General features: G+C 60.4%; 59 protein-coding genes (2 of these 59 running past the window's edge). 26 read left to right on the top strand and 33 right to left on the bottom strand.

The features are described from left to right. The 4 genes from MUY21_RS06315 to mdh all read right to left on the bottom strand — a co-directional run. Positions 1-2,938, bottom strand: partial view of a 2-oxoglutarate dehydrogenase E1 component gene (locus MUY21_RS06315; RefSeq protein WP_248409486.1) — the 5' portion only. It extends 41 nt beyond the left edge of the window; only the first 2,938 of its 2,979 coding nucleotides appear in the window; the start codon lies at positions 2,936-2,938; its stop codon lies off the left edge, out of view. Between the two features lie 61 nt (positions 2,939-2,999). Beyond that, on the bottom strand, positions 3,000-3,884 hold the full coding sequence (gene sucD, locus MUY21_RS06310; protein WP_248409485.1) for a succinate--CoA ligase subunit alpha: 885 nt from the start codon (positions 3,882-3,884) through the stop codon (positions 3,000-3,002). A 4-nt stretch (positions 3,885-3,888) separates the two neighbouring features. Further along, complete coding sequence (gene sucC, locus MUY21_RS06305; RefSeq protein WP_248409484.1) at positions 3,889-5,082, bottom strand: ADP-forming succinate--CoA ligase subunit beta; 1,194 nt, start codon at positions 5,080-5,082, stop codon at positions 3,889-3,891. Positions 5,083-5,338: 256 nt separating this feature from the next. Continuing rightward, the gene (gene mdh / locus MUY21_RS06300; RefSeq protein WP_248409483.1) at positions 5,339-6,301 is read right to left on the bottom strand and encodes a malate dehydrogenase; all 963 of its coding nucleotides are present in this window, start codon (positions 6,299-6,301) and stop codon (positions 5,339-5,341) included. Between the two features lie 158 nt (positions 6,302-6,459). Here mdh and MUY21_RS06295 point away from each other — a divergent pair, with 158 nt between their 5' ends. From MUY21_RS06295 to MUY21_RS06245, 11 genes are all read left to right on the top strand, one after another. Then, complete coding sequence (locus MUY21_RS06295) at positions 6,460-7,218, top strand: sulfite exporter TauE/SafE family protein (RefSeq protein WP_248409482.1); 759 nt, start codon at positions 6,460-6,462, stop codon at positions 7,216-7,218. 111 nt (positions 7,219-7,329) lie between these two features. Further along, positions 7,330-8,178 (top strand): CoA ester lyase, encoded by an 849-nt coding sequence (locus MUY21_RS06290; RefSeq protein WP_248409481.1) that lies wholly within the window; start codon positions 7,330-7,332, stop codon positions 8,176-8,178. Positions 8,179-8,192: 14 nt separating this feature from the next. Next, positions 8,193-8,741, top strand: coding sequence for an NnrU family protein (locus tag MUY21_RS06285; RefSeq protein ID WP_248409480.1), 549 nt, complete (start codon positions 8,193-8,195; stop codon positions 8,739-8,741). A gap of 3 nt (positions 8,742-8,744) precedes the next feature. Beyond that, positions 8,745-8,948, top strand: a complete 204-nt coding sequence (locus tag MUY21_RS06280) for a DUF1737 domain-containing protein (protein ID WP_191286222.1) — start codon at positions 8,745-8,747, stop codon at positions 8,946-8,948. Continuing rightward, complete coding sequence (locus tag MUY21_RS06275) at positions 8,948-9,982, top strand: MaoC family dehydratase (RefSeq protein ID WP_248409479.1); 1,035 nt, start codon at positions 8,948-8,950, stop codon at positions 9,980-9,982. The genes MUY21_RS06280 and MUY21_RS06275 overlap by 1 nt, the downstream gene beginning before the upstream one ends. Before the next feature lie 250 nt (positions 9,983-10,232). After that, complete coding sequence (gene sdhC / locus MUY21_RS06270) at positions 10,233-10,616, top strand: succinate dehydrogenase, cytochrome b556 subunit (protein WP_191286220.1); 384 nt, start codon at positions 10,233-10,235, stop codon at positions 10,614-10,616. Between the two features lie 10 nt (positions 10,617-10,626). After that, entirely contained in the window at positions 10,627-10,998 is a 372-nt protein-coding gene (gene sdhD / locus MUY21_RS06265; RefSeq protein WP_191286219.1) for a succinate dehydrogenase, hydrophobic membrane anchor protein, read from the top strand. An 18-nt stretch (positions 10,999-11,016) separates the two neighbouring features. Then, positions 11,017-12,822 carry a succinate dehydrogenase flavoprotein subunit gene (gene sdhA, locus MUY21_RS06260; protein WP_248409478.1) on the top strand — a complete coding sequence of 602 codons (1,806 nt, stop codon included), beginning with the start codon at positions 11,017-11,019 and terminating at the stop codon, positions 12,820-12,822. Between the two features lie 12 nt (positions 12,823-12,834). Beyond that, the gene (locus MUY21_RS06255) at positions 12,835-13,614 is read left to right on the top strand and encodes a succinate dehydrogenase iron-sulfur subunit (RefSeq protein WP_191286217.1); all 780 of its coding nucleotides are present in this window, start codon (positions 12,835-12,837) and stop codon (positions 13,612-13,614) included. Beyond that, positions 13,614-14,327, top strand: a complete 714-nt coding sequence (locus MUY21_RS06250; protein WP_248409477.1) for a hypothetical protein — start codon at positions 13,614-13,616, stop codon at positions 14,325-14,327. The genes MUY21_RS06255 and MUY21_RS06250 overlap by 1 nt, the downstream gene beginning before the upstream one ends. Next, positions 14,324-14,758, top strand: a complete 435-nt coding sequence (locus MUY21_RS06245) for a hypothetical protein (RefSeq protein ID WP_248409476.1) — start codon at positions 14,324-14,326, stop codon at positions 14,756-14,758. The genes MUY21_RS06250 and MUY21_RS06245 overlap by 4 nt, the downstream gene beginning before the upstream one ends. Before the next feature lie 5 nt (positions 14,759-14,763). Here MUY21_RS06245 and MUY21_RS06240 read toward each other — a convergent pair whose 3' ends face one another. Next, positions 14,764-17,289 carry an FtsX-like permease family protein gene (locus tag MUY21_RS06240; protein WP_248409475.1) on the bottom strand — a complete coding sequence of 842 codons (2,526 nt, stop codon included), beginning with the start codon at positions 17,287-17,289 and terminating at the stop codon, positions 14,764-14,766. After that, positions 17,286-17,954, bottom strand: coding sequence for an ABC transporter ATP-binding protein (locus MUY21_RS06235; RefSeq protein WP_248409474.1), 669 nt, complete (start codon positions 17,952-17,954; stop codon positions 17,286-17,288). Before MUY21_RS06235 ends, MUY21_RS06240 begins: the two co-directional genes overlap by 4 nt. 24 nt (positions 17,955-17,978) lie before the next feature. On the opposite strand from MUY21_RS06235, the gene MUY21_RS06230 reads away from it, so the two are divergent. Both MUY21_RS06230 and MUY21_RS06225 read left to right on the top strand, forming a co-directional pair. Continuing rightward, a complete protein-coding gene (locus MUY21_RS06230; protein WP_248409473.1) occupies positions 17,979-18,635 on the top strand; it encodes an arylesterase in 657 nt (218 codons plus the stop codon). Positions 18,636-18,844: 209 nt separating this feature from the next. Then, a complete protein-coding gene (locus tag MUY21_RS06225) occupies positions 18,845-19,447 on the top strand; it encodes a response regulator transcription factor (protein ID WP_248409472.1) in 603 nt (200 codons plus the stop codon). Between the two features lie 6 nt (positions 19,448-19,453). On the opposite strand, the gene ccoS is transcribed toward MUY21_RS06225, so the two are convergent. From ccoS to ccoN, 8 genes are all read right to left on the bottom strand, one after another. After that, positions 19,454-19,615, bottom strand: coding sequence for a cbb3-type cytochrome oxidase assembly protein CcoS (ccoS, locus tag MUY21_RS06220; RefSeq protein ID WP_191286212.1), 162 nt, complete (start codon positions 19,613-19,615; stop codon positions 19,454-19,456). A 3-nt stretch (positions 19,616-19,618) separates the two neighbouring features. Further along, entirely contained in the window at positions 19,619-21,814 is a 2,196-nt protein-coding gene (locus MUY21_RS06215) for a heavy metal translocating P-type ATPase (protein ID WP_248409471.1), read from the bottom strand. A gap of 33 nt (positions 21,815-21,847) precedes the next feature. Beyond that, positions 21,848-22,333: a FixH family protein gene (locus tag MUY21_RS06210; protein ID WP_248409470.1), complete on the bottom strand. Its 486-nt coding sequence runs from the start codon at positions 22,331-22,333 to the stop codon at positions 21,848-21,850. 3 nt (positions 22,334-22,336) lie between these two features. Further along, a complete protein-coding gene (gene ccoG, locus MUY21_RS06205) occupies positions 22,337-23,749 on the bottom strand; it encodes a cytochrome c oxidase accessory protein CcoG (protein WP_248409469.1) in 1,413 nt (470 codons plus the stop codon). A gap of 376 nt (positions 23,750-24,125) precedes the next feature. After that, a complete protein-coding gene (ccoP, locus tag MUY21_RS06200) occupies positions 24,126-24,998 on the bottom strand; it encodes a cytochrome-c oxidase, cbb3-type subunit III (protein ID WP_248409468.1) in 873 nt (290 codons plus the stop codon). Next, a complete protein-coding gene (locus MUY21_RS06195; protein WP_191286207.1) occupies positions 24,995-25,207 on the bottom strand; it encodes a cbb3-type cytochrome c oxidase subunit 3 in 213 nt (70 codons plus the stop codon). Before MUY21_RS06195 ends, ccoP begins: the two co-directional genes overlap by 4 nt. A 12-nt stretch (positions 25,208-25,219) precedes the next feature. Then, positions 25,220-25,945 (bottom strand): cytochrome-c oxidase, cbb3-type subunit II, encoded by a 726-nt coding sequence (gene ccoO / locus MUY21_RS06190; RefSeq protein ID WP_248409467.1) that lies wholly within the window; start codon positions 25,943-25,945, stop codon positions 25,220-25,222. A 14-nt stretch (positions 25,946-25,959) separates the two neighbouring features. After that, positions 25,960-27,561 (bottom strand): cytochrome-c oxidase, cbb3-type subunit I, encoded by a 1,602-nt coding sequence (gene ccoN / locus MUY21_RS06185; protein ID WP_248409466.1) that lies wholly within the window; start codon positions 27,559-27,561, stop codon positions 25,960-25,962. Positions 27,562-27,777: 216 nt separating this feature from the next. On the opposite strand from ccoN, the gene MUY21_RS06180 reads away from it, so the two are divergent. Then, positions 27,778-28,617, top strand: a complete 840-nt coding sequence (locus MUY21_RS06180) for a universal stress protein (RefSeq protein WP_248409465.1) — start codon at positions 27,778-27,780, stop codon at positions 28,615-28,617. A gap of 106 nt (positions 28,618-28,723) precedes the next feature. On the opposite strand, the gene fnrL is transcribed toward MUY21_RS06180, so the two are convergent. Then, positions 28,724-29,464, bottom strand: coding sequence for a transcriptional regulator FnrL (fnrL, locus tag MUY21_RS06175; protein ID WP_248409464.1), 741 nt, complete (start codon positions 29,462-29,464; stop codon positions 28,724-28,726). 77 nt (positions 29,465-29,541) lie between these two features. Here fnrL and hemN point away from each other — a divergent pair, with 77 nt between their 5' ends. After that, on the top strand, positions 29,542-30,897 hold the full coding sequence (gene hemN / locus MUY21_RS06170; protein ID WP_248409463.1) for an oxygen-independent coproporphyrinogen III oxidase: 1,356 nt from the start codon (positions 29,542-29,544) through the stop codon (positions 30,895-30,897). A gap of 13 nt (positions 30,898-30,910) precedes the next feature. Here hemN and MUY21_RS06165 read toward each other — a convergent pair whose 3' ends face one another. After that, positions 30,911-31,681, bottom strand: a complete 771-nt coding sequence (locus MUY21_RS06165) for an alpha/beta fold hydrolase (RefSeq protein ID WP_248409462.1) — start codon at positions 31,679-31,681, stop codon at positions 30,911-30,913. 84 nt (positions 31,682-31,765) lie between these two features. On the opposite strand from MUY21_RS06165, the gene MUY21_RS06160 reads away from it, so the two are divergent. Next, a complete protein-coding gene (locus MUY21_RS06160; protein ID WP_248409461.1) occupies positions 31,766-32,221 on the top strand; it encodes an NUDIX hydrolase in 456 nt (151 codons plus the stop codon). 50 nt (positions 32,222-32,271) lie between these two features. On the opposite strand, the gene MUY21_RS06155 is transcribed toward MUY21_RS06160, so the two are convergent. The 5 genes from MUY21_RS06155 to MUY21_RS06135 all read right to left on the bottom strand — a co-directional run bounded on the left by MUY21_RS06155 (position 32,272) and on the right by MUY21_RS06135 (position 37,654). Further along, positions 32,272-33,408 (bottom strand): hypothetical protein, encoded by a 1,137-nt coding sequence (locus MUY21_RS06155; protein ID WP_248409460.1) that lies wholly within the window; start codon positions 33,406-33,408, stop codon positions 32,272-32,274. 245 nt (positions 33,409-33,653) lie between these two features. Next, on the bottom strand, positions 33,654-35,294 hold the full coding sequence (groL, locus tag MUY21_RS06150) for a chaperonin GroEL (protein WP_248409459.1): 1,641 nt from the start codon (positions 35,292-35,294) through the stop codon (positions 33,654-33,656). Between the two features lie 40 nt (positions 35,295-35,334). After that, the gene (locus tag MUY21_RS06145; RefSeq protein ID WP_191286195.1) at positions 35,335-35,622 is read right to left on the bottom strand and encodes a co-chaperone GroES; all 288 of its coding nucleotides are present in this window, start codon (positions 35,620-35,622) and stop codon (positions 35,335-35,337) included. A gap of 164 nt (positions 35,623-35,786) precedes the next feature. Further along, the gene (locus MUY21_RS06140; RefSeq protein WP_248409458.1) at positions 35,787-36,920 is read right to left on the bottom strand and encodes a cytochrome c peroxidase; all 1,134 of its coding nucleotides are present in this window, start codon (positions 36,918-36,920) and stop codon (positions 35,787-35,789) included. A gap of 80 nt (positions 36,921-37,000) precedes the next feature. Then, positions 37,001-37,654, bottom strand: a complete 654-nt coding sequence (locus MUY21_RS06135; RefSeq protein WP_248409457.1) for a DUF2161 family putative PD-(D/E)XK-type phosphodiesterase — start codon at positions 37,652-37,654, stop codon at positions 37,001-37,003. Positions 37,655-37,821: 167 nt separating this feature from the next. Between MUY21_RS06135 and MUY21_RS06130 the strand changes: the two genes are divergently transcribed. Next, positions 37,822-38,349 carry a dihydrofolate reductase family protein gene (locus tag MUY21_RS06130; protein WP_248409456.1) on the top strand — a complete coding sequence of 176 codons (528 nt, stop codon included), beginning with the start codon at positions 37,822-37,824 and terminating at the stop codon, positions 38,347-38,349. A gap of 107 nt (positions 38,350-38,456) precedes the next feature. After that, a complete protein-coding gene (locus MUY21_RS06125) occupies positions 38,457-39,377 on the top strand; it encodes a manganese-dependent inorganic pyrophosphatase (RefSeq protein WP_248409455.1) in 921 nt (306 codons plus the stop codon). Between the two features lie 93 nt (positions 39,378-39,470). Here the strand turns inward: MUY21_RS06125 and MUY21_RS06120 are convergent, their stop codons facing one another. Beyond that, entirely contained in the window at positions 39,471-39,854 is a 384-nt protein-coding gene (locus tag MUY21_RS06120) for an Ltp family lipoprotein (protein WP_248409454.1), read from the bottom strand. A gap of 203 nt (positions 39,855-40,057) precedes the next feature. On the opposite strand from MUY21_RS06120, the gene MUY21_RS06115 reads away from it, so the two are divergent. From MUY21_RS06115 to MUY21_RS06090, 6 genes are all read left to right on the top strand, one after another. Then, entirely contained in the window at positions 40,058-40,930 is an 873-nt protein-coding gene (locus MUY21_RS06115) for a TIGR01459 family HAD-type hydrolase (protein WP_248409453.1), read from the top strand. Between the two features lie 198 nt (positions 40,931-41,128). Then, positions 41,129-41,572, top strand: coding sequence for a MaoC family dehydratase (locus MUY21_RS06110; protein ID WP_191286184.1), 444 nt, complete (start codon positions 41,129-41,131; stop codon positions 41,570-41,572). Between the two features lie 77 nt (positions 41,573-41,649). Continuing rightward, a complete protein-coding gene (locus tag MUY21_RS06105) occupies positions 41,650-42,600 on the top strand; it encodes a bifunctional riboflavin kinase/FAD synthetase (RefSeq protein WP_248409452.1) in 951 nt (316 codons plus the stop codon). Beyond that, complete coding sequence (locus MUY21_RS06100; protein ID WP_248409451.1) at positions 42,597-42,890, top strand: Dabb family protein; 294 nt, start codon at positions 42,597-42,599, stop codon at positions 42,888-42,890. Before MUY21_RS06105 ends, MUY21_RS06100 begins: the two co-directional genes overlap by 4 nt. Continuing rightward, entirely contained in the window at positions 42,887-43,339 is a 453-nt protein-coding gene (locus MUY21_RS06095; RefSeq protein WP_248409450.1) for a YcgN family cysteine cluster protein, read from the top strand. The genes MUY21_RS06100 and MUY21_RS06095 overlap by 4 nt, the downstream gene beginning before the upstream one ends. Further along, complete coding sequence (locus MUY21_RS06090) at positions 43,339-44,388, top strand: beta-eliminating lyase-related protein (RefSeq protein WP_248409449.1); 1,050 nt, start codon at positions 43,339-43,341, stop codon at positions 44,386-44,388. The genes MUY21_RS06095 and MUY21_RS06090 overlap by 1 nt, the downstream gene beginning before the upstream one ends. Here the strand turns inward: MUY21_RS06090 and MUY21_RS06085 are convergent. Together MUY21_RS06085 and MUY21_RS06080 are read right to left on the bottom strand one after the other, a co-directional pair. Then, positions 44,385-45,215: an alpha/beta fold hydrolase gene (locus MUY21_RS06085; protein WP_248409448.1), complete on the bottom strand. Its 831-nt coding sequence runs from the start codon at positions 45,213-45,215 to the stop codon at positions 44,385-44,387. The genes MUY21_RS06090 and MUY21_RS06085 overlap by 4 nt on opposite strands. Continuing rightward, a complete protein-coding gene (locus tag MUY21_RS06080) occupies positions 45,212-45,814 on the bottom strand; it encodes a 2-hydroxychromene-2-carboxylate isomerase (RefSeq protein ID WP_248409447.1) in 603 nt (200 codons plus the stop codon). Before MUY21_RS06080 ends, MUY21_RS06085 begins: the two co-directional genes overlap by 4 nt. Positions 45,815-45,920: 106 nt before the next feature. On the opposite strand from MUY21_RS06080, the gene MUY21_RS06075 reads away from it, so the two are divergent. Continuing rightward, positions 45,921-46,934 (top strand): ribose-phosphate pyrophosphokinase, encoded by a 1,014-nt coding sequence (locus MUY21_RS06075; protein WP_248409446.1) that lies wholly within the window; start codon positions 45,921-45,923, stop codon positions 46,932-46,934. Positions 46,935-46,998: 64 nt separating this feature from the next. Here the strand turns inward: MUY21_RS06075 and MUY21_RS06070 are convergent, their stop codons facing one another. From MUY21_RS06070 to MUY21_RS06030, 9 genes are all read right to left on the bottom strand, one after another. Then, positions 46,999-47,346 (bottom strand): H-type lectin domain-containing protein, encoded by a 348-nt coding sequence (locus tag MUY21_RS06070; protein ID WP_248409445.1) that lies wholly within the window; start codon positions 47,344-47,346, stop codon positions 46,999-47,001. A gap of 69 nt (positions 47,347-47,415) precedes the next feature. Further along, entirely contained in the window at positions 47,416-48,630 is a 1,215-nt protein-coding gene (locus tag MUY21_RS06065; protein ID WP_248409444.1) for a TCR/Tet family MFS transporter, read from the bottom strand. Positions 48,631-48,723: 93 nt separating this feature from the next. Then, a complete protein-coding gene (locus MUY21_RS06060; protein ID WP_191286174.1) occupies positions 48,724-49,134 on the bottom strand; it encodes a F0F1 ATP synthase subunit epsilon in 411 nt (136 codons plus the stop codon). Between the two features lie 56 nt (positions 49,135-49,190). Then, the gene (atpD, locus tag MUY21_RS06055; protein WP_191286173.1) at positions 49,191-50,615 is read right to left on the bottom strand and encodes a F0F1 ATP synthase subunit beta; all 1,425 of its coding nucleotides are present in this window, start codon (positions 50,613-50,615) and stop codon (positions 49,191-49,193) included. A gap of 18 nt (positions 50,616-50,633) precedes the next feature. Beyond that, on the bottom strand, positions 50,634-51,512 hold the full coding sequence (locus MUY21_RS06050; protein ID WP_248409443.1) for a F0F1 ATP synthase subunit gamma: 879 nt from the start codon (positions 51,510-51,512) through the stop codon (positions 50,634-50,636). Between the two features lie 15 nt (positions 51,513-51,527). Beyond that, positions 51,528-53,066, bottom strand: a complete 1,539-nt coding sequence (gene atpA / locus MUY21_RS06045) for a F0F1 ATP synthase subunit alpha (RefSeq protein WP_248409442.1) — start codon at positions 53,064-53,066, stop codon at positions 51,528-51,530. After that, a complete protein-coding gene (locus MUY21_RS06040) occupies positions 53,066-53,632 on the bottom strand; it encodes a F0F1 ATP synthase subunit delta (protein WP_248409441.1) in 567 nt (188 codons plus the stop codon). Before MUY21_RS06040 ends, atpA begins: the two co-directional genes overlap by 1 nt. A 365-nt stretch (positions 53,633-53,997) precedes the next feature. Continuing rightward, complete coding sequence (locus MUY21_RS06035; protein WP_248409440.1) at positions 53,998-54,774, bottom strand: methyltransferase domain-containing protein; 777 nt, start codon at positions 54,772-54,774, stop codon at positions 53,998-54,000. A 97-nt stretch (positions 54,775-54,871) separates the two neighbouring features. After that, positions 54,872-55,516, bottom strand: a complete 645-nt coding sequence (locus MUY21_RS06030; protein ID WP_248409439.1) for a DUF938 domain-containing protein — start codon at positions 55,514-55,516, stop codon at positions 54,872-54,874. Positions 55,517-55,593: 77 nt separating this feature from the next. Between MUY21_RS06030 and gloB the strand changes: the two genes are divergently transcribed. After that, positions 55,594-56,001, top strand: partial view of a hydroxyacylglutathione hydrolase gene (gene gloB / locus MUY21_RS06025; protein WP_248409438.1) — the 5' portion only. It continues 357 nt past the right edge of the window; 408 of the gene's 765 nt are visible here — the first part of the coding sequence; the start codon lies at positions 55,594-55,596; its stop codon lies off the right edge, out of view.

The following is a 56,001-nucleotide window of genomic DNA, read 5'->3' as shown; positions in this document are numbered from 1 at the left end:
CTTGTTGTGCTTTGTGCTGTGATGCCAGACCGGTGGCGGGTGACGCCGATGCCGGACGCCCGGCATAGACGGGCCGCGTATGCTTGGCCCCGATCCGGGTCAGCACCCATTCGATATTCGGTTCGACGAAGAACCAGGCGCCCTGGTTCTTGGGTTCTTCCTGACACCAGACGATCTCGGCCTGTTTGAAGCGTTCCAGTTCCTTGACCACCGACATGGCGGGGAAGGGATAGAACTGCTCAAGCCTCAGCAGATAGATGTCGGTGATGCCGCGGCGGTCGCGTTCTTCCAAGAGGTCGTAGTAGACTTTGCCCGAACACATCACGACGCGCTTGATCTTCTTGTCCGTGACCAGTTTGGCCTCGGACCGGCCGGTGCCATTGTCACGATCACCGTCGTCCCACAATACGCGGTGGAAGCTGGAGCCTTCGGTGAAGTCCTTGGCATCCGACACCGCCAGCTTGTGACGCAGAAGCGATTTCGGCGTCATCAGGATCAACGGTTTGCGATAGCCGCGATGCAACTGGCGGCGCAGAATGTGGAAATAGTTGGCAGGCGTGGTGCAGTTGGCCACGATCCAGTTGTCACCGCCGCACATTTGCAGGAAGCGTTCCAGACGGGCCGAACTGTGTTCCGGCCCCTGCCCTTCATAGCCATGCGGCAAAAGGACGGTCAGGCCGGACATCCGAAGCCATTTTGACTCGCCGGACGAGATGAACTGGTCGAACATGATCTGCGCACCGTTGGCGAAATCGCCGAACTGCGCCTCCCACATCACCAACGCGTTGGGTTCGGCCAGCGAATAGCCGTATTCGAAGCCCAGCACCGCGTATTCCGACAACATCGAGTCGATCACCTCATACCGCGATTGACCCTCGCGGATGTGGTTCAGGGGATAATAGCGTTCTTCCGTGTCCTGGTTGATCAGACCGGAATGGCGCTGGCTGAACGTGCCGCGCGTGGCATCCTGCCCCGACAGCCGCACCGGGAACCCTTCGGTCAGAAGCGACCCGAACGCCAGCGCCTCGCCGGTGGCCCAGTCAAAGCCGGTGCCGGTTTCGAACATCTCTTTCTTGGCATCCAGCAGGCGGCCCACGGTCTTGTGCAGCGGGAAGCCCTCGGGAACCGTGGTCAGCGCCTTGCCGACCTCGGCCAGCGTGTCCGAAGAAATATCGGTCTTGCCGCGCTGATATTCATCGCTTTCGCGTTCCAGATGCGACCAGCGCCCATCCAGCCAGTCGGCCTTGTTGGGCTTGTATTCCTTCCCGGCCTCGAACTCTTCGTTCATCTTGGCCTGGAAGGCAGCTTTCATATCCTCGATCTCGCCCGCCGGGATCAAACCATCCTTGACCAACCGATCGGTATAGATCTGAAGCGTTGTCTGGTGCTTCTTGATCCGCTTGTACATCAGCGGGTTGGTGAACATCGGCTCGTCGCCTTCGTTGTGACCGAAACGGCGATAGCAGAAAATGTCCAGAACCACGTCCTTGTGGAACTTCTGGCGGAACTCGGTCGCGACGCGGGCGGCGTGAACCACGGCTTCGGGATCGTCACCATTCACGTGGAAAATCGGCGCTTCCACCATCAGCGCGATATCCGTTGGATAGGGCGACGAACGGCTGAAATGCGGCGCTGTGGTAAAGCCGATCTGGTTGTTCACAATGATATGCATTGTGCCCCCGGTCTTGTGACCGACCAGACCAGACAGGCCAAAGCCTTCGGCCACAACACCCTGACCGGCAAACGCCGCATCACCATGCAACAAGATCGGCAACACCTGATCGCGGTCTTTGTCGTTCATCTGTTCTTGCTTGGCGCGCACCTTACCCAACACGACTGGGTTCACGGCCTCAAGGTGGGAGGGGTTCGCGGTCAAGCTGAGGTGGACAATGTTGCCGTCAAATTCGCGGTCCGAGCTGGCACCAAGATGGTACTTCACATCGCCAGAGCCATCGACCTCTTCCGGCTTGAAGCTGCCGCCCTGAAACTCGTTGAAAATCGCGCGGTAGGGTTTTTGCAGCACATTGGCCAGAACCGACAGACGACCACGGTGCGGCATCCCAATCACGATGTCTTTCAGGCCCAGCGCACCGCCGCGCTTGATGATCTGCTCCATCGCGGGGATCAGGGCCTCGCCTCCGTCCAGACCGAACCGCTTGGTGCCCATATATTTCACATGCAGGAATTTCTCGAAGCCCTCGGCCTCGACCAGCTTGTTCAGGATGGCTTTACGGCCTTCGCGGGTGAACTTGATCTCGCGGTCAAAGCCCTCGATCCGCTCTTTCAGCCAAGCCGATTGGGCGGGATCGGAAATATGCATGTACTGCAGCGCAAATGTGCCGCAATAGGTGCTTTTCACAATCGCCAGGATCTGCCGCATCGAGGCGACTTCCAGCCCCAGCACGTTGTCGATGAAAATCGGGCGGTCCATATCCGCCTCGGTGAACCCATAGGACGCGGGATCAAGCTCGGGGTGTGGTGTCGTCTCGCGCATGCCCAGCGGGTCAAGATCCGCGACCAGATGGCCCCGAATCCGGTAGGCGCGGATGATCATCAGGGCCCGGATACTGTCCAGCACGGCGCGCCTGACCTGATCATCAGACAGTTGAACGCCCTTTTCAGCCGCCTTCGCTTCGATCTTCTTACCTGCCGATTTCGCTTCGGCCACCGGTTCTTCGGGCCATTGGCCGTCCAACCCGTGAACCCGGTCGCCCGTTGGCATTGGCGGCCAGTCGGTGCGCGCCCAGGACGGCCCGGCCGCTTCGGCGGTCACGTCGCCGCCATCATCCCCAAGCTCGGCAAAAAACGCCTGCCACGCGGCGTCCACCGCGTTCGGGTCCTTCGCATATTGGGCGTAGAGCTGTTCAAGATACTCAGCGTTGTGACCTTGCATGAAGCTTGACGCATGGAAAAGGTCGTTGGGGCTTTGATCCGTCATGGGTTCACCTGAAAAATGAGAGAACACGCGCCCCTGCGTCCAGGGGCGCGCGCCTTGATATTTACTTGCCGATCGCTTCCAGCACGGCCTCGCCCAGCGTGGCGGGGCTGTCGGCAACGACGATGCCAGCCGAACGCATGGCTTCGATCTTGTCCTCGGCTCCACCCTTGCCACCGGCAACGATGGCACCCGCGTGGCCCATGCGACGACCCGGAGGCGCCGTGCGGCCCGCGATGAAGCCTGCGACCGGCTTCCAGCGGCCTTTTTTCTTCTGGTCCGCCAGGAATTCGGCGGCTTCTTCTTCGGCCGAACCACCGATTTCACCGATCATGATGATGCTTTCGGTCTCGTCGTCGTCCAGGAACATATCCAGCACGTCGATATGCTCGGTGCCCTTGATGGGGTCGCCACCGATGCCAACCGCCGTCGACTGGCCGAGGCCAATGTCCGAAGTCTGCTTCACAGCCTCATAGGTCAGGGTGCCGGAACGCGACACAACGCCGACCGAGCCACGCTTGTGGATGTGGCCGGGCATGATGCCGATTTTGCACGCATCGGGCGTGATCACGCCGGGGCAGTTCGGGCCGATCAGGCGCGACTTGGACCCTTCGATGGCGCGCTGCACCTTCATCATGTCCAGAACCGGGATGCCTTCGGTGATGCAGACAATCAGTTCCATCTCGGCGTCAATCGCTTCAAGGATCGAGTCTGCTGCGAAGGGCGGCGGCACGTAAATGACGCTCGCGTTGGCTTCCGTCTTGGCTTTCGCCTCGTGCACCGAGTTGAAGACCGGAAGGTCCAGATGCGTCTGCCCACCTTTGCCCGGCGTCACACCGCCGACCATTTTGGTGCCATACGCAATGGCCTGTTCCGAGTGAAAGGTCCCCTGCGAGCCAGTGAAGCCCTGACAGATTACCTTGGTATTTTCGTCGATGAGGACTGCCATTGTCTTACCCCTTCACCGCTTTCACGATTTTCTCTGCGCCATCCGACAGGTTGTCGGCAGCGATCACATCAACGTCGGAGTTGTTGATGATGTCTTTACCGGCTTCCACGTTGGTGCCTTCCAGACGCACGACCAGTGGAACTTGCAGGCCGACTTCTTTCACCGCCGCGACAACACCTTCGGCGATGACGTCACAGCGCATGATGCCGCCAAAGATGTTCACGAGGATGCCCTTCACGTTGGGATCCGAGGTGATGATCTTGAAAGCTTCAGTGACTTTCTCTTTGGTCGCACCGCCACCAACGTCAAGGAAGTTGGCAGGCTCGGCCCCGTAAAGCTTGATGATGTCCATGGTGGCCATGGCCAGACCGGCCCCGTTCACCATGCAGCCGATTTCTCCGTCCAGCGCGATGTAGTTCAGGTCGTATTTCGACGCTTCCAGCTCTTTCGGGTCTTCTTCGGTCACGTCGCGCAGCTCGGCGATGTCCGGGTGGCGGTAAACCGCGTTGCCATCAAAGCCGACCTTTGCGTCGAGCACCTTCAGATCGCCACCTTCGGCCACGATCAGCGGGTTGATCTCCAGCATCTCCATGTCCTTCTCGACGAAGGCTTGATAAAGCTGACCCATCAGTTTCACGCATTGCTTGACCTGCGCGCCTTCAAGGCCCAGCGCAAACGCGATGCGGCGACCGTGGAAGCCCTGGTAACCCGTTGCGGGGTCAACCGAGAAGGACAGGATCTTTTCGGGGGTGGCGGCTGCCACTTCCTCGATGTCCATGCCGCCTTCGGTCGAGCAGACGAACGAAATACGCGAGGTTTGGCGGTCAACCAGCAGAGCGAGGTAAAGCTCACGCTCAATGCCGGACCCGGCCTCGATATAGATGCGGTTGACTTGCTTGCCGGCCGGTCCGGTCTGGTGCGTAACCAGCGTGCGGCCCAGCATTTTCTTGGCTTCCTCGGCGGCTTCTTCCACCGATTTGGTCAGGCGCACACCGCCTTTTTCGCCAGCGCCAGCTTCCTTGAAGGAACCCTTGCCACGGCCACCTGCGTGGATTTGCGCTTTCACCACCCAAAGGGGGCCGTCGAGTTCACCTGCGGCGGTCTTGGCTTCCTCTGCTCTCAGAACAGCGCGCCCGTCAGAAACAGGGGCACCGTAGGATTTCAGAAGGGCTTTCGCCTGGTATTCATGAATGTTCATGAAATCATCCTATCCAGTTGGTCCATTTGGTCGCGGACACCATGCACAATTGACTGGTCGTTCAAAAACACTTTCTGCGGAAACAGGGGTTTTTTGCGCTAAACCTGCTTTTTTGTGATCACACGCCAAAATGCTGTGATCACAAAACACTTCACCTGCTTACAACCGCCGAAACAACTGATTCTAAAGGCGTGTCGGGAAAACAAAAAAAGGGCGTCCCTGAACGGAACGCCCCGACTTGGTTTCACAGGTCAGATCAAGCCAGCGAGCTGTCGATCCCCTTGCAGGCTTCCACAAGGCCTTTGACGGCATCAACGGATTTGTCGAACATGGCTTGTTCGTCTTTGTCCAGTTTGATGTCGATGACCTTTTCGATTCCGTTGGCACCGATAATGGTTGGCACGCCGACATAGAAGCCGTCCAGCCCATATGCGCCATCCACATAGGCCGCGCAGGGCAGCAGGCGTTTCTGGTCGTGCAGATAGGCTTGAGCCATTTCAATTGCCGAAGCTGCGGGGGCATAATAGGCCGACCCGGTTTTCAGAAGGCCCACGATCTCGGCGCCGCCATCACGAGTGCGCTGAACGATGGCGTCCAGTTTTTCCTGGCTGGTCCAGCCCATGTCCACCAGATCCGGCAGCGGGATGCCACCAACGGTCGAATAGCGGGTCAGCGGCACCATCGTGTCACCATGGCCACCCAGAACAAACGCGGTCACGTCGCGCATGGACACATCGAATTCGACCGACAGGAAGTGACGGAAACGTGCCGAATCCAGCACGCCGGCCATGCCGACCACCTTGTTGTGCGGCAGGCCCGAGAATTCGCGCAGCGCCCAAACCATCGCGTCCAGCGGGTTGGTGATGCAGATCACGAACGCGTTCGGGGCGTGTTCCTTGATGCCTTCGCCGACCGACTTCATAACCTTGAGGTTGATACCCAGAAGATCATCGCGGCTCATGCCCGGTTTGCGCGGCACACCGGCGGTGACGATGCAGACATCAGCGCCAGCAATATCTTCGTAGGATGTGGTGCCCGACAGTGCTGCATCGAACCCTTCGACGGGGCCGCTTTCGGCAATATCCAGCGCCTTGCCTTGCGGGATGCCGTCGGCAATATCGAAAAGAACGACGTCGCCCATTTCTTTCAGGGCGGCAAGGTGGGCAAGAGTGCCCCCGATCATGCCGCTGCCGATAAGCGCAATCTTTGGTCTGGCCATGAGGTTGATCTCCGATCAGTTGTTTTCGGGCGCATGGGTAGTCCTTATCCTGCGTCCGCGCAAGGGTGCCGCGTTGCGGCATAAGGCTGCGCTTGCCCCAATGCGTCATTCGCGATAGCGCTAAAACACTCGTATTCCAGCGGCTTGAGGGACGCGCCATGCCCGAGGTACTGGACCTCACCTTCTTTGTCTTTGCGATCCCCGCAGTGATCTTTGCGGGGATTTCCAAGGGTGGTTTCGGCTCTGGCGCGGCCTTCGCGGCGACGCCGTTGCTGGCTCTGATTCTGGAACCGGGTGCGGCGATCGGGCTGATGTTGCCACTGTTGATGCTGATGGATGTAACTGCGCTGAAACCCTATTGGCGCAAGTGGGACATGCCATCGGCCAAGGCGTTGGTCTTGGGCGCCGTGCCGGGTGTGGCCATCGGCGCGCTCGTGTATTCCATCGCGGACCCGGATGTGTTCCGCCTGTTGATTGGCCTGATCGCGGTCGGCTTCGTCGCGTTTCAGGCCGCCCGCGCGCGGGGTCTTATCACGCCCGCATCCCACCCGATGTCAACCGGGCTTGGCGGGTTTTGGGGGTTGATCGCCGGGTTTACCAGTTTCATCAGCCATGCGGGCGGCCCCCCTGCGGCGGTGTTCCTGTTGTCACGTCGGTTGGACAAAACCACGTTTCAGGCCACGACCGTGATCAGTTTCTGGGCGATCAACCTTATGAAATTCGTGCCTTATTTCGCGTTGGGGATATTTACCTGGCAGACAGCCAAGGCCAATCTGTTCCTGATCCCCTTTGCCATACTTGGTGTCTGGATCGGTGTTCACATGCACCATCGTCTGTCCGAGAGGGGCTTCTTTGCCTTAACCTATCTGTTCCTGATCATCACTGGCACGAAGCTGATCTGGGATGGTCTGACGTAACCGTCCGAGGTACGCGGCTCCAAGAAATTTCTGCGATGCGGCAAATCCACCCTTGCGGAATGGTGCGCAGATGTGGTCCCTTGCGCAACAATATTGCGGAGGCTCAGAATCATGTCCACTCGTCCCTATCGTTCCGTCCTGTATATCCCCGGCTCGAAAGAGCGCGCGCTGGAGAAAGCGCGTACCCTGCCCGCTGACGCGATCATATTTGACCTGGAAGACGCCGTCGCGCCGGACGCCAAAATCGAGGCCCGCGCGACTCTGAAAGCCGAGCTGGACAAAGGCGGATACGGCAATCGCGCGAAGATCGTGCGGATCAACGGGTTTGACACGGCATGGGGCAAAGACGATGTGGCGGCGTTTGTCGGGGCCGATATCGACGCGGTCCTGATGCCGAAAGTGGACAGCCCGGCGCAACTGGACGAATTGGCCAGTCTGATCCCCGATGTGGACCTCTGGGCGATGATGGAAACGCCGCTGGGCATGCTGAACGCCGCCCAGATCGCCGCCCACCCGCGCCTGAAGGGGTTCGTGATGGGCACGAACGACTTAGCCAAGGAACTCAACACCCGGTTCCGCGCTGATCGTTTGCCGATGATGGGCGGGCTGCATCTGTGCCTATTGGCGGCCAAGGCGCATGGCGTGGTGATCGTGGATGGCGTCTATAATGCTTTCAAGGACGACGAGGGGCTGAAGGCGGAATGCGATCAGGGCCGCGACATGGGGATGGACGGTAAAACCCTGATCCACCCCGCTCAGTTAGAGATCGCAAACACCGCCTTTGCGCCCTCCGACACCGAAATCGACTTGGCCCGCCGCCAGATCGCCGCCTTCGAAGAAGCCGAAGCCTCGGGCCAGGGCGTCGCAGTTGTGGATGGTAAAATCGTCGAAAACCTGCATGTTGTGACGGCAAAGGGACTTCTGGCCAAGGCACACGCTATTGCCAAAATGGCCGGCTAACGCGGAGAACACACATGACCATCATGATCATCGGCATCGCCCTTTGGTATGCCGGGCATTTCTGGAAACGCGCCCTGCCCGCCCGCCACGCAGCGATGGGGGACAAAGCCAAGGGCGTTTCGGCCCTGATCCTTGTGGTCGGCATTATCCTGATGGTGATCGGGTATCGCAGCGTCGAAAGCTATGACCTGTTTGCCTACCCCTCTTTCCTGAAACATATCAACAACCTGGCAATCTTGATCGCGATCTATTTCATGAGCCCCGGCCCGTCGAAAGGCGCGCTGTTTTACAAGATGCGCCATCCAATGCTGACCGGATTCATCATCTGGGCCGTCGCGCATATCGTTGTGAACCCAGACCCAGCCTCGATCATCCTGTTCGGCGCGCTGACGATTTGGGCGGTGGCCGAGATCATCGTGATCAACCGGGCCGAGCCGGAATGGACACCCAACTCCAAGGGCACCATCGCGAAGGATGGAATGTTCCTTGGCGCGTCCGTGGTTTTGACGCTGATCATCGGCTATATTCACGGGCTTGTTGGCCCGTCGCCTTTCGGTATGTGAGCCATGAAACTCTATCGCCTGCTGACCGAAGATGACACCTCGGCCTTCTGCCACAAAGTCACCGCCGCCCTGAACAAGGGGTGGGAACTGCATGGCGACCCCGCCTATGCCCATGATGCCGCGACCGGCAAGATGCGCTGCGCGCAAGCGGTGGTGAAGGTCGTCCCCGGCGACTACACGCCCGACACGAAACTGGGAGATTACTGATGGCGAAAACCAACCCCGGCCGCTTTTTTGAGGATTACAAGCTGGGCGACGTGATCCACCACGCGGTGCCGCGCACCGTGGCCGAAGGGGAACGTGCGCTGTATCACGCGCTGTATCCGGCTCGTCATGCGCTCTATTCCTCGGACGAGTTCGCGGGCAATTGCGGGCTGGATGGGTCGCCGATCGACGACTTGATCGCGTTTCACATCGTGTTCGGCAAGACCGTTCCCGACATTTCACTGAACGCAGTGGCGAACCTTGGCTATGCCGAAGGCCGATGGCTGAAGCCGGTTTATCCGGGTGACACGCTGCGGTCGTCATCCGAGGTGATCGGGTTGAAACAGAACTCCAACGGGAAATCGGGCGTGGTCTGGGTGCGCACGCGCGGTGTGAACCAGATGGACGAACCGGTGTTGGACTATGTGCGCTGGGTGATGGTGCGCAAGGGCGACCTGAATGCGCCCGCGCCCGACACGGTGATCCCCGATCTGAAACCCACGCTGGACGCGGGCGATTTTGTGATCCCCGCCGGGCTGTCTTTCGAAGATTATGATTTCACGCTGGCCGGTGAACCGCATCGCTGGGGCGACTATGAGATTGGCGAAAAGATCGACCACGTGGACGGTGTGACCGTCGAAGAAGCGGAACACATGCTGGCCACGCGCCTGTGGCAGAACACGGCCAAGGTCCATTTCGACGCCACCTTCCGGCCAGACGGGAAGCGGCTGATCTATGGCGGTCACGTGATTTCGATGGCGCGGGCCTTGTCCTTCAACGGGTTGGCGAATGCGCAGATGATCGTCGGATTGAATGGCGGGGCACATGCAAACCCCTGCTTCGCGGGCGACACGATCCGCGCCTGGTCCGAAGTTCTGGACAAGGCCGACACCGACGCACCGGGCGTGGGGGCCGTGCGGCTTCGGTTGGTGGCAGCAAAGCACGGTGCGCCGGCATTCTCGCTGAAAGGTGAAGATGGCAAATACCACCCCGACGTGATGCTGGACCTTGATTACTGGGCCTTGATGCCGAAATAGGGGACGCATTGCGAAACCGGTTCGGCGCGCATGCCGCTTTGCAGCATTTTCGTCGGATTGCCCTATATTTTCGGTCGGATATACAGCCACGCCTCTTGTGATCACAAGATTAATTTTTGTGATCACAAGGTGCAAATTTCAGGCGTGTTAGCGCAAATTCAGCCCGTTTTGCCATCCTTAAAGCGTGACTCTGCACCGCAAATGGCGCTATTCCTGTCTCAACAGTCGCAACAGACAGAAGGAGGCCGCCATGGCCGACGTGAATAGGGGCAATCGCCCCCTTTCCCCGCATCTGCAGATTTACCGCCCGCAGCTGACCTCCATGACCTCGATCTTCGCCCGGATCACCGGCGTCGCCCTTTTGGGGGCAGCGATCCTGGTCGTGTGGTGGTTTTTCGCGGCGGCGATGGGCCCTGGGTACTATGACTTTGTGAACGGGCTCATGACCTCGTTCATCGGGGATGTGATCATGTTCCTGGCGCTCTGGGCTTTGTGCTACCACGCCTTGTCCGGCCTGCGACACCTGATCTGGGACATCGGCATCGGGCTGGAGGTCGACACCGCCGAGAAGATGGGCCTTGGCGTCATCTTCGGTTCCGTCATTCTGGCGATCATTGTCGCCATCATCGTGTAAGGGGGCAGACATGCATTACCTGACCGACCGCAAACGTGCCGAGGGCAAAGGGGCTTCCGGCTCTGGCACCGAACATTTTTGGGGCCAGGCCATTTCCGCCGTTGGCCTTCTGATCCTGATGCCGCTGTTCGCGCTGACCTTCGGCAGCGCGCTTGGGCTGCCGTATGAAGAGGCCGTGGCCTATTACCACCGCCCCTTCCCCGCCATCATCGCCGCCATGACGCTTGTGACCGCGATGGTACACTTCCGTCACGGCATTCAGGTCGTGATCGAGGATTATTCGCGCGGCGTGACCAAGAAGGCGCTCGTGATCCTCAGCACGGCGCTGGCCTATACAACACTTGCGGTTGGCCTTTATGGTCTGGCCCGCATCGCCTTTTAAGACCGGAGAGCAACCCAAATGGCAGCTTACGAATACGAAACGCACGAATATGACGTGGTCGTGGTCGGTGCCGGCGGCGCTGGTCTGCGCGCGACGCTTGGCATGGCCGAACAAGGTCTGCGCACCGCTTGCGTAACCAAGGTTTTTCCGACCCGCTCACATACGGTTGCAGCCCAGGGCGGCATCGCCGCGTCCCTGTCCAACATGGGCCCGGACAACTGGCAGTGGCATATGTATGACACGGTGAAAGGCTCGGACTGGCTGGGCGACACCGACGCGATGGAATATCTGGCCCGTGAAGCCCCCAAGGCGGTTTACGAGCTTGAGCATTACGGCGTCCCCTTCTCGCGCACCGAAGAAGGCAAGATCTATCAACGTCCCTTCGGCGGCCACACCACCGAATTTGGCGACGGCCCACCCGTGCAACGGACCTGTGCGGCCGCCGACCGGACCGGCCACGCAATCCTGCATACGCTGTATGGGCAATCTCTGAAGAACAACGCGGAGTTCTATGTCGAATACTTCGCCATCGACCTGATCATGTCCGAAGACGGGCAATGTCAGGGCGTTGTCTGCTGGAAGCTCGACGATGGCACGATGCACGTTTTCAACGCCAAGATGGTCGTACTGGCCACGGGTGGTTACGGACGCGCCTTCTTCTCGGCGACCTCGGCCCACACCTGCACCGGCGACGGTGGCGGCATGGTGGCGCGCGCAGGTCTGGCCTTGCAAGATATGGAGTTCGTGCAGTTCCACCCGACCGGCATCTACGGCTCGGGTTGCCTGATCACCGAAGGTGCGCGTGGCGAAGGCGGCTATCTGGTCAACAGCGAAGGCGAACGGTTTATGGAGCGGTACGCGCCCCAATACAAAGACCTTGCCCCGCGTGACTACGTCTCCCGCTCGATGACCATGGAAATCCGCGAAGGCCGTGGTGTGGGCGCCGAGAAAGATCACATCTATCTGCACCTCGATCACCTGCCCGCCGAGGCGCTGGCTGAACGCCTGCCCGGTATTTCGGAAAGTGCGAAGATCTTTGCGGGTGTCGACGTGACCAAGGAACCGATCCCGGTTCTGCCGACCGTGCATTACAACATGGGCGGCATTCCCACGAACTATTGGGGCGAGGTGTTGAACCCGACCAAGGACGACCCGACCGCGGTCGTGCCCGGCCTGATGGCTGTGGGTGAAGCGGGCTGCGCCTCGGTGCATGGGGCCAACCGTCTTGGGTCGAACTCTCTGATCGACCTTGTGGTCTTTGGCCGTGCCGCCGCGATCCGTGCAGGCAAGGTGGTGGATGCAGAAGCGTCGAACCCGGTTCTGAACCAGGCGTCCGTTGACAAGGCCTTCGATCGTTTTGACGGTTTGCGCAATGCCAGCGGCGCGGTTCCGACCGCCGAGCTTCGTCTTGAGATGCAGAAAACCATGCAGGCCGACGCCGCCGTTTTCCGCACCGCCAAGACCCTCAAGGAAGGCGTCGAGAAGATGACCAAGGTGGCTGCCAAGCTGGACGATCTTGCCGTCACCGACCGGTCGCTGGTCTGGAATTCGGACCTGATGGAGACGCTGGAACTGACCAACCTTATGCCCAACGCGCTGGCCACCATCCACGGCGCCGAAGCCCGCCACGAAAGCCGCGGCGCCCACGCGCACGAGGACTTCCCCGAGCGCGACGACAAGAAATGGCGCGTGCACACCGTCAGCCGCGTCGATGGCACCAAGGTTGATCTGAGCTATCGCCCCGTCATCACCGACCCGCTGACCACCGAGAACGAAGGTGGCATCGCCTTGAAGAAAATCGCGCCCAAAGCGCGGACGTTCTAAGGAGGACACGATATGGTTCAATTCAGACTTCCGAAGAACTCGACCATCCGCACCGGCAAGACATGGCCGAAGCCCGCAGGCGCGACCAATATCCGCAAGTTCCAGATTTACCGCTGGACCCCGGATGATGGCGAAAACCCGCGCGTCGACACCTATTTCGTCGACATGGACACCTGCGGCCCGATGGTTCTGGACGCGCTGATCAAGATCAAGAACGAGATTGATCCGACCCTGACCTTCCGCCGGTCCTGCCGCGAAGGCATCTGTGGGTCCTGCGCAATGAACATCGACGGGATCAACACGCTGGCCTGTATCTATGGCATGGACGAGGTGAAGGGCGATGTGAAAATCTATCCTCTGCCGCACATGCCTGTGGTGCGCGACCTGATCCCGGACCTGACGCATTTCTATGCGCAGCACGCCTCGATCATGCCGTGGCTCGAGACCAAGACCAACCGCCCGGCGAAAGAGTGGAAGCAGTCGATCGAGGATCGCAAGAAGCTGGATGGGCTGTATGAATGCGTGATGTGCGCCAGTTGTTCGACTTCGTGCCCCAGCTATTGGTGGAACGGGGACCGGTATCTTGGCCCCGCCGCCCTTCTGCATGCCTATCGCTGGATCATCGACTCGCGCGATGAGGCGACCGGGGAACGGCTGGACGAACTGGAAGATCCGTTCAAGCTCTATCGCTGCCACACCATCATGAACTGCGCCAAGACTTGCCCGAAGGGATTGAACCCGGCCAAGGCCATCGCGTCGATCAAGAAAATGATGGTCGAACGCACGCTGTGATGGGCGACATCCTTCATGCAATTTTGTTGGCCGCCCTTGCCGGGGCGGCCATTCCATTTGGGGCGTGGCTTGCAGGGTTCGACCGCCTTCTGCCCGGCACGTTGCGCAACGAAGCCAATCACTGGGTCATGGCGTTCGGTGCGGGCGCGCTTCTGTCCGCCGTCGCTCTTGTGCTGATCCCCGAAGGGATCGAACGGGTGCCCGGTCTTGTTGCCCTGCTGCCGCTGGTCCTGGGGGCCGTGGCGGCACTGGCGGCGGATGTTGCCTTGTCACGTCGGGGCGGGTCCAAGGCGCAATTCATGGCGATGCTGATGGATTTCATCCCTGAAGCCATCGCCATGGGTGCGATCCTGACCGCCGATCCCAACCTTGCGGTTTTGCTGGCGGTCCTGATCGGGGCGCAGAACATGCCCGAAGGGTTCAATGCGGATCGGGAACTTGCAGCATCCGCAGGTACTTCGCGCAAGACACGCCTGTTGTTGTTTCTTGCCCTTGTGCCTGTGGGACCGTTAGCCGCGGTGATGGGCATCACGCTGTTCTCAAGCCTTCCAACAGTTTTGGGCGGGCTGATGCTGTTTTCGGCAGGCGGTATCCTCTATCTGATGTTCCAGGACATCGCGCCGCAAGTGCCGGTTGACCGACACTGGTCCCCGCCACTTGGGGCGATACTGGGATTTGCCTTCGGGCTGGGTGGGCATATCCTGACCCTATGACAGGATATTCCGGCACATCTTTGGCAAAAAAGCTCGGCTTGAAAGACGGCCAGCGGGTGGCGTGGCTGAACCGCCCTGCGGCGCTGGACCACCTTGTGAAAAGCCGCGCCTTTGCCACGATCGAGGACTGCACCACAGGCACCCTGCGCGGGCCCTATGATCTGATCCACATGTTTACCGACAGCCGGGCTGCTTTCGAGGCTGCGCTGCCAAGCCTGCTCGCAGCGTTGCAAAAGGACGGCATGATCTGGATTTCATGGCCCAAGAAAGCATCAAAACAGCCGACGGACATGACCGAGGATGTGATCCGCGATCTCGCGCTGCGCACGACACTTGTCGACGTAAAGGTTTGCGCCGTGGACGACATCTGGTCGGGTTTGAAACTGGTCATCCGCAAGTTGCATCGCGCCGCACATGGCCAGTATCATTGACGGGGTCATTCGCGCGCGCGCAGCACCCGTGCCGGTCGCGCAGACAGCGGACGCCAGGCATAGACAAGCCCGGCCAGTACGGTGGCAACCACTCCGCCTGACACGATGGCGATGGCGTTCGCGGCGTCAAAGACGAACCGTTCTTCCATGATGTAATGGGTGACCGCCCATCCAGCCAGCCCACCCGCCAGCACCGCCACAGCCCCCGCAGCTGCCCCCAGCACCGCCGAGCGGATGGCGAAATTTGTCAGGATCGCAGGGCGCGTTGCCCCAAGGGTTTTCAGCACCGCCGCTTCATAGGTGCGCGCACGCTCCCCCGCCGCCGCCGCCCCCATCAAGACGACGAACCCGGTCAACAGGGTCGCCAGCGCACCATAGGTGATCGCGGCGGCCACCTGCCCCATGATCCCCGTCACCTGCGTGATCGCATCCCGCACCGAGATCAGCGTGATATTCGGATAGGTCCGGCCCAGGTCGCGCAGGATCGCCGCCTCTCCGTCCGCATCGGAATAGATCGTCGCTATATAGCTGTGCGGGGCGCCCGACAGCGCCGAAGGGTTCATGGTCATCACAAACCCCATCCCGGCCTGGCTGAAATCGACCTCACGCAAGCTGGTGATCGTGCCGGTGATGTCGCGCCCCAAAATGTTCACGGTCAGGCTGTCGCCAAGGCCGATGCCCATCTCTTCGGCCTCTTCCGCGGCAAAGCTGATCTGCGGCGGGCCTTGGTAATCTTCGGGCCACCATTCACCTTCGACGACGTTGGTGCGGGTCGGGGTATCGGAATAGGTCAGGCCCCGATCCCCGCGCACCACCCAATGGCCACCGGCCACCTCGCGCGCCGGGCGGTCGTTGATCCGGGTGATCATGCCACGCAGCATGGGTGCGGTGTCGATGCGACTGACCAACGGGTCACCTTCAAGCCGGGTCTTCACACCGTCAATCTGGTCGGGTTGGATGTCGACCACGAAAAAGCTGGGCGCCACGTCGGGCAGGTCGCGGGCGATCGCGCCGCGCAGATTGTTGTCGATCTGCCCCACCGCGGCCAGCACCGCGAGGCCGAGCCCCAGTGATAGCACAACCGCTCCGGCCTCACCACCCGGACCGCCAACCGCGCCAAGGGCCATCCGCAGGGTGGGCCACCCGCGCATGGCTTTGCGGTGCCCGACCCAGCGCGACACCCAGCGCACCCCAAGCCCGGTCAGCACCAGCGCAGCGAAAGCGCCCGCCAGACCGATGAAGCTCCACATCGCCAGGCGTGGCATCCCGGACAAGGTCGCCGCCGACCAGATCAGCAGCGCCAGCAAGGCCAGGCAGATCCCGATGAACAAGGGGCGTGGCAGGCGATTGCTACCAAGGGCAGCATCGCGAAACAGCGCCGCGGCCTTCACATCCTCGGTTCTGGCAAGTGGCCACAGGGTGAACAGCAGCGCCGCCAGCACGCCATAAAGCGCCGCCTCGGCCAGAGGGCGGGCATAGATCTTGATCTCGGCCGTGATGGGCAACACGTCTTCGATCAGGGGCGCCAGCGCCAATGGCACCACGGTCCCGAAAAACAAACCCAGGGAAAGGCCGATTAGGGTCAAAATGCCGATTTGCAGGAAATATGTAAGAAAGATCGTCTGTTTGTCGGCACCCAACGCGCGCAAGATCGCAATTGTGCTGGTTTTTTCGTCCAGATAGGCACGCACAGCGGCCGAAATCCCGACCCCGCCGACGGTCAGCCCGGCCAATCCGACCAGCACAAGAAACGCGCCCAGCCGGTCGACCAGACGCCGCATGCCGGGCGCCCCATTGCGGGCATCCTGCCACCGCGCGCCGTTTGGTTCGAGCGTCGGCATGGTTGCGGCATAAAGCTGATCAAGGTTTTGACCCGGCGCCATTCGCATCTTGTACTGGCTGTTGAACAACGTGCCTTCGGCCAGCAAACCTGATCCGTCCAACGCCGTCCGCCGCACGATGGTGCGCGGGCCAAGGCTGAACCCGCCGCTGGCATTGTCCGGCTCTTTCACCAATTCGGCCATCAGGACAAATTCGGTCTCGCCCAGTTGGAACCAGTCACCCAAGGACAGGCCCAGCCGGTTGATCAGAAGATCATCCATCACCGCTCCGGGCCGCCCGTTCTGACCATCCAGCGCCGTGGACAGGTTGATCGGTGGGTCCAGTTCCACCACCCCGACCAGCGGATAAGCGTCATCGACGGCCTTGATCTGTGTCAGCCCACGCTCATCCCCCACCACGGCCATGGACCGGAAATCGGCCATCACGGTCATCTTGTCGCTTTCGGACGTCAGAACCGCAAACTCGGCGGCGTCGGCGAACCGATAGGTGAACGACACAGACGCGTCGCCCCCCAGCAGAACCGCCCCTTGCGCAGCCAACCCTGCCCGAAGCCCTTCGCGCACACTGCCCACACCGGCAATCGCGGCGACGCCCAGCACTAGACAGGCAAGGAAGATGCGAAACCCGCGCGTGCCGCCGCGCATCTCGCGCCGGGCCAGACGCAGCGCCATGCTCAGCGACTGCATCATACCAGCACCCCGTCCTGGATCTGAAGAATCCGGTCGCAGCGTTCGGCCAGTTCGGGCGCGTGGGTGACAAGGATCAGGGTGGCACCATGGCGGTCGCGCAGGCCGAACAGCAGGTCCATGATCGCCGCACCGGTCTTGCCGTCCAGATTGCCGGTTGGCTCATCCGCCAGCAGAATTTCGGGGCGCGGTGCGGCCGCCCGGGCCAGTGCCACCCGCTGTTGTTCCCCGCCCGACATCTGGCTTGGATAATGATCCAGCCGATGCGACAGGCCGACCGCAGTCAGTTCTTCCTCGGCCCGTTCGAACGCGTCCCGCACACCGGCCAGTTCCAGGGGCGTCGCCACGTTCTCCAGCGCCGTCATGGTGGGGATAAGGTGGAAAGATTGGAACACCACCCCCATATGATCCCTGCGGAACCGGGCAAGATCGTCTTCGCCCATCGCGCTCAGGTTCTGACCCAACACGGTCACGCTGCCACTGCTGGCTTGTTCAAGCCCGCCCAGCACCATGAGGAGAGATGATTTGCCCGACCCCGACGGCCCTGTCAGCCCCAGCGTTTCGCCCGCCATCACACGCATGTCGATCCCCTTGAGGATCTCGGTCCGTCCGGCATTATGTCCAAGCGTCAGGCGGGCGTCGGTCAGGGCGATGATCGGCTTGGACATGGGATTTCCTGTAAGGGGTAAGGCATGAAGATATCACGTGGATATGGGGTTTGGGCCGGGTTTCTCAAGTGCTTGGTTGCAATCATGTTTCTGTCAGGGGCGGCGCGGGCTGACACCGTCACGATCCTGGCGCTTGGTGACAGTCTGACCGCCGGATACGGGTTGCCGCAGCAGGACGGGTTCGTGCCGCAACTCGAAAGCTGGCTGACAGATCATGGCATCAATGCAAAGGTCGTCAATGGGGGCGTGTCCGGGGACACCTCGGCAGGTGGGGCCGCGCGGCTGGACTGGGTGCTGACCGATGAGATCGACCTGGTGCTGGTTGCCTTGGGCGCCAATGACATGCTGCGGGGCATCGACCCGGAAACGACCTATACCAACCTTGATACGATCCTGTCCGAACTGGCAGCGCGTGACCTGCCCGGCTTGCTGATCGGCATGCCCGGTCCCGCCAATTTTGGCCCCGATTACAAGGCCGCGTTCGAAGGGGTGTTCGAGCGACTTGCGCAGCAGCATGATGTGCCGCTTTACCCCAGCCTTTTGGCCGGTCTGACGGATGCCGCGGGATCGGCCAATGATGCGCTTCAATATCTGCAGTCCGACGGGCTGCACCCGACCGCCGAAGGCGTGACGTTGATCGTGGACGCGCTGGGACCGGCGGTGGTGACGGTGCTGCCCTAGGCAACGGACGCTCTGCCTAGGTCATCCGATGCGCCAGGAAACACGGCGCATCGTGGACCTTCGGCGTCCAGACCTCACTTTCAGACAGGTTTCGGGCCTTAAACCTATCCCTAGTGACACCTATTCGCCCTTCCTTCGCTGTGCGATTGTTGCGCGCCTGAAACTGGCCTTGGCCAAAACGGCCACAAATCGTGAAGCGGAGCACCGCTGTGACAATCCTGTTGGTGACAGAAGACCATGCGATCCAGCGCAGGTTCACATCTGTTTTGAAGCCGGGCGGTGACGCTCGGTTGCACGCCTGTGCAACCGTGCAAGAGGCGGAAACCCTTCTGCGCAGCCAGCCGGGCCTGCACATGCTGGTCATAGATTTCGGCACACCGGGGCTGGGTGGACTGCGGGCGATCACCCGGCTGTCAAAAGCCCGTTCGGATGTGCCGGTGGTGTTGTTGATGCACACCCCGTCGCTGACCGTTGCGCGCCAGGCCCTGCGTCTTGGCGTGACGGCCTGCATTCCGGCGGTTCTGACGAACGCGGACCTGAAAGCCGCCCTTCACCTGGCGAAAGGCCAGAGCGACCTGATCGTGCTGCCTCACGGCAGCCTGACCTCTGCTGGCGCGGAAAACCTGTTGTCGCGCCGCGAAGCACAAATCCTGGCGCTTTTGTGTGACGGGCAGCAGAACAAGGAAATCGCCCATACGTTCGGCATACAGGAAGTGACCGTGAAAATGCATATGCGGTCGGTGATCCGCAAACTGGGCGCGCGCAACCGGACCCATGCGGCGATGATCGCGCGGGATCGCGGGTTGGTCTGATCCCGGTCAGTCCTTGGGCGGGGCGTCGTCCCAGCGATCGCTGAGGATGCGGTGGCTGTCGCCTTCCGGGTCTTCATATTGCTCGCTTTTCAGGGTCCAGAAGAACGCGGCCAGTCCAAGACCGCCCAGCAAAAGCGAGACAGGGATCAGATAGACCAGCACGTTCATGGATCAGCCCTTTCTCAGTCGCAGCGCGTTCAACGACACTGTCACGGACGAGGTCGACATGGCAAGCGCGGCTGCCAGCGGCGTTGCTAGCCCGATCAGCGCAATCGGAATGGCAATGGCGTTATAACCCGCTGCGATGGCAAAGTTTTCCTTGATCCTTCGGGTGGCGGATTTGGACAGATCAATCGCGTCTGCCAACGGTTCCATCGACTTGCCCAGAAGCACGATGTCGGACACGACGCGCGCCGCTTCAAGCGCGGATGCAGGCGAGATCGAGACATGCGCCGCCGCCAGCGCCGCGGTGTCGTTCAACCCGTCGCCAACCATCAGAACCTTCTTGCCCGCCTTGCCCAGACGCGCGACGTATTCCGCCTTGTCTTCGGGCAGGGTGTCCGCTTTCCAATCCTCGATCCCCACACGTCCGGCGATGTCGGCCACGGCAGCGGGCACATCGCCCGAAATCAACGTGATGCCCATCCCTTTTGATTTCAACGCAGTGATCGCGGCCTCTACCCCGGGGCGCAGCGCGTCGGTAAAGGTGAACGCCACGGGTTTTGCGCCGGACACCGCCAGATAGGTCGCGGTCTGACCAACTGCGTTGGCGCCCAGCCATTCAGCGCGGCCCAGACGCACGATCTTGCCCTGCCATTTGCCCTCGATCCCTTTGCCCGGCACCTCATGTAGCTGTGTCACATCGGCAGGCTGAACCCCAGCGGCGCGCACCGCCTGCACAAGCGATTGGGCCAGCGGGTGACTGGACCCTTCTGCAAGGGCCAGTGCTATCTCCAGATCGCGCGGCTTGTGGCGGGACAGGTCGCCCAAGGCAGGCTTGCCCTCGGTCAGCGTGCCGGTCTTGTCGAACACCACGTGATCAACCTCGGCCAGCCGCTCCATCGCCGTGGCGGATTTCAACAACATGCCTTGCTTGAACAACCGCCCTGACGCCGCCGTGGTCACAGCGGGCACAGCCAAGCCCAGCGCACAGGGACAGGTGATGATCAGGGTCGCGACCGCGATGTTCATCGCCATGCGCCAATCGCCGGAAAACCATAGCCAGAACAGAAACGCGGCCAGTGCCAGCAGATGCACCACCGGCGCATAGACCGCCGCCGCCTTGTCGGCAAGCGAGGTGTATCGGTTGCGCGCGGTTTCCGCGATCGCAACAAGGTCCGCCATCCGGTGCAGAGAACTGTCACGCCCCGCCGCCGTTACCCGCACGGTCAAGGGACCGGTCAGGTTCACCTCGCCTGCCGACACGATGGTCTCGGGCGCGGCGGCGACCGGCAGGCTTTCCCCGGTCAGAAGCGAGCGGTCCAATTCGCTTTCGCCCGTCAGGACGATCCCGTCCACCGGCACACGAGCCCCCGGCACAACGCGCACGACATCGCCGGGCGACAGGTCGGACACAGCGACCTGCTCATCCGCTTGTCCGTCGACCACGCGAGCCGCGCGAGGCACTTCAAGGGCGGCCAGTTCCTCGGCCGCTGAACGTGCCACGGCGCGGGTGCGATAATCCAGATACCGCCCGGCCAGCAGGAAGAACGTCAAGGACAGCGCCGCATCGAAATAGGCATGTTCGCCCGAATGCATCGTCTCGTAAATCGACATGCCCAAGGCCAGCAGGATCGCCAGCGAAATCGGCACGTCCATGTTCAGACGCCCCACCCGCAGTGCCGACCAGGCCGAGCGGAAGAACACCTGACTGGAAAACCCGATGGTCGGAATGGCAATCGCCGCACTGATCCAGTGGAACAGGTCACGGGTGGCATCGGTGGCGCCCGACCAGACCGCGACGCTCAGCAGCATGACGTTCATCATGGCAAAGCCCGCCACACCCAGACGCATCAGCAGGTCCTTGCCCTGCTTGTCCGTCGCGGTCGAGGTGAGCTGCCCCGGATCCAACTCATAGGCCTCGAAACCGATCCCGGTCAGGTAGTCCGCCAGCGACTGCGCCTCGACCCCCGGATCGACATCAACGGTTGCGCGTTTCAGCGTCAGGTTCACACGGGCGGCCCGCACACCGGGCTGCGCGGCAAGACTGCGCTCGACCCCGGCGATACAGGCGGCGCAGTAGATCTGAGGCAAGGACAGCATGATGCGCTGTGCCTCCATCCCGTTGCCGTGATAGCCTTTACCGGCTTGCGCTTCAGCAAGCGGGGCCGCGTCACAGGCGGGACAGGCAGAGATCGGGGTGGCCATGACTGCGGTTCCTTGTCTGCGTTCGATGTGGCGCTATTTGCCCGAGATGAAGATGGGAATGCGACGCTGAAAACTGGTGCCATCTTCGGCGATCACATTCAGGCGCAGGTTCCAGTTGCCTTCGCCCAGCGGTCCGACCTGCGCCAGATAGACACCGTTGGACCCCTGACTGAACGCAGGCTCCTGATCCTCTTTCACATGGGTTGCGCGCCCAAGAAGGCCATAGATGGATTTGACCGTAACGGGATCACCAGCCTTGTCGCTGATATCAAGCACCAGCGTCTCGCCATCCACATCGACGGTAACGTCCCAGCCCAGCGCCTCTTGCGCGGCTTTCTGCGTGTCGAATTGCTGGCTGGCGACATAGGAGTTCTTTGTTTCCAACCCCGGAAACGTGCCAATGGCGGAATAAGCCATGAAGATGTTCACGCCGATGATCACCGTGAAGGCCGACACGACGATGGCCAGAACATGTTTGCCGGTCAGTTCGAACTCTTTCTTCTCACTCGGATTGGCCATTCCCTAACGCCCCCTGCCGTTGAACACGGTGTCCACATGCACCCGGTCGCCCGTGATGCCGTCAATGATCCAAAGGCGCAATTCGGTCCGCGCGTCGCGGGCGGCTTCGGATCCCGGAGGCGCGATGACATAGACCCGCTGCTTGGCTTCCGTATCGGGCGGTGCCACCAGCACAAGTTCCTCGCTGCCTTCCAGTTCGATCACCATATCACTGCCCTCGGTCAGCGAGAAGTAATATGGCCATTCCTCGCCGTGCCGGTTGCGCACGCCCACGTCATACGTATTGCGGATGGAGCCGTCCGACAGCGTGACATAGGTCGGGTTGCGCACCGGATGCACGGTCACATCCACGTCCGGCCGGATGAACAGGGCGACAGTCAGCGCGACCCCGACCAGCGCCCAAAGCGTGGTGTAAAGGATCGTGCGCGGACGCAGAAGATGCTTGATGACCGGAATTTTCTCGTTCCCGGCGCGTTCATAGGCCTCGTCTTTCAGCGCCAGATAATCGATCAGGCCGCGCGGTTTGCCGACCTTGTCCATCATCTCGTCGCAGGCGTCGATGCAGAGGCCACAGGTGATGCACTCCATCTGTTGCCCGTCGCGGATGTCGATGCCCATCGGGCAGACGTTCACACAGGCGTTGCAGTCGATGCAGTCGCCCAGATCGTCCCGCACCTTGCCCTTGCCGCGCGGTTCGCCCCGCCAGTCGCGATAGGCGATGGTGATCGTATCCTCGTCCATCATCGCCGCCTGAATGCGCGGCCACGGGCAGGCATAGATACAGATCTGTTCGCGCGCGATGCCACCGAAGATGAACGTTGTCAGGGTCAGCACCAAGACCGTCGAATAGGCCAGCGGATGCGCGTTCCCCGTCACAAGATCCACCAACAGCGTCGGCGCATCTGCAAAATAGAACACCCAGGCACCGCCCGTGGCGACCGCGATGACAATCCAGAGTGCAAACTTGATCAGGCGCTTGCGCACCTTCTCGGCGTTCCAGCTTTGTCGGTGCAGGCGCAGACGCGCGTTCCGGTCGCCTTCGACCCAGCGTTCGACCAGGATGAACAGGTCGGTCCAGACTGTCTGCGGACAGGCATATCCGCACCAGACACGTCCCGCCGCTGAGGTGAACAGGAACAACCCAAGCCCCGCCATGATCAGAAGCCCCGCAATGAAATAGAATTCATGCGGCCAGATCTCGATCCAGAAGAAATAGAACCGGCGGTTGGCCATGTCGACCAGGATGGCCTGGTTGGGCAGGTTGGGGCCGCGGTCCCAGCGGATCCACGGGGCAAGATAATAGATGCCCAGCGTGATCCCCATGATCCACCATTTCAGGCTGCGAAACGTGCCTTTCACCCGTTTGGGGAAAACGGGTTCGCGCGGGGCGTACAGCTGTTCGGGGGCGTCAGACATGGAGAGATTCCAATCCTGCTTTTCGGTTGATCCGGGAATTAAGAATTATTCTACAGTGCAGCCTTGATGTGGATCAAAGATTTTGGCCGCGCCATTCATGGGATATGTGATTAGTCCTTGATTATTATCAAGTTTCCATATTGTCACAGCGCCATCCCGTCGCAGTCGGGCAAATGGCCGCACCCCGGATCACCTATCAAATCATTCGCGAAACAGGAAACAGCACCGCGTCTGTGACAAAGCCCGGTCGCTGTCTGGCAACCGGGCTTTTGAGTTAGGTGGCACCGACCCCGGAGAAACGCGCGAACAGGATCAGGGGTCGGTGCCGTTGACCGGGGAGTGAGGCCCCGGAACTCGTGGTTGGTTGGCCAGTGGCTTATTCGCCGCCGCCCAACTGGTGAACATAGGCTGACACGGCGTTGATCTGGCTGTCGGTCAGCTTGCCGCTCCAGGCCGGCATCACGCCGAACGGGCCGGTGGCCACGATTTGGGTGATGGCCTCTTCGCTGTCGCCGTAAAGCCAGATGGCATCGGTCAGGTTGGGCGCGCCCTGGCTGCGATCACCGGTGCCGTCTTCCATATGGCACGAGGTGCAGTTGTCCGCGAACACGGTTTCCCCGTCAGCCGCCAGCGCCATGTCGGCATCCGCCTGGGTGACAGGGGACAGCGACATCACATAATGGACGACCTGTGCAATCTCTTCGTCGCTCAGATAATCGTCGCCAAAGGCGGGCATCTCGGAATACCGGGTGTCGTCGTCATCCTCGGACCGGATGCCGTGACGCAGCGTGTACTGGATATCTTCCAGCGTGCCGCCCCAGAGCCAGTCGTTGTCCAACAGGTTGGGATAGCCGACGTTGCCCGCGGCACCCGAACCGTGACATTGCGAACAGAAGGTTGCAAAGGTCGCGCGGCCCGACTGGATAGCGTAGTTGTGCAGGTCAGTGCCCGGTTCCAGAGCCGTCAGATCGGCCGAGGCAAGCTGGGCTTCCAACTCGCTGTTCATCGCGCTGAAGCGATCAATTTCGGCGGCCACTTCGGCACGGGTGGAATAGCCCAGATAACCAGCGGTTGCCCCTTTGATCATCGGCCAGGCCGGATAGGCGATGGTGTACCAGACGCCCCAGATGATGGTCAGGTAGAAGACCCAGACCCACCAGCGTGGCAGCGGGTTGTTGAACTCTTTGATACCGTCCCATTCATGGCCGGTCGTTTCGGGCTCTTTCTTTTCAACAGGTTTTTTACTCATTGCCGCAACTCCCTTTGAGCTGAGCGCCCGGGTTCGTCCCGGTCACCGGCAGGTTTGTCTTCGTGGCGGAAGGGGATGTTGGCCGTGTCGTCATGCACCTTGCGGCTGCCCGGGCGAAACGCCCAGGCAACAACGCCAAGGAAAAAGACGAACATCGCCAGAAGCACCCAACTGTCAGCGATTTCGCGGAGCAGAGAATAGGTGTCCATCGTCCCAGCTCCTTACCGGCTTGCGTCAGGTGTGAAGGTCGAGAAATCGACCAACGTGCCCAACATCTGCATATAGGCGATCAAGGCGTCCATTTCCGAAACACCGGGCGCACCGTCGAAGTTGCGCACCTGCGCCTTCGGATAGCGTGCCAGAAGCCCATCATAGTCGCTGTCAGGATCCGCCTGGGCCAACCAGTCGGCTTCGGCGTTTTCCATCTGCTCGTCGGTGTATGGCACACCCACGATCTGATTGGCCTTCATCAGGTCCTGGATATAGGTCGGCTCGATCAGGCGATCCGCCAGGAAGGCATATTTCGGCATCACCGATTCCGGCACGACCGACTGCGGATCTTTCAGGTGATCCACATGCCATTCGTCCGAATACCGGCCACCGACGCGGGCCAGGTCCGGCCCGGTCCGCTTCGATCCCCACTGGAACGGGTGGTCATACTGACTTTCCGCCGCCAGTGAATAGTGGCCGTAACGCTCAACCTCATCACGCATCGGGCGGATCATCTGGCTGTGGCAGACATAGCAGCCTTCGCGCACATAGATGTTCCGCCCCTCAAGCTCGAGCGGCGAGTAGGGGCGCATGCCTTCCACATCCTCAATCGTGTTTTCGAGGTAGAAGAGCGGTGCGATCTCCACGATGCCACCCACGGTGACAACCAGAAGGCTACCGACCAGAAGAAGCGTTGCGTTCTTTTCAAGAACAACGTGTTTGTCGAGAATTCCCATTGGTCCTTCCCTCCTTATTCTGCCGGAGCCGTTTGGGCGTCATCGGCGGTCTCGGCCACCGGCGAACGCGTCACGGTCATCCAAAGGTTGTAGCACATGATCAGGGCACCCGTGAGGAACAGAACCCCACCCATACCGCGCACCACATACATCGGGAACTTGGCGGCCACGGTGTCGGCGAACGAGTTCACCAGGAAGCCTTGCGCGTCAACTTCGCGCCACATCAGGCCTTCCATGATGCCCGTGACCCACATCGACGCGGCGTAGAGCACGATGCCGATGGTGGCGAGCCAGAAGTGCCAGCTGACCAGTTTCAGGCTGTAAAGGCCTGCACGGTTCCACAGTTTGGGGACAAGGAAATAGAGCATCCCGAAGGTGATCATCCCGTTCCAGCCCAGCGCACCCGAGTGCACGTGACCAATCGTCCAGTCCGTATAGTGCGACAGCGAGTTCACGGCGCGGATCGACATCATCGGACCTTCAAAGGTCGACATGCCGTAGAAACCGATCGACACAACCATCATCCGGATTACCGGATCGGTGCGCAGCTTGTCCCAGGCGCCCGACAGGGTCATCAGGCCGTTGATCATGCCACCCCACGACGGCATCCAAAGGATGACCGAGAACACCATGCCAAGGGTCGAAGCCCAGTCCGGCAGCGCGGTATAGTGCAGGTGGTGCGGACCGGCCCAGATATACAGGAAGATCAGTGCCCAGAAGTGAATGATCGACAGTTTATAGCTGAAGACGGGACGTTCGGCCTGTTTCGGCACGAAGTAGTACATCATGCCAAGGAAGCCTGCGGTCAGGAAGAAGCCCACGGCGTTGTGGCCATACCACCATTGCGTCATGGCATCCTGCACACCGGCAAACAGCTGAACCGACTTGGATCCGAAGATCGACACCGGCATGGCCAGGTTGTTCACGACGTGCAGCATGGCAATGGTGATGATAAAGGACAGATAGAACCAGTTGGCCACATAGATATGCGGCTCTTTCCGCTTCATCAGCGTGCCCATGAACACCAGCAAATAGGCAACCCAGACCACGGTCAGCCAAAGGTCGGTGTACCATTCGGGTTCAGCATATTCTTTCGATTGGGTGGCGCCCAGCAGATAGCCGGTGGCGGCCAGCAGGATCACGATCTGGTATCCCCAGAACACGAACCAGGCCAGGTTGCCGCCCCAAAGACGGGCACCAGAGGTGCGTTGCACGACATAGAACGAGGACGTGATCAGGGCGGTGCCGCCGAATGCGAAGATCACCGCCGAGGTGTGCAGCGGGCGCAGGCGTCCGAAGTTAAGATACCCTTCGGCCCAGGCGAAGTTGAGGTTTGGAAAGGCCAGTTGAAACGCGATGAACGTCCCAACAAGGAAGCCAACCGCGCCCCAGAAGGCCGTCAGGGCGACCCCCACGCGCACGGGGCCATCCATATAGCCGGTTGCGACCGCCTTCTTCTCACCCACGGTGCGGAGTGAAAAGACAAACAGGCCTGCCGCGATCAACACCACCAGGATTGCATGAACCTGATAGGCGATGTCGCGGGCATAACTTGCAGCGATTGCGGCCAGCACTGCGATGAGGCCGTAGATCGCCAATTTGAGGTAATCCCACATTTTGCGTCCCTTCGTCTTATGTCATACGCCCCTCCTCCCACGACCGGATGAGGGCACTATTCGACTTGTGTGGGTTTGGACTTATCCCTTCAAGACTGCTTTGATCCATATCAAAAACTGTCGCAGGTGGCCGAATAAGCCCGATTGACCCATGTCAAAGCGTCGCACGCGCGACGGGGGCACGCTGTCAATCAGGCCAAATCGGAGGGCAAACTGATGACATACCGCACCGTTACCACAATCGTCACCGACACCACGCATTGCAAGGGCGCGCTTGAAGCAGCCAAGGCGGTCGCCAACCAGCACGACGCCCATCTTGAGGTGCTGTGCCTGGGAATCGACCGGTCTCAGCAAGGATTTTATTACGCGGGGGCGTCGGCAATGGTGGTGCAGGACAATCTGGCACAGACGCGTGAAGACGCGATGGACCTGGAGGCCTTTGCCCGAAAAGCACTGACAGCGCATGCCCTGCCATGGTCAAGCGATGCGCTGACGGCCCAGATGGTTGCCTTGAATGGCGTTGTCGCCCATCGCACCCGGTTTGCCGATCTGGTCGTGATGCCGCGCCCCTATGGTGAAGGCCGCGGGCATGACGCCGAGGCCATCGTCGAAGCCGCCCTGTTCGACGGCAACGTTCCGGTCCTTGTAATGCCGGACGGGGCCGCGTTTCCGCAATCTGTCGGCAATGTTGTTGTCGCCTGGAACGAAAGCCCCGAGGCCCTGCGGGCCGTGCGTCAGGCGATGCCATTCCTGAAGCAGGCGGACACGGTGTCGATTGCCATCATCGACCCGCCCCAGCATGGGCCGGAACGGTCCGACCCCGGCGGGGCGCTCAGCCAGATGCTGGCCCGTCACGGGGTGCGCGCCGAGGTTTGCGTGCTGGCCAAGACGATGCCGCGCATCTCGGACGTCCTGAACCGCCACGCGCTCGACAAGGATGCGGATATGATCGTCATGGGCGCTTATGGGCATTCACGGTTCCGCGAATCAATTCTGGGAGGGGCTACCCGGCATATGCTGGAAGTGGCCGAAGTGCCCATCGTGCTGGCGCACTGAGCGCGGAACCATCACCGGACACAGCTGCAAACACATGAAGGGCGCCGCAATCGGCGCCCTTGCGTTGTCTTTCTAGCCATATCATCGCGGATCAGAACCCGTTGTCTCAGACAATCGGGGCGCCATCCACGTCGTCACCGGTTTCGGCGATCAAAGCCTGAAGATCGGGGATGGTCACGCGGCGCTTGCCCTGAAGCTCGACCACGCCGGTTTTTTTCAAGGCCGAAACCTGACGGCTGACGGTTTCCAGCGTCAACCCAAGATAATCTGCCATCGCCTCGCGCGTCAGCGGCAGCTCGAAGCTCATCCCGTCACGCGGGGGTTTTTTATGCAGGGACGCATCCCGGCGCGCCAGAATGGCCAGCAAACTGGCGATTTTCTCGCGTGCTGTCTTGCGGCCCAGAACCAGCATCCATTCGCGCGCGCTGTCCAGTTCGTCCAGCGTCATCTGCAACAGCCGTGTGCCGATGGCGGGTGTCTTTTCCATCATGTCTTCAAACGGTTTCTTGCGGAAACAGCACAGGGTCAGATCCGTCACTGCCACCACGTCGAACGGGGCGGCGTCGCGCCCGGGGCGCCCAATGAAATCCGACGGCAACAACAGCCCCACCATCTGGGTGCGACCGTCTTCCATCGTCTGGCTCAGCGTCGCAATGCCGCTGACGACACTCGAGACGAACTCCATCGGGTCGCCGGACCAGATCACCGGCTGCCCTGCTTCGAAGGTGCGGTAATACTTGATCGCGTCCAGTTGCTCCAACTCGTCGGGCTGGCAACGGGCACACACGGCACGGTGGCGAATTGGGCAGTTGCCACAATCACGGGTGTTGAAGCTGATGTCGTTCATGGTTTTTTTAACAAGAGACGTATCTTGTTTGATCCTGATCAAAGTTGAGCGCGCGTTTGTCCGCCAAACCTATGCGAATGCAGACCACTTCGCAACTCAAACGCCTCGGTCTTTTTGACGCGCGCGTGCCCCGCTATACCAGCTATCCGACCGCCCCGCATTTCAAGGCTGGCGTCGGGTCCGCCAACCTGTCCGACTGGATCAGCGCGATCCCGGCGGATGATGCAGTATCGCTATACGTGCATATACCGTTCTGTCGCCGGTTATGCTGGTTCTGCGCCTGCCGCACCCAGGGCACATCCACCGCAGAACCCGTCGCGGCCTATGTGAACAGCCTGAAACAAGAGCTTTCGACGATCAAAACCCTGCTGGCCGAGGGGATCAAGCTGGAACACCTGCATTGGGGTGGCGGGACACCGACCCTGCTGCAGCCCGAGATGATCGCTGATCTGACCGAAGCGATTCTCTCCACCACGCCACTGGCGCCCGATGCGCAATTCTCGGTCGAGATCGACCCGTCCGAGATTGACGATGCAAGGCTGGATGCGCTTGCGGCGGCGGGGATGAACCGCGCGTCCATTGGGGTGCAGGATTTCGACCCGATGATTCAAGAGGTCATCGGTCGCCCGCAAAGCTACGAGATCACCAAACAGGCCGTGGATGGTTTGCGCGCGCGCGGCATCAACAGCCTGAACATGGACATCCTTTACGGCCTTCCGCACCAGAACACGGCGCGAATCACCGATTCGGTCGAAAAGCTGATCAGCCTTGGCCCGGACCGGGTGGCGCTGTTTGGTTATGCCCATGTGCCATGGGTGGCGCGCCGCCAGACCCTGATCCCGACCGAGGCGCTGCCCTCGGCCGAGGAACGGCTGGACCTTTACAACACCGCGCGTGATCTGTTCATCGCCGCAGGTTATGACGAAATCGGCATCGACCATTTCGCCCTGCCCTCGGACGGTCTGGCCAAAGCCCACAAATCCGGCACGATGAAGCGGAATTTCCAGGGGTATACCGAAGACGCTTCGAAGGTGATGATCGGCGTTGGCGCCAGTTCGATCGCCCGCTACCCGCAAGGCTATGCGCAGAACGAACCGGCCACGTCGAAATACCAGGCTGCGGTGCGCGATGGTCGGCTGGCAGGGGCCAAGGGTCACGTCTTCAGCGACGAAGACCTTGCCCGAGGCCGCGTGATCGAAGAACTTCTGTGCTATTTCCGCGTCGATTTCGCCAAGCTGGCCGAGGAGTTCGCACGCCCGGTCGACGACTTTCTGGCGATGGTGGTCGGGCTGGACGCAGCGATGCCAGATACCACCGATCTTGACGGCACCGTGTTGACCATTCGGCCCTCGGCCCGACCAGTTGCCCGCATGATCGCGCGGCATTTCGATGATTACGAGATGAACGAAAGCGGCCACAGCCAGGCGGTGTGATCCCGCCTACGCGCTAGCGGTCGCGGCGCAGGAAGCGGTTGCGATACCCTGCTTCGGTCGCGATGTCGTCCAGCACTTTCGCCAGTGTCAGATCGTGATCGAACTTGCCGTTTTGCAAGAATTCCGTGACCTGCGCGATGACCAGCGGGTTCACCATCATGAATGTGTGCGTCACGGGCAGGACGATGTGGTCGTTCATGCCGGCAATGCGGGTGTTGTCCACCGCGACCTTGCCATCATCCTCGCCTTCGATCACGGCTGAATAAATCGGGTTGAGCGATCGGTTGCCTGCGATCACCCCCAGTTCAAACGCGGCCCGCCCTGCCTGGTTCGGAACCGAATCCTCATCTGTTCCCAGTTGCAGCCCGGCAGGGCCGTTCAGCCATTCGAACGGCTCAAGATCACCAAACGCATCCACCAGTTGCGAGCCTTTGTTGGGCGGAGCCATCATCACCACGCGCCCCATATTCTTCGGTTGATGATCCTGAAGCCAGACCCGCGCCAGAATGCCGCCCATGGAATGGGTGACGAAATGCACTTTCTGATCGCCGCAGGCGGTCAGGGCAGGCGGGATCGCGGCTTCGACCAGCACACCAATCGGGGCCTTGGTCGACGGATAGCCCATATTCACCACGTCATATCCCGTGGCACGCAGGCTTTCTTCCATCACCCAGAGCGAGGATGGCGTGCGGGCAAGCCCGTGCAACAGGATCACGCAATCCGCGCGCGCGGGTGCGTCAAGGGCAGTCAGGACGCCAAGGGCAAGGGTCAACACTCTGATCATATGGGATAGATACGCATCCCGCCCACCAGATGCGAGAGGCAGCTTGCCCCTGACACGCCGATAAGCAAATCTTGGCGCATGTCGATGACATTCAAAACACCCCGGCTGGCGGTGCGCGGCCTGATCCTGCACAACAACCGCCTGTTGATGGTCAATGCCTATGGCGGCGGCCTGTCCGACCTGCTGTGCCTGCCCGGTGGCGGGGTCGAACCGGGGGCGAGCCTGCCGGACAACCTGATCCGTGAGGTGCACGAAGAGACTGGCCTGACCATTGCAGTCGGTGCCCCGGCCCTGGTGGACGAATTTCATGACCCCGACACCGGTTTCCACCAGGTCGAGATCATTTTTCGCTGTGATCTGCTGCGCGGACAGCTGGATCCCGCGTGGCAAGACCCGGAAACAATCGTGACAGATCGGCGCTGGGTCAAGCAGCAAGACATCGCAGACTTGCACTTTCGCCCTCTGTCATTGCCGGACCTGGCGTGGCGAAACAACCAAAACGCCCCGACCTATGACGCGCTGGAAACCATCGTCAAATAGGCAAAGCCCCCGCACGATCTGTCGGGGGCTTTGCGGTTCCGCGGTTCGGGTCAGCGCACCTCGGTATAGAACCCCGGCGCGAACCAGCGGATGACCAGCGCCCCGGCCCCGGCGATTGCAATCGCCAATGTGGCGACCCATCCGATGAACGGGATCATCGCCAACACCGTGATTGCCACCGCGCCCACCAGTGCGGCAATCGCGCGTTCGCTGAGGGTTTCCGGCAGCGGGCGATTGGTGGCACCCAGTAAGCCGACGCCAAGAATATAGGTGCCGATCACATATCCCGCGATGCCCAGAAGCACGGCCAGCACGATGGATACGGGGATCAGCAGAATGCCGAACCCGGTCAGCGCAAACAGGAACAACGACCCGGCCAGTGCCGAGATGGTCAGAAAGCCCATCCAAAGGGCGCGCGCCGGGGTTTCCAGCGTGCGCAGGCGCAGCGCCAGAAGGAAGGAGGGGGCAAGTGCTGAAATCAGGGTGGCAATCGCGGTCAGGATCAGGATCGACGTGATCGTCCCGACCAGCCATGCGCCAACGCCCGGGCCGGAACGGTCAAGCGTCGCGCCCCCTTCAGGATCGGCGGAGGCGTCGAAGTCGTCAATGTTGTGGCGCGAGATCCGGTCCTGGGGCACAACGCTGTCGGGAATGTCGATATCGTTTGGATCCTCGGCATAAAGGTACAACGTCCCCTCGATCCGGGCGTCATCCCCGAAGCTGAGGTTATCCACCGAGAAGCTGGCATCGCCTGCAATCGCACCGGTCAGCAGGATGTTTTCGGCAGCCACCAGTGCGCTGTCACCAACGGCGCCGTTGATCTCGATCCGTTGGGCAGCGGCACGCAGGTCGCCGCCCACGTCGTTGTTTACAAGGACCGTATCGCCTATCAGATGCGCATCATCGCCGACTCCACCGGACATATTGACGTTCAATCCGGCCGCATAGAGGCTTTTGCCCACCGGACCAGATATGGACACCGAGCGGCCACCGGCATGGGCGCTGCCATTGACCGAAGCCGACAGCACAACCGTGTTGCCCGCAATGAATGCATCATCCACCGCATCACCCGTCAGGGTCACATTGTCGCCGGCCATATAGGCATCATCTCCAAAGCGATAGACCTCTTGCGCGGTGGCTGGCACCGCCAGAAGCGTGACGCAAAGCAGAATAAGGGATCGAAGCATGGCAGCCTCCGCCAAAGGGTTATGTTACACTCATTAACATAAACGGTGTCACAACTTTTTGTAAGGGGGTGGATGAAATTTCCACCACAAAGAAAAAGGGCGCCCGAACCGAACGCCCTTCAGATATTTTGCCTTTGCTCTCGGCAGATTGGCCTGACGGCCAATCACTTGTCGCCGGGCAGCTCTCGGCAGATTGGCCTGACGGCCAATCGCCTGTCGCAATCGAATTCCTGACGGAATTCGATTTACATCATGCCGCCCATGCCGCCCATGTCGGGCATGCCGCCGCCAGCAGGGGCGTCTTTCTGCGGCTTGTCGGCCACCATGGCTTCGGTGGTGATCAGAAGACCAGCAACCGAACCGGCATCTTCCAATGCGGTGCGGGTGACTTTGGCCGGGTCGATCACACCGAACTTGAACATGTCGCCATATTCTTCGGTCTGGGCGTTGAAGCCGAAGGTCACATCGTCGCTTTCGCGTACTTTGCCTGCAACCACGGCACCGTCGACACCCGCGTTTTCAGCGATCTGACGCAGCGGTGCTTCCAGCGCCTTGCGCACGATGTTGATGCCTGCGTTCTGGTCGGCGTTTTCACCTTCGAGACCGGCAAGACCTTTGCTGGCCTGGACCAACGCAACACCACCGCCAACGATCACGCCTTCCTGCACCGCAGCGCGGGTTGCGTTCAGGGCATCATCCACACGGTCTTTACGCTCTTTCACCTCAACCTCGGTCATGCCGCCCACGCGGATCACGGCAACTCCACCTGCCAGTTTGGCAACGCGCTCTTGCAGCTTCTCGCGGTCATAGTCCGAAGTGGTTTCCTCGGCTTGCGTGCGGATCTGGGCCACACGGGCTTCGATCTCGGCTTTTTCGCCAGCACCGTCAACGATGGTGGTTTCGTCTTTGGTGATCTGGATTTTCTTGGCCGACCCCAGCATGTCCATGGTCACGCTTTCCAGCTTCATGCCCAGATCTTCCGAAATCACCTGACCACCGGTCAGGATCGCAATGTCCTGCAGCATGGCCTTGCGGCGATCGCCGAAGCCCGGCGCCTTGACGGCAGCGATTTTCAGACCGCCGCGCAGCTTGTTGACAACCAGAGTTGCAAGCGCTTCGCCTTCAACGTCCTCGGCAATGATAAGCAGCGGCTTTTGCGACTGAATGACCGATTCCAGAAGCGGAACCATCGGTTGCAGCGACGACAGTTTCTTTTCGTGCAGAAGAACAAGGCAATCGTCCAACTCGGCAACCATCTTGTCGGGGTTGGTCACGAAATAGGGCGACAGATAGCCACGGTCGAACTGCATGCCTTCGACAACGGTGGTTTCGGTCTCAAGGCCTTTGTTTTCCTCGACCGTGATAACGCCTTCGTTGCCAACTTTCTGCATCGCGTCTGCGATCTGGCGGCCGATTTCAGCTTCGCCGTTGGCCGAGATGGTGCCAACCTGCGCAACCTCGTCCGAGTCCTTCACTTCGCGCGCCATGTCTTTCAGGCTAGCGACAACTTTGGACACAGCCAGGTCGATCCCGCGCTTCAGGTCCATCGGGTTCAGACCGGCAGCAACCTGTTTCAGACCTTCGCGCACAATCGCCTGGGTCAGAACGGTGGCCGTGGTGGTGCCGTCGCCGGCTTCGTCATTGGTGCGGCTGGCGACTTCTTTCACCATCTGCGCGCCCATGTTTTCGAACTTGTCTTCCAGTTCGATTTCCTTGGCGACCGTCACACCGTCTTTGGTGATGCGCGGGGCGCCGAACGACTTGTCCAGCACCACGTTGCGGCCTTTCGGGCCAAGGGTCACTTTGACAGCATCGGCAAGGATATTGACGCCACGCAGCATTGCATTGCGGGCTTCGGTTTCGAACTTTACGTCCTTAGCAGCCATTTAGCTTACTCCTGAAAATTCGTGTAAATCGGTCAGACGATCAGGCAATGATGCCCATGATGTCGGATTCTTTCATGATCAGCAGCTCTTCACCGTCGATGGTGACTTCTGTGCCGGACCATTTGCCGAAAAGGATCTTGTCGCCTTCTTTGACGTCCATGGCGATACGATCACCGTCGTCGTCTTTCGCACCGGCGCCCACGGCAACAACCAGACCTTCGGCCGGTTTTTCCTTGGCGCTTTCCGGAATGATCAGGCCGCCTGCTGTTTTCTCGTCGCTTTCGACGCGGCGGACCAACACACGGTCATGCAGTGGTGTAAATGCCATTTGCTGAGACTCCCTAAGCTCAGTTTCAGTTCTCTTAGCACTCACCGGGTGCGAGTGCTAACGGCGCAGAGTTAGGGAGTCATTTGCAGGGTGTCAAGCGATCGGAACGGAATTCTGGACCGACATGGCACAACCCGCCATCCCGGGCAACCAGTTGGCCTGCTTCAATTGGCTTGATCTTCCAGCAAATGCTCATACCGCGCATCGGTCAGCGTCTTCATGAATGCGACCAGAGCGTCGATGCGCTTGTCATCCAGTGCGGGCCCGTGGATCAACTCCGTCACCGCCAGGTTTTGCGGGATTTCCGGCATGGCCCAGGGCTTGCCTGTTTCGGGATTGATCTGCCGATCTTTGTCCAGAGTGTTGTATTTGTTGTAAAACAACACGACGGTGCGCAGGTCTTTGAACACCCCGTTATGCATGTAAGGTCCGGTCACGGCCACATTTCGCAAAGTCGGGACCTTGTAGCGTCCGCCCGCATCGGCGGTGTCAATATCCGGATTTGCCAGCAGGCCAAGATCCGGACCCTTGACCCCGTTGGCGGCGCGCACCGTTTCATTCACCGGCGTTCCGATGTTGTGGTATTCGTAGTTGGTAAAGGTCTCGTCCTTGGCGATGGGCGACGGGCGCAGTTGGTGACACAGGTTGCAATTGGTGAATTGTTCCGAGAAGAACAGCACGCGGCCCAGTTCTTCCTCGTCCGTCAGCTTCACCTCGCCGCGCAGGAAACGGTCATATTTACTGTCGAAGGGCGAAAACAGATCGGTGCTTTCGAACGCGGCGATCGCCTGCGTCATCGCATCATAGGCGGCAGCGTCATCGTCCCAGATCGCGTCACCGAACAGCGCCTTGAACGACGCGACATAGTCGTTGTTTTCCGCCAGTCGCGCGACAACCGACGCTTCGTCCGGCATTCCCATTTCAATCGGGTTCAGGGGCGGCCCACCCGCCTGCCCTGCCAGCCCGGCGGCGCGACCGTCCCAGAACATCCCGCCGCGCCATGCCTTCTTGTCCAACTGTTCGAAATCCGGCGTGAACTTCGCATAAGCCGCCGTGGGTGCGGTGCGGTCGCCCAAGCTGATCCCATCATCGCCCAGCGACACCGCCCGCCCGACATCTGTTTCACGCGGATCAACAAAACCATTTTCCGGGTCGTGGCAGGTTGCGCAGGATTGTGTGCGGTTCTTGGATAGGTTCACGTCAAAAAACAGCGCCTCGCCCAGTTCCTCGAGGCTGTCGAACGCAGCAACGGGAGAGGCCAGACCAACCACCAGTACCGAGGCAAGACACACACGCATGGGAAAGCTCCTGATCAATCTCACCCGCTGTTAACCGAGAACCGCGACAAAGGGAATTGATCCCGATCAAAAAAGTCGGATTAATCTTTCAAAGCCGACCGTCCCTCGGGTGTCAGGCCATAGACGCCGCGTTCCACCCGCTCGAACCAGCCATAATGATTGATCGCCATCATCCGCGTCGCGGTCTTTACGCCCGTGACTTTGGCAAGTGCTGCGCCTTTCATCGGCCCCTCTTTCGCCAGGCAGGCCGCAAGTCTCTCGGCGTCCTGCCGATAGGCCGTCACAACCTTGCCATTCGTGCCACCGGTATTTGGGTCGCCATCGCGGCGAGTAAACTCGGACAAGAGCCGCGCCGATTTCACCTTGGATTTGCGCGGCTGAAACGGGCCGGGATCTGTGTGGACCTGCACGAACCCATCCTTCAGACGCACCGACAGCACCCCCACGCCAAGCCGCTTGCACAGGCCCACATTGCCCTTGAAAGCCCGCCAACCGGATTTGCCCGACCAACGCGGCACCGCCACGTAAACCAGATCGCTGATCGCCTGACGTGCAACGGCCTGCTGCAACAAGGTCAGGGAAAACCCCGCCTTCAGCTCCACGATCAACGGCGGCTGACCCGCGCAAATTGCAACCACATCGGCAGGGCCGACTTCCGCTTTCACCTCATACCCCGCCTGTTCCAGCCAGGATTTCACGGGGGCATAAAGGTCGGTCTCGGACGGTTTCGACATGCGCCCTTTCTAGCGCCAGCGCCGCCGAAGCGCCAAGCCATTTACGCAAAGCCTGTATTCCGCTACACTGGCAGTCTGCAAAAGGAGTGCCCTGCCAGTGATCAAGTAAGCCCCAGACAAGAATGCCCCAATCGGGGTTGGTTTACATTCACATGACAGGATATCCCATGCGTGAAATCATTTATGACGCCGCCGTCAGCCTTGACGGCTTTATTGCTGGCCCCGGCGGAGATGCCTCGGCTTTCCCCGGCGAAGGCGACCACATCGCTCCTTATTTTGACAGGTTGGCCAGATATGGCACCGTGATCATGGGCCGGCACACCTACGAATACGGGTACGGCTTCGGTCTTGAACCCGGGGCACGTGCCTATCCCCACATGGATCATCATATCTTCTCGACCACCCTCAGCCTGCCCGACGATGCTGACGTAACAATTGTGCGGTCTGACTGGCGGGCGTATCTGGACAAACTGCGCGCCGCAGACGGGGCACCGGTTTATCTGTGCGGGGGTGGTCAGTTTGCGGGTTGGGTTCTGGAGCAAGGTCTGATCGACCGGCTGATCCTGAAACTGGCGCCGTTGACGTTGGGCGCAGGCGTTCCGTTGTTTGCAGGCGGGCAACTGACGACCCAATGGCAACGCAGATCGGTGACCCCTTATGCCAACGGCGTCACCTTGCTGGAACTCACGCGTTAGGCAAAGCCGCGCCCGCCCCCATGCTGCAACGCAGCGCGTGACAAAGGCGGGCGCGCGCCCTATAAGGCTGGCAAATTTCATAACCCTATCAAGACGGATATACCAAGATGACAACCCTCGTTTTCGGCCACAAATCCCCTGACACTGACTCGACCGGCTCGCCCCTGATCTGGGCGTGGTATCTGAACGAAGTGAAGGGCGTGGACGCCAAGCCCGTGCTGCTGGGTCAACCCAACACCGAAGCCGCCTTCATGCTGAAGCGCTGGGGCTTTGACATGCCCGAGATCATCGAGGATGTGGCTGACGACCAGCCTTGCGTCGTCGTCGACACCAACAACCCTGCCGAGCTGCCCGCCAACATCAACGGCGCAGACGTGCAGGCGATCATCGACCACCACAAGCTGGTCGGCGGTCTGGAAACCAAAGGCCCGATCGACATCACCATCCGCCCGCAGGCCTGCACCGCGACCATCATGTACGATCTGATGGGCGACGACGCTGCCAAAATGCCCGAGAACATCAAAGGTGCCGCGCTGACCTGCATCCTGTCAGACACGCTGGAGTTCCGCTCGCCCACCACCACCGATCGCGACCGCGACGTCGTGGCCGCGCTGGCCGCTGATCTGGGCGTGAACGTGTCCGACTATGCCGCCGAAATGTTCGCTGCCAAATCGGATGTATCCGCCTTCTCGGACGCGGAACTGATCCGCATGGATTCAAAGGAATACGAAGTCGCCGGCAAGAAATTCCGCGTGTCGGTTCTGGAAACCACCGCGCCCGAGATCCCGCTGGGCCGCAAGGATAGCCTGATGGAGACTTTCAAAACCGTCGAGGCCGAGGACGGTGTCGATCAGGTTCTGCTGTTCGTCGTGGACATCCTGAAAGAAGAAGCCACCCTGCTGGTCCCCAATGATCTGGTCAAAACCGTGGCCGAAAAGAGCTTCGGCGCGAAGGTGGATGGTGACGTAGTGGTGCTGCCGGGTGTGATGAGCCGGAAGAAGCAGATTATTCCGAACCTGGCTGTGTAGGTTTAAACGCCTATGACAAAAAAACAGGTCCGCATCAATTGCGGGCCTGTGATCTTAGAACAATCATACCGCTACGAGGCGTCTGCTTTGCACTTAGCACGCTCCGGCTTTTTGAGCACCGTGCTTTGCTTGGCTTTCGGTGAATTTTTCCCCCGCGTCAGAAGACAGTTGCTGGATAAGGCCTCTACACGAAAATCCCTGAAAGCTCAGATAACTTTTTGCGACCCTTACAGCCTGATCGTCCCAATTGATCGAAAGGCTATCAGCTGCAATAGTTGCGTCTTTGACCTCATAGCCTTCTCCGTAATCTGACGACAATTGCTCAATTAGTCCTTCTCGCGAAAAGCCCTGAAAGCTCAAATAGCTCTTTGCTGATCGGACAGCGTTCTTTTGCGGCCCAGTCAAGGTTTGGCCATGTGCCAAAGTAGGGAAAAGCAATATCATCGACAGTGTCGAAAATTTAATTAGTCTTCTCATCAGATCATCTGTCCTCATATCGAATCAAGAAACAACCTATAGTGGTTTTCAGGCTTATCCAAACGAATTGGTTTATCAAGTTTCCAAGGACTTGGATCCGCCATTCCCACTGGTATCCCCGCGCAGCAACAACACTTCATCTATACCCCCCTAGCCACCCCGCTCCCCCACTGCCATATCTTCCTTAACCAAGGAGCCCCACCATGACCCGCATCATCGAAAGCCTCAGCGAGATTTCCAGCACCTACGACGCCTATTTCGTCGATCTCTGGGGCTGTGTTCATGACGGGGTGCATCCTTACCCGGATGCGGTCGAGGCATTACGCAAGGTTCGCGCGAATGGCGGGTTCGTCGTTCTTGTCACCAACGCCCCGCGTCACCGCACCTCGGTCGAAGGCCAGTTGGACCAGATCGGCGTGCCGCGCGATTGTTGGGACACGATTGCAACTTCGGGCGACAGCGCGCGGGCGGCGATGTTTACCGGCGCTGTGGGCAGCAAGGTCTGGTTCATGGGCGAGGCGCATGATCGGTCCTTCTTTGACCCGATGGCGATCATTGATGATCCGGTCGCGATCGAAGAAGTCGCGTTGGAACATGCCGATGGTATCGTCTGCTGCGGCCCGCTCGACCCGCACGCTCACCCCGACACGCTGCGCCCCCAGTTGCTGCTGGCCAAGCAGAACGGGTTGAAACTGCTTTGTGCGAACCCCGATATTGTGGTGGATCGCGGCGAACAGCGGGAATGGTGCGCGGGCGCCGTGGCCCAGCTTTACACCGAGATGGGCGGCGAAAGCCTGTATTTCGGCAAGCCCCACCCCCCGATCTATGACCTGGCGCGGCGGCGTATGATTGCGGAAGGGCGGTCGGTGGACAACGCCCGGATCCTGGCGATTGGCGATGGGATCCGCACCGACATCAAGGGCGCGCAGGGCGAAGACATTGATTCTCTGTTCATCACAGGCGGTCTGGCGCGGGAAGAAACCCGCACCGGCAAACAGCCGGATGCAGAAGCATTGGAACGGTTTGTCGCGGCCGAGATGATCACACCCACATACGCGATCGGCTATCTGCGTTAGGCTTCACAGCCGTTCAGCCTTGAAAAACAGGCAGGTCAGGGGGGGGGCGTCGCCACACCGCGATGGCCGTGCGTCATACGTCCAGCCATCGCTCTATGATCCATCCAACCGATGTTTTCCCTTGCTTTTCTGCAGTTGCAAAGTAATATTATTGCCAATTCAGAAGGCTATTGGTCTTTTTGTAACCGGAGGATCCAGATGTTGGACAATTTCCCGCGCGGCACGATCTGCATTGAAGAGCTGGAAATCGGCATGTCGCGGCATGTCACGAAGGAAGTGACTGACCGGGATATCGAGATGTTCGCCGAAATCTCGACCGACCGGAACCCGGTGCATCTGGACGATGAATATGCCAATGACACGATCTTCGAAGGCCGTATCGCCCACGGGATGCTGACGGCGGGTCTGATCTCGGCCGTGATTGGCGAACAGCTTCCGGGCCATGGCACCATCTATATGGGGCAAAGCCTGACCTTCCTGGCCCCCGTTCGCCCCGGCGACACGGTGCGGGCCGAAGTCACCGTTCTGGACATCGACCACGCCAAGCGGCGCGTCACGCTGAAAACCGAATGCTTGGTGGACGGCAAACCCGTTCTGAAGGGTGAAGCCAAGGTTCTGGCCCCCTCGGCCAAGTTCGACTGATCCCAGGTTCACAGGAAATCTGACAACCCAGCCCTGCCGGACTTGCACCCCATCGCTTGGGGCGATAATGCCAGCACATGCGGATCGTACGGGACTATCAGTTTGTCGACAAAGCAGATCGCGGCGCCTCGGCCGCGATCGGAAATTTCGATGGCGTCCACCTTGGCCACCAATACGTGATCGACATCGCCCGTGCGCAGGCCAAGGCCAGCCAGACCCCGCTGGGCGTCATGACGTTCGAGCCGCATCCCCGCCAGTACTTCGCCCCGAAAAGCCCCCCCTTTCGATTGATGAGCGCAGACGCCCGCGCGCACAGGCTGGAGAAGCTGGGCGTGGAGCGACTGTACGAGCTAAGCTTCAACGACACCCTGTCCGCCCTGACCCCCGAGGCATTCGCCCGGCGCGTGATTGTCGACGGGCTGGGCCTGAACCACGTGGTCATCGGTGCGGATTTCCATTTCGGCAAGGGCCGCGCGGGCAAGGCCGATGACATTGCCGCACTGGGTCGGCAGATGGGTTTCGGCGTGACCATCGCCCCGCTGATGTCCGACGAAGTGGGCGAAGTGAGTTCGACCGCCATCCGCGACGCGCTGAGCGAAGGCCGCCCGCGTGACGCCGCGCGCATGTTGGGCCATTGGCACCGAATCGAAGGCGAGGTTACTCGCGGCGACCAGCGCGGGCGTGATCTGGGCTACCCGACCGCGAATATGTCAATCGCCGGGCTACACCCCCCCAAATTCGGCGTCTATGTTGTCGAGGTCGACATTCTGACCGGGCCGCACAAGGGCAGCTATGGTGGCGCCGCGTCCATGGGCACGCGTCCCATGTTCGGCGAAAACCGCCCGAACCTTGAGAGCTTCATCTTCGATTTCAAGGGCGACATTTACGGCGAGCAGATCTCGGTCGCGCTGATTGAGTATCTGCGACCGGAGCAAGTGTTTGCCGGGGTCGATGCCTTGATCGCGCAAATGGATGCCGATTGCGCCCGCGCACGCAAAATTCTGGCGAGGTTGGAGGCCGCAGGATGATCCGCCATATCGTATTCTTCACCGCCAAACGTGCCGAGGATCGCGACACAATTCGCGAAGGGCTTGAGCTGTTGAAGGACATTCCGCATTGCCTGCGCCTGGAAGTGGCCGAGAACCTCGCGACCGACCCAATTCCCGGCCCTTCGCCCGATGTGGTCGTGTACGGAGAATTCAAGGACGAAGCCCAGCTCGCCGCCTACAAGGCGCATCCGCTCTATCAGCAATCCATCGCAAGGGTGCGCCCCCTGCGCGAGTTGCGGGTGGCCGCAGATTTCATGGCGGACGGATGACCCAGAGCCTGCGCAAGACCTTTTGGGAGCTGCCGCTTGATCGCCTGACCCCCTCTGAATGGGAGGCCCTGTGCGATGGTTGCGGCAAGTGCTGTCTGAACAAGCTGGAAGATGCTGATACGGGTGAAATCGTGTTCACTCGGGTGGCCTGTCGCCTGTTGGACGGTGAGACCTGCCGCTGTTCACAATATGACATCCGACTGCAATTCGTGCCGGAATGCATCGTTCTGACGCCTGATAACATTGCCGAAACGGCGTATTTCATGCCGGCCTCCTGCGCCTATCGCCTGCGTCACGAAGGCAAGCCGCTTTATGACTGGCATCCGTTGATTTCAGGTGATCCCGACAGCGTGCACACCGCCGGGCGCAGCGTGCAGGGCTGGACGGTGCCGGAATTTGAAGTACCCGAAGAGGAATGGGAAGATCACCTGATCGAGGAGCCGCATTGATGTTTTTTACCTCAGACAATACCGGCCCGGCCCATCCCAAGGTGATGGAGGCGTTGACCAGCGCCAATGACGGCTATGCGATGCCCTATGGGGCCGACGCCATGATGGACGAGGTTCGCACCCGCATCCGCGATATTTTCGAAGCACCCGACGCCGCGGTTTATCTGGTGGCGACTGGCACGGCGGCAAACTCGATCAGCTTGGCCACCCTGTCGCAGCCGTGGGACACCATTTTTTGCGCGACTCAGGCGCACATCCAGGAAGATGAGTGCAACGCGCCGGAATTCTATACAGGCGGCGCCAAGCTGACGCTTGTCCCGTCAGATCACGCCAAGATGACCCCGGCAGCCCTGCGCCGTGCCATCGAGGCCGAGGAAAGCCGGGGGGTTCACGGCCCGCAACGTGGCCCGGTGTCGATCACCAATGTGACTGAACGCGGCACGGTCTATTCCGTCGCCGAACTGACCGCACTGTGCGACCTGGCCAAGTCTTTCAACCTGCCCACCCATCTGGACGGCGCGCGTTTTGCAAATGCGCTGGTGGCCCTTGGCTGCACCCCGGCCGAGATGACATGGAAAGCCGGGATCGACGCGGTCAGTTTCGGTGGCACCAAGAACGGTTGCATGGGGGTCGAAGCGGTAATCTTTTTTGACCCGAAGCACGCGTGGGAGTTCGAGCTTCGGCGCAAACGCGGGGCGCATCTGTTTTCCAAGCATCGTTACCTGTCCGCGCAAATGCTGGCCTATCTGACAGATGACCTCTGGTGCGACCTCGCCCGCCGGGCCAACGCGGCCAACGCGCGGTTGGTGCGTGGGTTGAAACAGATCGAGGGCGTGAACTTCCTGCATGAGCCGGAGGCCAACATGAGCTTTGCCGGATGGACCCGCGCGGGACATCAGCGTCTGCATGATGCCGGGGCGGCCTATTACATCTGGGAGGGGGCGTTGGATGGCGCTGATCCGGACGAGGTGCTGACCGCGCGTATGGTGACGGATTGGTCGATGAGCGACGAGAATATCGACAGGTTTGTCGATCTGGTCCGGGATTAGCCCGCCAATCTTTCGGTTTCGCGCAAGAAGGCTGACATCAAGCCCGCAACTTCGCCCGCATGAGTGATCGGGGCCATGTGCCCTGCCCCGTCAATCACGTGACGCCGAACATCCGGCAGACGGGCCTCCAGCACATCATGCACCGCGCCGACCAACGCGGGAGACCGCGCGCCCTCTATCAACAGAACCGGCATGCCCAACCGCTCCAACGCGCCCGGCGCGACTTGGCCGTGAACATCATCATAAATAACCGCGTTTGCTGCCGGGATCAGATGTATGCGTTTTGCCATATCCTCGCGCTGAGAAATGGGCAACGCCTGCCATGCCGCATCACGCCCCCACATGGTGTTGAATATATGCGCGGCCTTCATCCGGTCGCCCGCGTCCAGGGCCGCAGCAAAGGGGCCATTCATCACGTCCAGATTGTCGGCAAAGGCTTTGCTGCCGCGCGCGGCGGCAAACACGACAGGCTCGAACAAGGTCAGGCTACGCACCAGATCCGGGCGGCGCTGCGCCAATCTAAGCGCGATGGTGCCCCCGAAACTGTGCCCGATCAGGTCAATCGGGCCGCGACATTCCTGATCCCACAAGGCTTCGGCGATTTTTACTGCCGTGTCCTGAAAATCCCCGACACCGTCCCAATCCGCGCTGCGGCCATGGCCGGGCAGATCAAGCGCCACCATGGTCAGCAGATCGGCAAGCTGTCGTTCAACACCCCGCCAAGCGCCGGAATGCGCCAGCGAGCAATGGATCATCAGCGCAGAACGCGACCCGTTTCCTGACCGATGCCAATAGGTCTGGTGCCCGGCAAGCGTCTGAAGGGTCATCCGTTCTTATCACCCAGATGCCTGTCCAATGCATCAAGACGATCCTGACCCCAGAACTTCTCGCCATCATCGCATACGTAGAAGGGAGAGCCGAAAACACCCGCGCTGACCGCGTCTTCCAGATTGCGCGCATAGGCCTCGGCCCCGGCCAGAAGACCGCGATCGGCAAGGCCGGGATCAAAGCCCGCATCCGACAGGCAGGCCTTGATCACCTCGTCCTGCGCGATGTCCTTTTCTTCCGCCCAGCAGGCGCGCATGATGCCATGCACCAGCGCACCCAGATCCCCGCCGCCCGCAGACTGCGCCGCGATGATCGCATAGGACGCGGGGGCACCGTTGGTGGGCCAGTGGGCGGGTGTGTGGTTCATCGGCATGTCCAGCGCCTTGGACCACCGTTTCAACTCCTGCATCCGATAGTCCATCCGCGACGGGTGACGGTCCTTGGGAGGCGTCCCGCCGGTGCGCATGAAAAGCTGCCCGATATCCAGCGGTTTGTAGGTGACACCTGCGCCATGCCGTGCGGCCATGTCCTCAAGCCGCGATCCGGCCAGATAGGCCCAGGGCGACAATACCGTGAAATAATAGTCGATCTGCGTCATTTTTCCGGCCCCTGTTGCCCCATTGCTGTTCCAAGGAATCTATCCCGATGCTAAGGGGTGTCAACGTCACGATTCTGTCACACAGACCACGCCGGGAACTGCTGCCATGCCATCCACCACTGAACCGAAACTTATCTCGGGCAATGCCAATCGCCCGCTTGCCCAGGCTGTCGCCAAGCGCATGTCGATGCACCGCGGATCCTCGGTCGGGCTGGTCGATGCGCGTGTTGAACGCTTCAACGATCAGGAAGTCTTTGTCGAGATTTACGAGAATGTGCGCGGCGAGGATATGTTCATCATCCAGCCCACCTCAAGTCCCGCCAACGACAACCTGATGGAGCTTCTGATCATCTCGGATACGCTGCGCCGGTCGTCTGCGTCACGGGTCACCGCCGTGATCCCCTATTTCGGCTATGCACGGCAGGATCGCCGCACCAAGGCGCGCACGCCAATTTCAGCCAAATTGGTCGCCAACCTGATCGCCCAGTCGGGGATCGAGCGGGTGTTGACCATGGACCTGCACGCCGCCCAGATTCAGGGGTTCTTCGACATTCCGGTGGACAACCTCTATGCCAGCCCGATTTTCGCGCTGGACGTCAAACACCACTTCAAAGATTGCCTGGATGAAGTGATGGTCATTTCGCCCGACGTAGGCGGCGTGGCCCGCGCGCGCGAACTGGCCAAACGCATCAATGCTCCGCTGGCCATCGTCGACAAGCGCCGCGAAAAAGCGGGGGAGATCGCCGAAATGACCGTGATCGGCAACGTCGAAGGCAAACGCTGCATTATCATCGACGACATTTGCGACACGGCTGGAACGTTGTGCAAGGCGGCTGAGGTCCTGATGGAGAACGGCGCGCAAGAGGTTCATGCCTACATTACCCACGGTGTCATGTCCGGCCCGGCGGTCGAGCGGGTATCGAACTCGGTCATGAAGTCGCTTGTCATCACCGATTCGATCCAACCAACTGATCCGGTGAAAAACGCACCCAACATTCGCATTGTGCCCACTGCACCGATGTTTGCGCAGGCGATCCTGAACATTTGGGGGGGTACCTCGGTGTCATCGCTGTTCGATCACGACACGCTGGAGCCGCTGTATGAAGGGATGTATTCCTGATCCCCTTCGACACTCAACGACATCAAAGGCCCTCCGGGGCCTTTTTTGATGGCCTCGGGGTCGATCAGACTTCCCAGTCGTCTTCGCTGCTGACTTCGCCGATCGCCGTCCAGTCCACGCGCAGCCGTGCGACGCGTGTATCGCCCCAGGTGCGGAATACGATCTGGAACCCGTCCTCTGTCACGTTCTCAGCCGATATGTCGGCCCGTGCATTGGTGCGCTTGTCCAGATCCCACATCGACACGCTGACATGCACCGAAGGCGGGGTCAGATAGCTTTCTGAAAACTCGATGCGGGTCGTCAGTTTCCGGGGGCCGCTGCCCGTCCACATGACCCCATCATGTTCAAAATCCGAGAACAGGATCGTGCTGCCTTGGTCCACCCCGACCTTGTGAGTTCGGATCCTGCGCATATTTGCCGGCCTCGTGCATATCTTCGTCTCGACAGCAGACCCCAAACGCGGCCGGGTGACAAGCGGTGGCTACCGACCAAGACGCAGGAAAAAGGGAAACAGGACAACCACCAACGCGCCGGAAAACAGAAATGGCGCGCCGGGCAGATAGATCGCCCCCTCTGCATCCGCAAAAACCTGAAAGATCCATGTGACCAGCATCGGCCCGATCACAGCCGCGATCGAGCCCAAGCTGGCAATCACGCCTTGCAGCAGCCCTTGACGGTCCTCATCAACCATGTTGGCCATCATCGCGGTCATGGTGGGCGGCGCCATATCGGCCAGCGCGGCAATCAGGATGGCGGCGAACATGACATAGGCGCTGCCCGTGATGCCGAAAATCGCGAAGGCAAGGATGGCGCAGATGATGGCGAAGATCAGCGTCCGAAACTCGCCCAAACGCGGGATGATCAGGCGCATCACAACGCCCTGGGTGAACGCCACCGCAATGCCATAAGCGGCCAGCGTCAGGCCGATCAGCGCGGTGCTCCATCCGAACATCTCGCGTGTCCAGAAAGCCCAGAGCGTCGGATAGACCATATTGGCAAACTCGAACAGGAAGATCAGCACAAGGGGCAGGCCCAGCCCCGGCAGTTTGAACGCATCCAGGATCGAGCCGAACGGGTTCAGGTCGCGCCGCCGAAACGCGCGCCGTTTCTCGGGGGGCAGGCTTTCGGGCAGGACGAACAGGCCCAGTGCCACGTTCAGCCCGGCAAACACCGCCGCCAGCCAGAACGGGGCCGTCAGGTGGAAGCTGGCGACAAACCCGCCGATGGCCGGTCCCATCACGAAGCCGATCCCGAAGGTCGCCCCGATCAGGCCGAAATTGGCAGCCCGGTCCTCGGGCCGCGAGATGTCGGCCAGATAAGCTGTCGCAGTGATATAGGTCGCCCCGGCGATCCCCGCCAGAATGCGCCCGGCCAGCAGCCACCAGAAGGTCGTCGCCAGCGCCATGACCACATAGTCGACCGTCAACGCAACAAGCGCCAGCAAGAGCACGGGGCGACGTCCCAGGCTGTCGGAAATGCCGCCGATGATCGGCGCGAACAGAAACTGCATCGCCGCATAGGACGCCATCAGGATCCCGCCCCAGAACGCACCGTCAGCGGTGCTGTCGGCCCCAACCCGCAGCATCAGGTCCGGCATGATCGGAAACACGATGCCGATCCCCACTGCGTCCAGCAGGATCGTCGCCAGGATGAACCAGATGGCGGTGCGGTTGGGTGTCGGGCGGGCTTCGGTCATGCGCGTATCTCTGACGCCTTCCAGCGTCGCGCGCAAATGCAAAAAGCCCCGCCGGTCCGGGCGGGGCTCTTGGAACACTGGTTGGTCGGGCGATCAGGCCTTGACGGTCAGCCCCAATGCATCAGCCATTGCGGCGATATCCACCGTGCGCTTGGCCAACTCGTCCAGGTTTTCGGCCGTTGCGTTTTCTGACGCTGCGGCGGCGTCCGAGACGAAGGCATCCAGGATCTCTTGCGTCATTTCCGACACCGGCACGGCGCGTTCAGCCAGAACCGACGTGCCCGTGGCGGTCACTTCTGCAAAGCCCCCGGTCACGGCGAATTCGGCGTTACCTTCCGGCGCTTCGACGCGAACGATACCGGGGCGCAGCGTCGTGATGGTCGGCGCATGGTTCGCCATGGCCGTCATATCGCCATCCGTCCCCGGCAGTTGAACCGCCGTTGCCTGAAGCGAGGCCAGGCTGCGTTCGGGCGACACCAGGTCAAATTGCATCGTATCAGCCATTCAGGATCTCCTTTCGGGAAGATGGGGCAGGTCGCCCTGCCCCTTCACGTTCCCAATCAGGCAGCGTCTGCTGCCATTTTTTCGGCTTTGGCAATCACTTCGTCGATGCCACCCACCATATAGAAGGCACCTTCCGGCAGGTGATCGTACTCACCAGCCACAACGGCCTTGAACGATGCGATCGTTTCCTCCAGCGGCACCTGCACACCGTCCGAGCCGGTGAACACTTTTGCCACGTCGAAAGGCTGCGATAGGAAGCGTTCAATCTTACGCGCGCGGGCGACGGTCAGTTTGTCTTCTTCCGACAGTTCGTCCATGCCCAGAATGGCGATGATGTCTTGCAGCGACTTGTAGCGCTGAAGCACCTGCTGCACGTCGGTCGCAACCTTGTAGTGCTCTTCCCCGATGATCAGCGGGTCCAGCAGGCGCGAGGTCGACCCAAGCGGGTCCACGGCCGGGTAGATACCCTTTTCCGAGATCGCACGGTCCAGAACGGTCGTCGCGTCAAGGTGGGCAAACGAGGTTGCAGGCGCGGGGTCGGTCAAGTCATCCGCGGGCACATACACGGCCTGCACGGAGGTAATGGACCCCGATTTGGTCGACGAAATACGTTCCTGCATCGCGCCCATGTCGGTGGCCAGCGTCGGCTGATAACCAACCGCCGAAGGAATACGGCCAAGAAGGGCCGAAACTTCCGAACCAGCTTGGGTAAAGCGGAAGATATTGTCGACGAAGAACAGCACGTCCGAACCGGTGTCGTCACGGAACTGTTCCGCCAGGGTCAGACCTGACAGGGCCACACGCATACGCGCACCGGGAGGTTCGTTCATCTGGCCGTAGACCAGCGCAATCTTGGATTTCTCCAGATCGTCGGGAACGATAACGCCCGATTCAATCATCTCGTGATACAGGTCGTTGCCTTCACGGGTCCGTTCACCAACACCCGCGAACACGGACACACCCGAGTGCACCTTTGCGATGTTGTTGATCAGTTCCATGATCAGAACGGTTTTGCCCACACCGGCGCCGCCAAACAGGCCAATCTTACCACCCTTGGTATAGGGGGCCAGCAGGTCGATGACCTTGATGCCGGTGGTCAGGATCTCGGTTTCAGTCGACTGTTCGTCGAACTCGGGCGCGTCACCGTGGATGGCGCGGGTTTCTTTCGACTTAACCGGGCCTTTTTCGTCAACCGGTTCGCCGATGACGTTCAGGATACGGCCCAGGGTCGCGTTGCCGACCGGCACCGAAATCGGCGCGCCGGTGTCTGTCACGTCCTGTCCACGCACCAGACCTTCGGTAGCGTCCATAGCGATACAGCGCACGGTGTTTTCACCAAGGTGCTGTGCCACTTCCAGAACCAGGTTGTTGCCGTTGTTGTCCGTGGTCAGGGCGTTCAGAATGGCCGGCAGGTCATCCTCGAACTGAACGTCCACAACGGCGCCAATCACCTGCGTGATCTTACCTTTAGCGTTAGCCATTGTTGTTTCTCCGGTTTCTTAGAGCGCCTCGGCGCCCGAAATAATTTCGATAAGCTCGTTGGTGATCACAGCCTGACGCGAGCGGTTGTACTGAATGGTCAGTTTCTCGATCATCTCGCCAGCGTTGCGGGTTGCGTTGTCCATGGCCGCCATACGCGCGCCTTGCTCGGACGCGGCATTTTCCAGAAGGGCCGAGAAGACCTGAGTGGCCACACCTGACGGCAGCAGCGTTTTCAGGATGCCTTCTTCCGACGGCTCATAGTCGTAAACCGTCGAGGCCGTCGCCCCCTCTTCCGGCGCGTCGAAACTGGCCGGGATGACCTGTTTCGCGGTCGGAACCTGCGTGATCACGCTTTCGAACGTGTTGTAGAAGATCGTCGCCACATCGTATTCACCTTCGTTGAAGCGATGAATCAGGTCGTGGGCAATGTCCTGCGCGTTGTCATATGCGACATTGCGCACGCCCGACAGATCGACGTGGCCGATCATGTGATCGGCATATTCACGTTTCAACTGTTCACGGCCCTTCTTGCCGACAGTCAGGATTTTCACCGTCTTGCCGGATGCCAGCAGATCCTCTGCCTTGGCCCGCGCCAGTTTCACGATTGACGAGTTGAAGCCACCGCACAGCCCGCGTTCCGCAGTCATGACCACCAGCAGGTGGACCTGATCGGAGCCCGAACCCGCCAGCAGCTTGGGCGCACTGTCCCCACCGGTCGATGCAGCAGCCAACCCACCCAGAACGGCGTTGAACCGCTCTGCATAGGGCCGCCCGGCCTCGGCAGCTTCCTGTGCCCGCCGCAGTTTCGCGGCGGCCACCATCTGCATGGCCTTCGTGATCTTGCGAGTGTTTTTGACATTCGCGATCCGGTTTCTGAGATCCTTAAGGTTGGCCATCGTTCAATGCCCCCCTCAAGCGAAGTCAGCGGCGAAGGCGTCCAGCGCAGCTTTGACTTTGTCCTCAAGCTCACCTTTGACCTTGCGGTCATTGTTGGTGATGTCAGCCAGAAGGTCCGCGTGGTTCTGACGCAGGTGGTTCAGCAGGCCAGCCTCGAAGCGACCCACTTCGCTGACGGCGATCTTGTCCAGATAACCGTTGGTGCCTGCATAAATCACGCACACGATTTCAGCGTTGGTCAGCGGCGAATACTGCGGCTGTTTCATCAGCTCGGTCAGACGTGCACCACGGTTCAGAAGCTGCTGGGTTGCGGCATCAAGGTCGGACCCGAACTGCGCGAACGCGGCCATCTCGCGGTACTGAGCCAGCGACAGTTTCACCGGACCGGCGACCGAGGACATCGCCTTGGTCTGGGCCGACGAGCCGACACGCGACACCGACAGACCTGTGTTCACAGCCGGGCGGATACCCTGATAGAATAGCTCGGTTTCCAGGAAGATCTGACCGTCGGTGATTGAGATCACGTTGGTCGGAATAAATGCCGACACGTCGCCACCCTGGGTTTCGATGACCGGCAGAGCCGTCAGCGAACCTGCGCCGTAGTCTTCGTTCAGCTTGGCCGAACGCTCCAGCAGGCGCGAGTGAAGATAGAAAACGTCACCCGGATAGGCTTCGCGGCCCGGCGGGCGACGCAGCAGCAGCGACATCTGACGATAGGACACAGCCTGTTTCGACAGGTCATCATAGATGATCAGCGCGTGGCGGCCATTGTCACGGAAATGCTCGGCCATCGCGGTCGCGGCATAGGGGGCCAGGAACTGCATGGGGGCCGGGTCGGATGCGGTTGCAGCCACGACGATCGAATAGTCAATCGCGCCGCTTTCTTCCAGTTTCTTCACCAGCTGGGCAACGGTGGACCGTTTCTGCCCAACAGCCACGTAAACGCAATAGAGCTTCTTGCTTTCGTCGTCGCCAGCAGCGTCGTTGTACGACTTCTGGTTCAGAATGGCGTCCAGGGCCACGGCGGTTTTACCGGTTTGGCGGTCACCAATGATCAATTCGCGCTGACCACGGCCAATCGGGATCATCGCGTCAACCGATTTCAGGCCGGTTGCCATCGGTTCGTGCACCGATTTACGCGGGATGATGCCCGGTGCTTTCACATCGGCCACGCCGCGTTTCTTGGCGTTGATCGGACCTTTGCCGTCGATCGGGTTGCCCAGACCATCGACAACACGACCCAGAAGCTCGTCACCGATTGGCACGTCCACGATCGAGTTCGTGCGCTTGACGGTATCGCCTTCTTTAATGTCGCGGTCCGACCCGAAGATAACAACACCCACGTTGTCGGCTTCAAGGTTCAGGGCCATCCCGCGGATACCACCGGGGAATTCGACCATTTCACCAGCCTGGACTTTATCAAGACCGTAGACACGGGCAATACCGTCACCGACGGAAAGCACGCGGCCAACTTCGGCCACTTCAGCGTCTTGGCCAAAGTTCTTGATCTGGTCCTTCAGGATCGCAGAAATCTCTGCTGCTTGGATACCCATTATCCGACCTCTTTCATGGAATTCTGAAGTGCGTTGAGCTTCGCGCGGATCGACGTGTCAATCATGCGCGAGCCCACTTGGACGACAAGGCCACCGATGAGGGATTCATCGACGGCCAGGTTGATGTTCACATCCTTGCCGATGGTGGCTTTCAAAGCCTTGGCAAGTTTGTCTTGTTGCGCCTTCGTCATGGATTTGGCGGCGGTCACTTGGGCCGTCACCTCGCCCTTGTCCTCGGCAATCAGGGCACGCAGGGCGGCCACGAACTGAGGCAACACGAACAAACGCCGTTTCTGGGCCATCAGCCCCAGCGTGTTCGCAACCGTTGACGAAAGTTTCATTTTCTTGGCGACGGCAGTGATCGAGGCGCCCTGTTCGTCCCGGCTGTAAATCGGGGAGTTGATCAGGTTGCGAAGATCTTCGCTATCGGCGAGAGCAGCTTCAAGTGCGGCAACATCCGCCTCGACTGCTTTCAGGTTCTTGCCTTCCTTGGCCAGGTCAAAGACGGCAGTGGCATAACGCTGGGCAATGCCGGTTGAGATCGCGACTGGTTCGGACACGTCCACCCTTCCGATGTCTTTAGCCCCATTGTGATCTGCCGGTCAGCAGATCGGGGCGGCCTACAGATGCCGCAATTCAAGCGTGTCATCTAAATCGTCGCAGCATGTAGCAGGGATATGCGCACCTCGCAACAGGCTTACAGGGGTTTAACGCCAACATATTCACCCCTTTCCATCAATCCGGCGACCTAATTTCAGCCAGACCCTTTTCCCTAAGGGAAAAATGGCTGCGCCTGGTGTGTCCGCCACGACATAAATTCTGGATACATTTGTATACCGCGAAGGGCGATTGCGCGACTGTCCTTGCCCTTTGGGTGGTTTCCCGCGCCAAAACCGCCATCAAACCGATTGATTCTGCCAAGGCGAAAGACCTAGCGCAGCTTGCGCCCGGTCGCCCGCGAGGCGCTGGGTTCGGGCACTCCCAGCCCTTCCAGCACTTTCAGCGGGCGTTTCACCGCCTGCGCCAGCCCCGGACGCTTCGGGGCGGGGATCTGTTTCGAGACCTCGACCATCAGGACACCGCCTGCCACGACCAATGGCAATTGCAGCCCCACCCGTTCCCAGAAGTTTCCAGTTTTCAGCCAGAAGCGTCTTGATGAAGGTGGCTGATAAAGTGCTGACAGGTGGCGTTCGACGCGAAACCCGTGCTCTTCCAACTGTGCCTCGAGCTGGCTCAGCGAATAGGGGCGGCCAAAGCCGAACGGCGTGGCATCCGATCTTGCCCAAAGCCCCGCGCGGTTCGGCGTGATGAACAAGGCCCGCCCCCCCGGGCCCAGCACGCGATAGGCTTCGTCCAGCAGATTGCTGGGGGTTTCCGTGGTTTCCAGACCGTGCATCACCACCAGCCTGTCGACCACGCCTGTGTCCAGTGGCCACATCGTATCTTCGACAAGGACCGAGACATTCTGCATGCCCGCGGGCCACGGCATCACGCCCTGCGGCGCGGGCATCAACCCCATGACCCGACGTGCCGTGGACAGATAGGGGCGCATCAAGGGCACCGCAAAGCCGAATCCGGCCACGGTCTGCCCCTTGGCCTTCGCAGCGGGCCACATCGTGGTCACCTTGTCACGAATGGCCTTCTGCGCCGCGCGCCCCAACATGCTGCGGTAATAGAAATTGCGAAGATCCTGCACATCAAGATGCATGACGCTGTTTCACACCTGCCCGTTCCTGCGATGTCAAGATTAACGGATCATGGACAAATTGAAATGCATCACCGGCATGGCGCGCGAAAAAGATTGGCTATCGGTCCGATTGGCGCATCACCAGCACCAGGTTGTTCGCCGGCATCTCGATCAACGCCGCGCGGGTCAGACCGGCATCCTGCGCCCAGGCCTCGACCGCTTCGATATCCTTGTAGCCGATGGCCGGGTCATCTTCGGTCAGGGCGGTATGAAACGACAGGTCGCTGTCGGAGCGAAACAGACCCTGACTGCGAAAGGGGCCGTACAGAAACCAATGACCTCCGGGCAGAAGGTTGCGCGCGACGCCCCTGACCACCGCTTGCGCCGCCGTCTGGTCGATCAGATGCATCAGGTTGACGGTAACCGCCAGGTCGAATGGGCCGGTGCGCCAGCTGGGGGCGGTCGCATCCAGGCGCTGCGCCACCCGCATATTCATCATGCCCTTCCGGGCGCGCCAGGCATCAATGCTGATCAGGCGGGCGGCATCTATGTCGGTGGGTTGCCAGACCGTGTCGGGAAACGCCCCGGCAAACGCGACGGCATGTTCGCCCGTGCCGGACGCGATCTCCAACGCCACGCCGCCGGTGGGCACATATGGTGCGATGGCCGACAGGATCGGGTCCATGTTGCGCGCGGCAGATGGCGCGGACAACCGTCCGTCCTTGCGCACATCCGCGATGTAATTCGGCTTTTCACCAGCCATTTCAGCCCCCAGTATAGAGGTAGTATTGAACCATACCGGCCTTTCGGCAAGTCCAGAGATACATACAGGAGAAACACATGCTTACGCTGGTCACGATCCCCTGCCTGTCCGACAACTACGCCTTTTTGCTTCATGACGACGCAACCGGGGCGACAGCACTCATCGACGCACCCGAAGAAGCCCCGGTCAGCACCGAGCTTTCAGCACGAGGGTGGGGCTTGTCCGAGATTTGGTTGACCCACCACCACTGGGACCATGTGGAGGGGGTTGGCGCATTGGTAGAAGCCACAGGCGCCAAGGTGCTCGGGGCCAGGGCCGACGCGCACCGCCTGCCTGATCTGGATCGCAGTTATGGCGACGGCGATCAGTTTCAGTTCGCCGGGCACGACGTGCATGTGATGGATGTCTCGGGCCATACGGTGGGGCACATCGCCTTTTACGTCCCGGACGCGGGATGCGTGTTTACCGGTGACAGCCTGATGGCC

Source organism: Aliiroseovarius sp. S2029, from assembly GCF_023195575.1.
Classification (GTDB): Bacteria; Pseudomonadota; Alphaproteobacteria; order Rhodobacterales; family Rhodobacteraceae; genus Aliiroseovarius; species Aliiroseovarius zhejiangensis.
This window is presented reverse-complemented; position numbering and strand designations above follow the sequence as displayed.

Bases quoted from the DNA above. Each gene is read 5' to 3' on its own strand.
- sucD (WP_248409485.1), bottom strand. From the start codon at position 3,884: ATGGCAGTCCTCATCGACGAAAATACCAAGGTAATCTGTCAGGGCTTC.
- sucC (WP_248409484.1), bottom strand. From the start codon at position 5,082: ATGAACATTCATGAATACCAGGCGAAAGCCCTTCTGAAATCCTACGGT.
- mdh (WP_248409483.1), bottom strand. From the start codon at position 6,301: ATGGCCAGACCAAAGATTGCGCTTATCGGCAGCGGCATGATCGGGGGC.
- MUY21_RS06295 (WP_248409482.1), top strand. From the start codon at position 6,460: ATGCCCGAGGTACTGGACCTCACCTTCTTTGTCTTTGCGATCCCCGCA.
- MUY21_RS06290 (WP_248409481.1), top strand. From the start codon at position 7,330: ATGTCCACTCGTCCCTATCGTTCCGTCCTGTATATCCCCGGCTCGAAA.
- MUY21_RS06285 (WP_248409480.1), top strand. From the start codon at position 8,193: ATGACCATCATGATCATCGGCATCGCCCTTTGGTATGCCGGGCATTTC.
- MUY21_RS06280 (WP_191286222.1), top strand. From the start codon at position 8,745: ATGAAACTCTATCGCCTGCTGACCGAAGATGACACCTCGGCCTTCTGC.
- MUY21_RS06275 (WP_248409479.1), top strand. From the start codon at position 8,948: ATGGCGAAAACCAACCCCGGCCGCTTTTTTGAGGATTACAAGCTGGGC.
- sdhC (WP_191286220.1), top strand. From the start codon at position 10,233: ATGGCCGACGTGAATAGGGGCAATCGCCCCCTTTCCCCGCATCTGCAG.
- sdhD (WP_191286219.1), top strand. From the start codon at position 10,627: ATGCATTACCTGACCGACCGCAAACGTGCCGAGGGCAAAGGGGCTTCC.
- sdhA (WP_248409478.1), top strand. From the start codon at position 11,017: ATGGCAGCTTACGAATACGAAACGCACGAATATGACGTGGTCGTGGTC.
- MUY21_RS06255 (WP_191286217.1), top strand. From the start codon at position 12,835: ATGGTTCAATTCAGACTTCCGAAGAACTCGACCATCCGCACCGGCAAG.
- MUY21_RS06250 (WP_248409477.1), top strand. From the start codon at position 13,614: ATGGGCGACATCCTTCATGCAATTTTGTTGGCCGCCCTTGCCGGGGCG.
- MUY21_RS06245 (WP_248409476.1), top strand. From the start codon at position 14,324: ATGACAGGATATTCCGGCACATCTTTGGCAAAAAAGCTCGGCTTGAAA.
- MUY21_RS06240 (WP_248409475.1), bottom strand. From the start codon at position 17,289: ATGATGCAGTCGCTGAGCATGGCGCTGCGTCTGGCCCGGCGCGAGATG.
- MUY21_RS06235 (WP_248409474.1), bottom strand. From the start codon at position 17,954: ATGTCCAAGCCGATCATCGCCCTGACCGACGCCCGCCTGACGCTTGGA.
- MUY21_RS06230 (WP_248409473.1), top strand. From the start codon at position 17,979: ATGAAGATATCACGTGGATATGGGGTTTGGGCCGGGTTTCTCAAGTGC.
- ccoS (WP_191286212.1), bottom strand. From the start codon at position 19,615: ATGAACGTGCTGGTCTATCTGATCCCTGTCTCGCTTTTGCTGGGCGGT.
- MUY21_RS06215 (WP_248409471.1), bottom strand. From the start codon at position 21,814: ATGGCCACCCCGATCTCTGCCTGTCCCGCCTGTGACGCGGCCCCGCTT.
- MUY21_RS06210 (WP_248409470.1), bottom strand. From the start codon at position 22,333: ATGGCCAATCCGAGTGAGAAGAAAGAGTTCGAACTGACCGGCAAACAT.
- ccoG (WP_248409469.1), bottom strand. From the start codon at position 23,749: ATGTCTGACGCCCCCGAACAGCTGTACGCCCCGCGCGAACCCGTTTTC.
- ccoP (WP_248409468.1), bottom strand. From the start codon at position 24,998: ATGAGTAAAAAACCTGTTGAAAAGAAAGAGCCCGAAACGACCGGCCAT.
- MUY21_RS06195 (WP_191286207.1), bottom strand. From the start codon at position 25,207: ATGGACACCTATTCTCTGCTCCGCGAAATCGCTGACAGTTGGGTGCTT.
- ccoO (WP_248409467.1), bottom strand. From the start codon at position 25,945: ATGGGAATTCTCGACAAACACGTTGTTCTTGAAAAGAACGCAACGCTT.
- ccoN (WP_248409466.1), bottom strand. From the start codon at position 27,561: ATGTGGGATTACCTCAAATTGGCGATCTACGGCCTCATCGCAGTGCTG.
- MUY21_RS06180 (WP_248409465.1), top strand. From the start codon at position 27,778: ATGACATACCGCACCGTTACCACAATCGTCACCGACACCACGCATTGC.
- fnrL (WP_248409464.1), bottom strand. From the start codon at position 29,464: ATGAACGACATCAGCTTCAACACCCGTGATTGTGGCAACTGCCCAATT.
- hemN (WP_248409463.1), top strand. From the start codon at position 29,542: ATGCAGACCACTTCGCAACTCAAACGCCTCGGTCTTTTTGACGCGCGC.
- MUY21_RS06165 (WP_248409462.1), bottom strand. From the start codon at position 31,681: ATGATCAGAGTGTTGACCCTTGCCCTTGGCGTCCTGACTGCCCTTGAC.
- MUY21_RS06160 (WP_248409461.1), top strand. From the start codon at position 31,766: ATGACATTCAAAACACCCCGGCTGGCGGTGCGCGGCCTGATCCTGCAC.
- MUY21_RS06155 (WP_248409460.1), bottom strand. From the start codon at position 33,408: ATGCTTCGATCCCTTATTCTGCTTTGCGTCACGCTTCTGGCGGTGCCA.
- groL (WP_248409459.1), bottom strand. From the start codon at position 35,294: ATGGCTGCTAAGGACGTAAAGTTCGAAACCGAAGCCCGCAATGCAATG.
- MUY21_RS06145 (WP_191286195.1), bottom strand. From the start codon at position 35,622: ATGGCATTTACACCACTGCATGACCGTGTGTTGGTCCGCCGCGTCGAA.
- MUY21_RS06140 (WP_248409458.1), bottom strand. From the start codon at position 36,920: ATGCGTGTGTGTCTTGCCTCGGTACTGGTGGTTGGTCTGGCCTCTCCC.
- MUY21_RS06135 (WP_248409457.1), bottom strand. From the start codon at position 37,654: ATGTCGAAACCGTCCGAGACCGACCTTTATGCCCCCGTGAAATCCTGG.
- MUY21_RS06130 (WP_248409456.1), top strand. From the start codon at position 37,822: ATGCGTGAAATCATTTATGACGCCGCCGTCAGCCTTGACGGCTTTATT.
- MUY21_RS06125 (WP_248409455.1), top strand. From the start codon at position 38,457: ATGACAACCCTCGTTTTCGGCCACAAATCCCCTGACACTGACTCGACC.
- MUY21_RS06120 (WP_248409454.1), bottom strand. From the start codon at position 39,854: ATGAGAAGACTAATTAAATTTTCGACACTGTCGATGATATTGCTTTTC.
- MUY21_RS06115 (WP_248409453.1), top strand. From the start codon at position 40,058: ATGACCCGCATCATCGAAAGCCTCAGCGAGATTTCCAGCACCTACGAC.
- MUY21_RS06110 (WP_191286184.1), top strand. From the start codon at position 41,129: ATGTTGGACAATTTCCCGCGCGGCACGATCTGCATTGAAGAGCTGGAA.
- MUY21_RS06105 (WP_248409452.1), top strand. From the start codon at position 41,650: ATGCGGATCGTACGGGACTATCAGTTTGTCGACAAAGCAGATCGCGGC.
- MUY21_RS06100 (WP_248409451.1), top strand. From the start codon at position 42,597: ATGATCCGCCATATCGTATTCTTCACCGCCAAACGTGCCGAGGATCGC.
- MUY21_RS06095 (WP_248409450.1), top strand. From the start codon at position 42,887: ATGACCCAGAGCCTGCGCAAGACCTTTTGGGAGCTGCCGCTTGATCGC.
- MUY21_RS06090 (WP_248409449.1), top strand. From the start codon at position 43,339: ATGTTTTTTACCTCAGACAATACCGGCCCGGCCCATCCCAAGGTGATG.
- MUY21_RS06085 (WP_248409448.1), bottom strand. From the start codon at position 45,215: ATGACCCTTCAGACGCTTGCCGGGCACCAGACCTATTGGCATCGGTCA.
- MUY21_RS06080 (WP_248409447.1), bottom strand. From the start codon at position 45,814: ATGACGCAGATCGACTATTATTTCACGGTATTGTCGCCCTGGGCCTAT.
- MUY21_RS06075 (WP_248409446.1), top strand. From the start codon at position 45,921: ATGCCATCCACCACTGAACCGAAACTTATCTCGGGCAATGCCAATCGC.
- MUY21_RS06070 (WP_248409445.1), bottom strand. From the start codon at position 47,346: ATGCGCAGGATCCGAACTCACAAGGTCGGGGTGGACCAAGGCAGCACG.
- MUY21_RS06065 (WP_248409444.1), bottom strand. From the start codon at position 48,630: ATGACCGAAGCCCGCCCGACACCCAACCGCACCGCCATCTGGTTCATC.
- MUY21_RS06060 (WP_191286174.1), bottom strand. From the start codon at position 49,134: ATGGCTGATACGATGCAATTTGACCTGGTGTCGCCCGAACGCAGCCTG.
- atpD (WP_191286173.1), bottom strand. From the start codon at position 50,615: ATGGCTAACGCTAAAGGTAAGATCACGCAGGTGATTGGCGCCGTTGTG.
- MUY21_RS06050 (WP_248409443.1), bottom strand. From the start codon at position 51,512: ATGGCCAACCTTAAGGATCTCAGAAACCGGATCGCGAATGTCAAAAAC.
- atpA (WP_248409442.1), bottom strand. From the start codon at position 53,066: ATGGGTATCCAAGCAGCAGAGATTTCTGCGATCCTGAAGGACCAGATC.
- MUY21_RS06035 (WP_248409440.1), bottom strand. From the start codon at position 54,774: ATGCATCTTGATGTGCAGGATCTTCGCAATTTCTATTACCGCAGCATG.
- MUY21_RS06030 (WP_248409439.1), bottom strand. From the start codon at position 55,516: ATGGCTGGTGAAAAGCCGAATTACATCGCGGATGTGCGCAAGGACGGA.